This window comes from Pseudomonas delhiensis (assembly GCF_900187975.1).
Classification (GTDB): Bacteria; Pseudomonadota; Gammaproteobacteria; order Pseudomonadales; family Pseudomonadaceae; genus Pseudomonas; species Pseudomonas delhiensis.
Genome location: NZ_FZPC01000005.1, coordinates 1 through 56,769, shown reverse-complemented (window position 1 = coordinate 56,769; position 56,769 = coordinate 1). Strand labels below are relative to the sequence as shown.

The window sequence follows — 56,769 nt, the reverse complement described above, 5'->3', positions numbered from 1 at the left end:
GCAGCGCCTGGGCGTCGGCGGCCAGCTCGCCGCACACGCCCACCCACTTGCCGTGGGCATGGGCGGCGCGCACGGTCATGTCGATCAGTTGCAGCACCGCCGGGTGCAGGCCGTCGGCCTGGGCGGACAGCGTCGGGTGGCCGCGGTCGATGGCCAGGGCGTACTGCGTCAGGTCGTTGGTGCCGACGCTGAAGAAGTCCACCTCGCGCGCCAGCACCGGCGCCAGCAGCGCCGCCGAGGGCACCTCGACCATGATGCCCAGCTGCAGGTCGGCGCAGTCGTACTCCTCGCGCAGGGCCAGCGCCAGGTCGCGCGCCTGGCGCCACTCCTCGACCTGGCCGACCATCGGGAACATGATCCGCAGCGGCCGGCCGGCGGCGGCCTGCAGCAGGGCGCGCAGCTGCGTCTCGAAGATCTGCGGGCGCTGCAGCGTCAGGCGGATGCCGCGCACGCCCAGGTAGGGGTTGGCCTCGGCCGCGATCGGCCAGTACGGCAGCGGCTTGTCGCCGCCCACGTCGAGGGTGCGGACCACCAGCGGGCGGCCGCCGAGGGCGTCGAGCACGCGGCGGTACTCGGCCTCCTGGGCCGCCAGGTCCGGCGCGCGCGGGCTGTCGAGGAAGACGAATTCGCTGCGCAGCAGGCCCACGCCTTCGGCGCCCAGTTCCACCGCCTGGGCGGCGCCGGCGCTGTCGCCGAGGTTGGCGCAGACTTCCACCCCATGGCCGTCGCGGGTGCGCGCCGGCTCGTGGCGGCGCGCCTCGGCCAGGGCCTGGTGGCGCAGGCGCTCCTCGCGCTGGCGCAGGGCCTGTTCGAGCACTTCGTCCGCGGGCGCCACCACGAAGCGGCCGCGTTCGCCGTCGAGCAGCAACGGCGTGCCCGGCGGCAGCGCCAGCAGCCCTTCGCCGGCGCCGACCAGGGCGGGAATGCCCAGGGCGCGGGCGATGATGGCGCTGTGGGAAGTAGCACCGCCACGTACGGTGAGGATGCCGGCCACGCGTTCGGGGTCCAGCCGCGCCACGTCGGAGGGGCCGACCTCGTCCATGACCAGGATGTACGGCTGCGCCGGCTCCGCGGCCAGGCTCACCCCGCACAGGCGCGCCAGCACCCGGCGGCCGAGGTCGCGCAGGTCCGCGGCGCGCTCGGCGAGCAGGGCATCGCCCAGGGCCTCCTGCTGGCTGGCGGCCTGTTCGATCACCGCATGCCAGGCCGCTTCGGCGCTGGCGCCGTCGGCCAGTCGCACGGCCACCTCGGCGCCCAGTTCGGGGTCGTCGAGCAGGGCCTGGTGGGTGACGAAGATGTCGCGCACCGCCTTGCTCCGGCTGCTCTCCACCAGGGCCTCGATCTCCGTGGCGATGGCGGCCTTGGCCTCGGCCAGGCGCTGCGCCTCGATCTCGGGGGATTCGCCGCGGGCCGGGTAGTGGAAGGTCGGTTCCACCTGCAGGTGCGCCGGGCCGCTGGCGATGCCCGGCGCGGCGGCGACGGCGGCCAGCCATTCGCCCCGGGCCGGCTCGGGCTGCGGGGCTTCCGGCGCGGCGGGCGCCTCGGGCTCCACGGGCGCTTCCGCCAGCGGCAGGACCTCCTCGCCCAGGCCCTGCTCCACCGCCTCGCGCAGGGCCGGCAGGGCCGCCTCGGCGATCGCCGGTTCGGCGAAGAACTCCAGCGCCTGGCCGCGCCGCGCGCCCAGGCTGAGCAGCTTGCTCAAGCTGCGGATGGACACGGGCGCGGCGTCGCTGTCGGCGATGCGCACGCGGATTTCGCCGTCGAAGTCGCGGGCCATCTGCATCAGCACCTGCGAGGGCCGCGCGTGCAGGCCGTGGGGGTTGGCCAGGGGCACGCGCAGGCTCGGCCAGTCCACCGGCAGTTCGCCGCCCAGGGCCTCCAGCACCGCGCGCACCGAGGCGGCCCGCGCCAGCTCGCTGCCGCGGCCGTCCACCAGCAGGTCGCACAGGCGCTCCAGCGCAGCGCGTGCGGCGTCGCCGCGCTCGGCCAGGCAGAACAGCCCGCGCAGGGGCAGGCCGGCATGCTGCAGCTCGCGCTGCGGGGTGACGAAGGCCAGGCCGGGGCGGTTGACCTTTGCCCCGCCGCCCAGCCACCACAGGCCTTCGCCCAGCGGCAGCGCCTCGCCCTGCTGCAGCGCGGCGAGGAAGCCGCTTTCCACGCAGCCGGCGGCCTTGAGCCGGCGCGCGGCGAGCAGCAGCAGTTCGTCGAAGTCCTCGGCGCCCTGCCCCAGGGCCACCAGTTGCGCGTCCAGCGCCAGGGGCTGCGGCGCGCCGCGCAGCGCCTTCAGCAACTGCCCGGCGTCCTGCGCCTGGCGCAGCGCCGCGCCGGTGTCGCCCTCGCCCAGGGCGCGGGTCAGCAGTTGCAGCAGGTTCAGGTGCTCGTCCGAGCGCGCGGCGATGCCGATGGCCAGGTAGACGATCTGCCCGCCGCCCCAGTCCACGCCCTCGGGGAAGTGCAGCAGGCGCACGCCGGTGCGGCGCACCAAGTCGCGGGTCTGCGGGGTGCCATGGGGGATGGCGATGCCCTGGCCGAGGTAGGTGGAGCCCTGGGCCTCGCGATCCTCGAGCCCGGCGAGGTAGCCCGGTTCGACCAGGCCGTCGGCCTCCAGGGCCTGGCAGAGCAGTTCAAGGGCGGCCGGCTTGTCCGCGGCCCGCTGTTGCATGCGGACCTGCTGCGCGGTCAGTTCGAGCACATCGTTCTCCTCACCGGCCCGCCCGGGAGGAGGACCGGGTTGCCGGAACGGGGCGGTTATCCGCTTGTTGGGGTGAACAGCGAGGCTGTCCCTGGTGACCAGCATAGGTGGCCGCAGGCAGGGGGACAGTTTTTGCTGAATCGTTTCACCTATTGAGACTGGCACGTTACCCGATAATGCGTGATCCTTGGAAGCCTCCAGTTGTCAGTCAGCAGTGCCGGGGTATGCGTTGAAACTCAGTGATATCGCCCGTCTGGCCGGGGTCTCGGTGACCACGGCCAGCTACGTCATCAACGGCAAGGCCGTGCAGCGGCGCATCAGCGCGGCCACCGTGGAGCGCGTGCGCGCGGTGATCGAGGCCCACGGCTACCACCCCGACCAGCAGGCCGCCAGCCTGCGCCGCGGGCAGACGCGCACCCTCGGCTTCATCCTCCCGGACCTGGAGAACCCCAGCTACGCCCGCATCGCCAAGCTGCTCGAACAGGGCGCCCGCGCCCGAGGCTACCAGTTGCTGATCGCCTGCTCCGACGACGAGCCGGAAAGCGAACGCCAGGCCCTGAACCTGTTCCGCGCGCGGCGCTGCGACGCCCTGGTGGTAGCCAGCTGCCTGCCGGCCGACGACGACAGCCACCAACTGCTGCTGGACAAGGGCGTGCCGGTGATCGCCATCGACCGCCAGTTGGACCCGCAGCGCTTCTGCTCGGTGGTCAGCGACGACCGCGACGCCGCCCAGCGCCTCACCGCCACCCTGCTGGCGCCCGCCCCGCGGCACGTTGCCCTGATCGGGGCGCGGCCGGAGCTGATCATCAGCCAGGAGCGCAGCGCCGGTTTCGAACAGGCCCTGCGGGGCTTTCGCGGCGAGCGCTTCATCGAACAGGGCGCCAGCTTCAGCCGCGAGTGCGGCCGCCAGTTGATGGAGGGTCTGCTGCAGCGCCTGGGCTACCTGCCGGACGCGCTGATCACCACCTCCTACGTGCTGCTGGAGGGCGTCTTCGACGTGTTCCAGGCGCTGCCCGGCGGCTGGCCGCGCGACCTGCGCCTGGGCACCTTCGGCGACACCCAGCTGCTCGACTTCGTGCCGCTGAAGGTCAACGCCATCTCCCAGCAGCACGCGCTGATCGCCGCCCGCGCCCTGGAACTGGCCCTGGAGGCCGTGGAGCAGGAGCGCTACCGGCCCGGCGTGCACCCCATCCCGCGCACCCTCAAGCTGCGCGCCGGGTGACCGCCATGCGCCTGGTCGACACCCACAATCACATCGACTTCCCGGACTTCGACGCCGACCGCCCGGCGCTGCTGCAACGCTGCGCCGAACTGGGCGTGGAGCGCCAGGTGCTGCTGGGGGTGTTCCGCGAGAACTGGGAGCGGGTGCTGCAGTTGGCCGAGCGGAACGACGCGCTCTACGCCGCCCTGGGCCTGCACCCGATCTACCTGGCGCAGCACCGCCCCGAACACCTGCGCGACCTGCGCGAGCAGCTGCAGCGCCTGGTCGGCCACCCGAAGCTGTGCGCGGTGGGCGAGATCGGCCTGGACTACTACATCGAGGAACTGGACCGGGAGGCGCAGCAGGCACTGTTCGAGGAACAGCTGCGCATCGCCATCGACTTCGAACTGCCGGTGCTGCTCCACGTGCGCCGCGCCCACGCCGCGATGATCGCCACCCTCAAGCGCTTCCGCCCGCCGCGCCGCGGCATCGTCCACGCCTTCGCCGGCAGCCGCGAGGAAGCCCGCGAGTACATCAGGCTGGGTTTCCGCCTGGGCCTGGGCGGCGCGCCCACCTGGCCGCAGGCCAACCGCCTGCGCAAGACAGTGGCGGAGCTGCCGTTGGATTCGATCGTGCTGGAAACCGACGCCCCGGACATGGCCCCGGCGATGTTCCCCGGCCAGCGCAACAGCCCGGCGCACCTGCCGGCGATCTGCGAGGCGCTGGCGGAGTTGCGGGGGGTGAGCTCGGAGGAACTGGCGGAGGCTAGTACGCGGAATGCCAGGGAGGTGTTTGGCTGGACGTAGGGCGTACAACCGTTCGCGGTTGTACGCCGTTACACCGAGGCCCTAGCCAACGCCCAGGTCAACCCCTGAGCCGCCGGGAATCAAGGCCAGACGGCGGATAACGCCGTAGGCGTTATGCGCCCTACACCAGACCCACCCATAACGTAGGGCGCATAACCGTTCGCGGTTATCCGCCGATACACCGGAGCCACAGCCAGCGCCAAGGTCAACCCCGGAGCCGCCGAGGGGCGAGGCCAAACGGCGGATAACGCCGTAGGCGTTATGCGCCCTACGCTCCCGGCAACATCCTTTTCACCGACAACCCGGCACCCGCGAGATGGGGAAGCGTCCTTGCGCTCGCGCGGGGGCCGGGCTGCTGGCGAAAACCCCTTAGACCCTGAAGGCGCCGATCAGCCGCTTCAGCTCCACCACCTGCCCGGACAGCTCGCGGCTGGCGCGCTCGGTCTCGTTGGCGCCCAGGGCGGTGCGTTCGCCGGCCTGGTTGATCTGCACGATGTTCTGGTCGATGTCGTGGGCCACCGTGGTCTGCTGCTCGGCGGCGGCGGCGATCTGCTGGTTCTGGTCGACGATCATGCCGACCGCGCCGAGGATGTTGTCCAGCGCCTGCTGCACCTGCGCCGACTGGCTCACGGTGCCGTCGGCGGTCTGGTGGCTGCTGCCCATGGCCTTGACCGCCGCGCCCACGCCGTTCTGCAGGCGCGCGATCATCTGCTCGATCTCCTCGGTGGACTGCTGGGTGCGCTTGGCCAGGGTGCGCACCTCGTCGGCCACCACCGCGAAGCCCCTGCCCTGCTCGCCGGCCCGCGCCGCCTCGATGGCGGCGTTGAGCGCCAGCAGGTTGGTCTGCTCGGCGATGCCCTTGATCACGTCCAGCACACGGCTGATGGAGGCGCTGTCGGCGGCCAGCTGGTTGATCACTTCCACCGACTGGTCGATCTCCGCGGCCAGGCGCTGGATGCTGCCGACCTGGGATTCCACCAGGTCGCGGCCGCTGACCGTCTCCTGGTTCACGCTCTGCGCGCTGCCCACGGCGGCGGCGGCGCTGCGCGCCACTTCCTGGGCCGTGGCGGCCATCTGGTTCATCGCCGTGGCCACCTGCTCGATCTGGTCGCGCTGGCCGGCCACCGCCTGGTTGCTCTGCGCCGAGACCACTTCCACGCGGCCGGTCTGCCGCTCCACCTCGGCCACGGTGCGGCCGACCTGCTCGATCAGGTCGTGCACCCGGCGCACCGTCTCGTTGAAGGCCTGGCCCAGCTCGCCCAGTTCGTCGCGGCTCTGCGCCTGGTAGTTGACCGTCATGTCGCCGGCGGCGACGCGCTCCATCATCGCGCCCAAGCTCTTGAGCGTGGAGCGGGTGGAGACGTAGAAGCCGCCATAGAGGTAGACGATGGCGAGGAACACCACCAGCAGCGCCACCACCAGCAGGACCATCTGCGCCTGCTTGCCGGTCAGGCGCTGCTGCAGTTGGCCGTCGAGGTAGCCGAGCACCTTGTCGTCGAGCTGGTAGGTCTTGTCCATGGCCTGGCTGAACTGCTCGTAGAACTGCGCCCAGGGCATGTCGAGGGCGTCGGCCATCACCACCTTGTCCTCGACCAGCTTGCCCAGGCTCTTGAGCGTCTCGCGGCTGGCCGCGGCGTCGCCGGCCAGCGCCTGCTGCGCCGCGCCGCTGGCGCCGAGCACTTCCTGCAGCTTCAGGGCATATTCGGCGTGGAGCTTCTCCAGGTCCTGCAGCAGGTCGTCGAGCTTGCTGCTGGTGGAGGAATTGAGGAACCCCTGGCCCAGCGCCGCGGTGCCCAGCACGCGGCCGCGGCTGATGGTCTCGGTGACCGCCGGGGTGACGCTGCTGATCAGCTCGGCCATCTGCCGCACTTCGGCGCTGTCGTCCTGGCTCAGGCCGGACTGCGCGGCCAGCAGCTTGTTGAAGATCTGCACGTTGCTCAGCAGGTGCGTGGCCATGCCGGCCTTGCTCTGCATCGAGCCCTCGGCCTCCACGGCCTTGAGGGCGGCGACCAGCTCGTCGCGCTTGGCGGTGAAGGCCGCCACCTGCTCGCTGTCCCGCGCCACCGGCTGCAGGGCCGCGACCGCGGTGCGCAGGCGCTGCTGCAACTGGGCGATGCGGCTGTCCAGGTCGCCGGTGCCACGGCTCTGGCCGATGCCGATGTTGATCTGCAGGAGGTCGTTGTAGGCCTCGACGTCGCGGCGGACCTGCATGCCCGAGGCGATCAGCTGCAGGCTCTGCAGCTCGGCGCGAGTGCTGACGAACTGGCGGTAGGAATCACGCACCAGGTAGAAGTTGGTCACCAGCATCGGCAGGAAGAAAAGCACGCTGATGAGGCTGAACTTCATGCCGAAGCTCAGGCGGTTCATCAGTGCGATAGCTGGATAGAGCACGGTCTTCACGTAAGACGTCTCCTGTTCCCGTTGTTGTTCTTGTGTGGGACGGCCGGTGCGGGGCGCCGGGCCCGCGCATGGCGCAGGCCCCCTGTGTACCCCATATCGGCGGGACGTTCTGTAACTTAAGGTTAAAACGCCATCAGTGGCGACGTGCGGTACTCAAAGGAACAGGGCGCACAGGGCGAAAGCCGCGTACCAGAAGACCGCCGCCCGTACCAGCAACTGCCAGAGCGCATCCAGGCTGGCGACCCCGGCCGGGCCGGGCGTGGCATCGCACAGGTCCTCGCCGACGCAGGCGGCCTGGGCCAGCAGGCGGGCCGCCGGGACGTCCCAGGCCAGCAGGTGGTGCAGCAGCACCCGGGCCACGGCGGCGAAGTTGCCGACGAAGGCGAAACTCAGCGCCAGGGCCCGCGCCGGCAGCCAGTCGAAGGCATGGCGCAGCAGCGCGGCCCGCTCGCCGAGCCCCGAGGCCCGGCCCAGGTGCACCTCGGTCAGCGACAGCAGCCGGTAGGCCAGGGCCGCCGCCGGGCCCAGCAGGGCATACCAGAAGATCACCGCGAAGAAGCCCTGGAAGGCCTGCCACACCAGCATGCCCTGGACCTGGGCGAACAGCTCGGCATCGGAATCGGCCTGCACGCCCAGGTCGCGCTCGGCGACGTGGTAGGCGCCCTGCAGGTCCTCGCGGCGCCAGGCGTCGCGGAACGGCCCCATGGCCTGGTGCACGTCGCCGCGGCCCAGGCTCCAGACCAGCACCAGCAGGTGCACCGGCAACGCCAGCAGGCCGTAGGCCAGCGGCTGCAGCAGCGTCAGCACCAGCGCCAGCGCCAGCAGGGGCCCGAGCAGGGCCACCAGCAGCGCCAGCCAGGGCCGCGCCGCCACGGCCGGCAGCCCCTGCACCAGGCCCAGCCAGGCGAGCCAGGCGCCATCCTTCTGCAGGCGCGCGCGCCAGCCGGAGAACTTCTCTACCAGCAGGGCCAGCAGCAGTACCAGGAAACTCATGTCGACTCCTTGGAAAGAGCGGCGAGGAAACGTTGCCAGTCGAAAGCCGGGCCCGGGTCGGTCTTGCGCCCCGGGGCGATGTCGCTGTGGCCCTGTATGCGCTCAGGGGTAATGGCTGGATAGGCCCGCAGCAGTTGCCGGCCCAGCTTCGCCAGGGCGGCATATTGCGCATCGCTGTAGGGCTCATCGTCGGTGCCTTCCAGCTCGATGCCGATGGAGAAGTCGTTGCAGTTTTCCCGCCCGTCGAAGCGCGACACGCCGGCATGCCAGGCGCGGTCGTTGCAGGAGACGAACTGGAACACGCTGCCATCGCGCTCGATGAGGAAGTGCGCGGACACCGTCATTTGCGCGATGTCGGCGAAATAGGGGTGCTCGTCGGCATCCAGGCGGTTCTGGAAGAAGCACTGCACCTTGCCGGTACCGAACTGCCCCGGCGGCAGGCTGATGTTGTGGATCACCAGCAGGGAGACCACCTCCCCCTCCGGGCGGGCATTGAAATTGGGCGAAGGACAGTGGCTGACGCCCTGGCACCAGCCGCTGCGGGGATCGAACTGCATAGGGGCTCCTTGATTGGGCCCACTCTAAAGCAGCTTGCGGCGGAAGAGAACGATTGGGGTTGTTGTGCGGCTGTCAGCTCATTGCGGTTCTGCAGCCCACCGCGATGCATGGCCTTCCGTAGGGCGGATAACCGTTCGCGGTTATCCGCCGTTGACCGGAGCACTGGTGTCCGACACGGCGGATAACGCCGTAGGCGTTATGCGCCCTACGGCCTGCGGGCGAATCGCGGACGGAGTCCGCTCCTACAGGTCACTGTGAGGCAGGGCGTTTCCGCTGTGCAGGAGCGGACTTTGTCCGCGATAACCGGAGGTATCGGCGCGATTCGCGGATGAGATCCTACGGGTTGCATCAACACTGCGCCCATGTAGGAGCGCGCTGCGCGCGATTCGCGGGCAGGGCCCGCTCCTACAGTTTGCTGTGAGGCAGGGTGTTTCCGCTGTGCAGGAGCGGACTTTGTCCGCGATAACCGGAGGTATCGGCGCGATTCGCGGATGAGATCCGCTCCTACGGGTTGCCCCGACACCGCATCCATGTAGGAGCGCGCCCTGCGCGCGATTCGCGGGCAGGGCCCGCTCCTACAGTTTGCTGTGAGGCAGGGCGTTTCCGCTGTGCAGGAGCGGACTTTGTCCGCGATAACCAGAGGTATCGGCGCGATTCGCGGATGAGATCCGCTCCTACGGGTTGCATCAACACTGCGCCCATGTAGGAGCGCGCCCTGCGCGCGATTCGCGGGCAGGGCCCGCTCCTACAGTTTGTTGCGAGGCATGGTGTTTCTGCTGCGCAGGAGCCTTGTCCGCGATAGATGAGGGTACCGGGAGCGCGGAGCGTGCTCCCTGGGGAGGAAGGCTCAGGCGTTCTTCAACCGCCGCAGATTGCCGATCACCGACTCCAGCGCGCGGTCGAACAGCAGGGCGTCGTCCAGCAGGCGCACCGCGTTGCGGCGGAACTCCACGGCCAGGCCCATGCGGGTCTTCTCCAGCACCTTCATGCCGGTACGGTTGACGAAGATGTAGCGGCCGGTCGGCTTGATCACCGCGGCCAGCTTGCAGCGCAGCTTGTGCTCGGCATCCTCGTGGATTTCCACCCAGCTGCCCACGCGCAGCTCGTCGACCTTGCGCAGCGACTCGTCATCGTCCGCCAGCAACTCTTCCGGCTCTGGCGCACGTTCTTCGTCAGGCGTTGCCAGGACGATTTCTTCCACCACCGCGACCATCTCCGGCTGGCCGCCGGCCTGCGCCGCGGGCGCCTCGACGGGTTCGTCGAGCAGCGGGATGCCGTCCAGCAGGTCGTCGTCGGCCGCCGCTTCCTGCGCCTGCTTGAAGCGCTGGAAGGCTTGCACGTGCAGGCTCTCCAGGCGGCTGAAGAACTCGCCGGTGGAGAACGGATCGAAGGCCGCGCTGGTCAGGCCCTCGCGCAATGATTTGAGCAGTTGCGGGACCATTTCCAGCAGGCGCGTGCGGGACTCCGGGTCCTCGTGGGGCTCGACGCTCCAGATCAGGTCGTCCATGGTCGCCACGGCGTCGCGCCAGGGTTGCGAATCGCTGCCGTGCTTCAGGCAGGTCAGCAGCAGGACCTTGCTCCAGGCCTCGCGCAGCAGGCGCACCACCACCTCGGGCAGGGTACGGCCGAACAGCCGCTGGTTGAGCACCAGCGCCACCTCGCGCCGGGCCGCGTCGGCGCGGGCGCGGCCTTCCTCGGCGTCGCGGGTGCGCTGCTCGAGCAGTTCGCTGCGGCGACGCTCGTCGCCGGTGTAGGCGATGAAGTCCTCCAGCAGCACGCCGAAGATCGCCGTGTCGTCGACAAAGTCGTTCAGCAGGCGCATCACCACCTGCTCGATCTTCTGGTACAGGCTGTCGCGCTGCAGGTCGGTCTGTTCCGCCCAGCCGAGCGCCGCCGAGGCGATCTCGTTGAGCAGGCGCCGGGCGGGATGGTTGCCGCGGCTGAAGAAGGTCTTGTCCAGCACCGCGACCTTGAGCATCGGGATCTGCATGCGGCCGATCAGGGCCTTGAGCGAATCCGGCAGGTTGCGGTCGTCGAGGATGAACTCGAAGAGCATGGACACCAGGTTGATGACGTCCTCGTCGACCTGCCCCACCACCCGCGAGCGCCCGCTCTTGTGGCTGACGCGGTTGAGCAGGTGGTCCAGGTGGTGGCGCACGTCCACCTCGTCCATGCCCTGGGCCGGCAGGTGGTCCTGCAGGTGCGAGAGCAGGCGCATCAGGTCGTTGCTGGAAATCGGCACCGCGTCGGCGGGCACCTGGCGGCGCGCGGCCAGGCTGCCGCGGACCTGGGACATCAACTCCTGCAGCGCGCCGAAGGCTTCCTGGCTCTCGGCATCCAGGTAGGCGCCGGAAGCGGCGGCCTGGGCGGCGGCACCGGCGTAGCCGGCGCTGGCCGGGGCCTCGGCGGCGGGACGGGGCGCGCGGCGCGCGGGGGCGGACTTCAGCTCGGGCAGCACGCCATGGGCGACGAGGATCTCGTTGGCCTCGGCATAGAGTTGCTCGAGCTCGGAAAGGACGTACTTCTCGAACAGCTTGAGGACGATCAGCTTGACCTTGATCTCCACGCCCAGGCCGCGGCAGGCCTCGAGGAAGGCCTCGCACAGCGGGCGCGGGCCGAGCGGGTTGGTCTTGTCCTCGACCTTGTTGCTGACCAGGGTGTTCAGGCGCGTGGTCAGGTGGCCCAGGGCCAGGCCGTCGCGGCTGAGCACCTTGCCGACCATGGCGTCCATCGCCACGGTCTCTTCCAGCTCGTCGTTCTGTACCAGCGACAGGTTGTCGAAGGAGACGGCGTCCAGCTGGGGCGCCTTGCCGATCTGGTACTGGTTGAGGTTGGCGAAGCCCTCGAAGAACTTCTGCACGAAGCCGCGCTCGATGCCCTTGCGCTTCAGGCGCAGGTCGCGCATGGCCTCGAAGAAGGCGCTCTGCTCGGCGTTGCTGGTGGCACGGTCGGCCATCTCGAAGAGGGTGTCGTCGGCATTGTCGAACAGCACTTGCAGGGCCTGGCGCAGCTGGACCGAAGCCTTGTCACGGACGTTGACCAGCGCCGCGGGCAGGCGCCCGGGGATAGCAGTCGGCGACTGGCCCTGGGCCGCCTTGTTCAGCGGCACTACGTTCGCGTCGTTCTGCATCGCAAGTCTCCTGCCGACGGGCCTGCCAGGGCTTCGACGGCAATGTTCGGGGGAGCGTTGTCCGTAACGTCAATCAGATGGCGTCAAAAATAAGAATCATCTCATTCATTATAGAGAACCCCCGATTACAACCAAGAGCCTTCAAGGGCATTCTTGATGAAATTCACACAAGAACAGCCACCGTTCGTCCGACTCCCGGCGGCCACCGCGGATGCACACGGCCGCCGCCGCGCCCCGTATAATCCCGCCACCGCGAATCAGGAGCCCGCCATGCCGAACCTCACCCTTGCCGACCTCACCGGGGAAATCCAGGCCAACGTCCGCGCCGCCCTGGCCGAAGACATCGGCAGCGGCGACATCACCGCGCAGCTGATCCCCGCCGAACGCGAGGCCCAGGCCCGCGTCATCACCCGCGAGGACGCCACCGTGGCCGGCTGCGCCTGGGTCGACGAAGTCTTCCGGCAGATCGACCCGCGCGTGCAGGTGCAATGGCAGGTGCGCGACGGCGAGCGGGTCAGCGCCGACCAGACGCTGTTCAGCCTGCAGGGCCCGGCCCGCGCCCTGCTCAGCGGCGAGCGCAGCGCCTTGAACTTCTTCCAGCTGCTCTCCGGCACCGCCACCCGCGCCCGCCACTATGCGGACCTGGTGGAAGGCACCGGCGTCAAGCTGCTGGACACCCGCAAGACCCTGCCCGGCCTGCGCCTGGCGCAGAAGTACGCGATCACCTGCGGCGGCTGCCACAACCACCGCATCGGCCTGTACGACGCCTTCCTGATCAAGGAAAACCACATCGCCGCCTGCGGCGGCATCGCCCAGGCCATCGCCGAGGCCCGGCGCATCGCCCCGGGCAAGCCGGTGGAGATCGAGGTGGAGGACCTGGACGAACTGAACCAGGCCCTGGCCGCCGGCGCCGACATCATCATGCTCGACGAGCTGAGCCTGGAGGACATGCGCACCGCCGTGCGGGTGACCGCCGGCCGCGCCAGGCTGGAGGCCTCCGGCGGGATCGACGAGAGCACCCTGCGCGGCATCGCCGAGACCGGCGTGGACTACATCTCCATCGGCACCCTGACCAAGGACGTCAAGGCGCTGGACCTGTCCATGCGGCTGAGCCTGTAACGGCGCCGCGGGTCAGATCAGTTCCACCAGTCCGACGGCCACCAGGAAGGGGAACGGCATTGCGGGTTTGGCATGAGAACCCACAATGCCGTTCCCAGCAAAGCCACAAGCGGGCCCTGCCCGCGATTTCGCGCGCAGGGCGCGCTCCTACAAGGGAATGGCGTGGGTGGGGCAGCGTAGGAGCGGATCTCATCCGCGAATCGCGCCGATATGCCCGGTCATCGCGGACAAGGTCCTACGGGGGAGGAATACCGTGCTTCCCGGCTACCTGTAGGAGCGGGCCCTGCCCGCGATTCGCGCGCAGGGGCGCCCTCCTACAAGGGAATGGTGCGAGTGGGGCGGCGTAGGCGACCCAGGGCTTTGCCTTTCCAGCAGGTTCCGTATACGTTACATGACACATGCCTTGTCACGTATTCAGAACATGGACTATTCCCTCATTTCAACCCGCCTGGGTGAGCAGATTCGACAAAGGCGCCTGAATCGCGGGCTGACCCAGGCCAAGCTTGCTTCCATGGCCGGGCTCACCCGACAAAAGATCATCGCCGCCGAGAAAGGCAGCCTGTCGGTCGCCATGATGGCCTATGCCCGCATCCTCGGCGCCCTGGACTGCGAGTTCGCGCTCGTACCGGCAGCGAGACCTACGCTGGAGGAAATCCAGGGAGTGTTCGACTGATGCCGGTGACGCTGAAGGTTTCAACGCCAGAAGGTCCGAGCGGAAGGCTTTTCAGTAGCGCAGATGACTACCTGTTTCGCTATCAGGAAGGGACGGATGCGCGCGCCGCGGTCAGCCTGCTCATGCCTGTGCGCCAGGAAGAGTATCGCCATCGCGAGCTGCACCCGATTTTCCAGATGAACCTGCCCGAAGGCTATGTCCTGGAACAACTGCGCAACCGCCTGGCCAAGCGGCCATTGCCAAGGCCATCCGGCTGTTCTGTCCTCCCGAGCATGTGCCGGCCTCCCTGGAACAGTTTTTTGGCATAGTGTCCCTGAGCTGCATCGTCGGCAATGGCGACGCACACCTGAAGAATTTCGGCCTGCTCTATTCGGATCCGACACAAGGCGACGCGCGGCTGGCGCCGGCCTATGACATCGTCAATACCACTGCCTATATCCCGGAGGACGTGCTTGCCCTGGACCTTGCCGGCAACAAGTCGCTGTTCGCGTCGAGGCAAGGGCTTCTGGACCTTGCCAGGGTATGTGATGTGGCCCGGCCGGCCGAAGTCATATGCGCGCAACTGCAAGCGGTGGAAAAAGTGCTGGCGCGCCACCCCGGGCTCTGCGAGCAAGCGCCCCGGGTGGTGGCCGCCATCCGGCACAGCGCCGAACCCTTCGCCAGGACCTTCGGCTAGGCCCGGCGCATCTGCGGTTGGGCCTGTAACGGCGCGGCGGGTCAGATCAGCTCCACCAGGCCGATACGCTCGTCTTCCAGGCTCCTTTTCAATTGCTCTGCCGAATTTGGGCGATCGCTTGGTTCGAACTGCTGCCCTTCTTCAGAAAGGGCAACATGCGCCGGGAAAGATTCTCGTCCAGCAGCAGCTTCATACCGCCTCGATCCTGGCCGAATGTTTCATGTGAGCTGCCGCGAAGGCCAGGCAAGCGAGAATGTCTTCACGCTCGAGCTCCGGGTAGTCAGCGATGATTTCTTCCGGGCTCATTCCGGCGGCCAGCCAGCTCAGGACATCCTCCACGGTTATCCGCAGCCCGCGCACACAGGGTTTACCGCCACGCTTGCCGGGCTCCAGAGTAATCCTCGATTCATCCGCCATGGCTCTGTCTCGACTTACTGTTCGTTCGATGATTCGGGAGCCATCCGAATCCCCTTCGCTTGCGCCTCAGCCGTGGTGCTGCAGGTACTCGCTCAGCGCCTGCCGGGTGAGGTCGTTCAGGCTCATGTGCTGCCGGTTGGCTGCCAGGCTCGCTGCCAGATGCAAGTCATGGCCGACCCGCACGTTGAACGATCCCTTGCAAGGCACTTCCGGCTCCTGCCCCTGCGCCTGGCATGTGGCCAGGTAGTCCTCCACCGCCTCGCGGAAAGCGGCCTGCAGTTCGGCCACCGTCTCGCCTTCGTAGTTGACCAGCGCGCGGATGAAGAGCAGCTTGCCGAACAGGCAGTTGTCCTCGGTGCTGGCTTCGATGGAGCCGTAATAGCCCCGGTATTGCAACAGGTTGTTCACGGAATCAGTCCCCCCGCCTTGAGGTGCTCGATGATCTGGCGCCGGACATAGGCTTTCAGCTCGTTGCCCGGGTGCGGCTTGTGAAGGTTGATCAACGCCTGCGGGTCGCCGTTGTCGAACTTGACCCGGCTCCCGCTGCCCTCCAACTGCCTGTAGCCCAGCCAACGCAGCAGTGTCACAAGCTCCTGCCAGGTAAAGCTGGTGCTTTCGTTGAGTAGCTTGGCCAGCAGTTTCTCGTTCCTGGACATGGAGCCTCCTTCATGCAACTAAAAATAGTTGCATGTCATTTGATCGTCAACAGTCCTCTATCCCAGGGACATGCTTGCCCCGGACCTTGCCAAGATATGTGATGTGGCCCGGCCGGCCGAAGTCATACGCGCTCAACTGCATGCGGTGGAAAAGAGTGCTGGCGAGCCCCAAGTGGTGGCCGCCATCCGGCACAGCGCCGAACCCTTCGCCAGGACCTTCGGCTAGGCCCGGCGCGCGGCGGCATCCAGCTCGGAAGCCAGGACGATGCGGTCGCGCCCCAGCCCCTTCGCCTCGTACAGCGCCTGATCCGCCCGGCGCAGCCACTCGGTGGCGTCGGGCATGGCCGGATCGAAGCCGGCGATGCCGATGCTCAGGCTGACGCGCAATTCCGGCACCCGCTCCCAGGCCTCCCCGGCCAACTCGCGGGACAGCCGCGCCAGCACCTCCCGCGCCGCCTCCGGCTGCAGCCCCGGCAACAGCACGCAGAACTCATCGCCGCCGTAGCGCCCGGCCAGGTCCTCGGCCCGCAGATGGCTGCGCATGAACTCGCTGAGGCGACGCAGCACCAGGTCGCCGATCACGTGTCCGTGGCTATCGTTGGTGGCCTTGAAGTGATCGACGTCGATCAATGCCAGCGAAGCCTGCTGCTGCGCCTGCCGGCAGTGCTCGAACTCCTGCTGCAGGCGCTCCTTCCAGTAGCCGCGGTTGAACAGCTGGGTCAGGCTGTCGGTACGGCTCAGGTCGCGCAGCGCCTTCTTGTGCCGCGACAGCTGGATGGCCAGGCGGTAGAGCACCAGGCCGATGGTCATGGGGTGGATGACCAGCATGGGAATGCAGGCGTACAGCTCGACCTGGGAGGTGTCGGGCGAGAAACCGAAGCCCAGCACCAGGCCGGACAGCACCATGCCCAGCGACTGCAACACGAAGCCCTGGACCACGAACCGCGCCCCGCCCGCCGCCGTGTTGTTCATCGCCAGCATGGAAAGCATCATCACCGAGGGCAGCACGTTGAACTGGATGGTGGCGATCCAGAACCCGCCCATCAGCGAATCGAACAGCACGAAACGCCGCTCCAGTTCCTTGGGCCGCGACGAGCGCGAGGTGACCTGGTAGGCCATCAGGGGCCACAGGTAGCAGAACCACAGCAGCAGCCCCCACAGCCACGCCGAATACCCCTTCCCCCAGAGCACACCGGCGACACAGAAGAACCCCACGGCCAAACCCACCGCGCGCGGCAAGAGCACGCGCTGGGCATAGGAACGGCTGAACCTGGCGGACTCACTCGACTGCTTCACAGACCGCTCCCTTCCTCACCGAAAGCTTCCCTGGGCAGCGGCAGTATAGTCCGGCGCCTGATGGCCGTTCGATAGCATCCATGGGGCAGACACGACGGTTTCGGAGCCGAAAAAGCAAAAGGCCCCGCCGAAGCGGAGCCTTTGCCAGAGATGGTGCCGGTAAGAGGAATCGAACCCCCGACCTTCTCATTACGAATGAGCTGCTCTACCGACTGAGCTACACCGGCGGGCGGGGCGTAAGCTAGCATTCTAATGAATGTAAAGCAATTGCTGGCAGGGCTTTTGCTTCTGCAACCACACAACCGCACAGCGTCCCTATCACGAGAGCGACATCACATATTATCGTATCCGCCAAGCCAACAATTCCCAGCACGAGAAAAACTCGCCAGAATAGCCCTACATACTAGTTGGAAGTATTCATGAGCATGCTTGAGCAACTTCAAACCAAAATATCTAACGGCACAGCAATCGTTGGCATATACGGCCTTGGATATGTCGGACTCCCACTTGCATTGCGCTTTTCAGAAGTCGGCATAAGGGTTATCGGATTTGATATTGATGAAAAAAAGGTTAATGCTCTAAACGCAGGGAAAAGCTATATTGAGCGCCTAGACTCAGGCTCAATAAAAAAAGCTCTAGCAAACGGATTCATGGCAACTTGTGACTTCGCACAAACACAAAAAGCCGATGCACTAATCATCTGCGTCCCAACACCGCTCACCTCTCATCACGAACCGGATCTTAGTTTTGTCATAAACACAGTGGAGTCTATTCTCCCACATTTTCACGAAGGGCAACTTATAAGCCTAGAGAGCACCACTTGGCCAGGTACTACGGAAGAGGAGCTGGCCCCTAGACTTGTACGACGCGGTTTCATCCCAGGAGAAAACTGTGCATTAGTCTTTTCACCTGAACGAGAGGACCCTGGAAATCCAAAATTCGATACCAAGAGTATTCCCAAGATAATTGGCGGCATGACGCCACAATGCCTTTCTTTAGGTAAAGCACTCTATAGCAAAGCCATAGAGGTAATGGTACCGGTCAGTAGTCCACGTGCAGCTGAAATGACCAAACTTCTGGAAAACATCCACCGAGCAGTCAATATCGGACTCGTAAATGAAATGAAAATAGTTGCAGACCGAATGGGCATCAACATCCATGAGGTCATAAAGGCGGCCGCAACAAAACCTTTTGGCTTCGTACGTTACAATCCAGGACCTGGGCTTGGCGGGCACTGTATTCCAATCGACCCTTTCTACTTAACATGGAAAGCCAAAGAGTATGGCATAAATACCCGCTTCATTGAACTTGCCGGAGAGATCAATCACTTTATGCCAAAATGGGTAGTACAGAAGGTAACAGATGCACTCAACGATAGATGCAAATCTATTAAAGGCAGTCGCATTCTAATCTTGGGAATTGCCTACAAAAAGAACATTGACGACTCTCGAGAATCACCGGCAATCGAAATAATGAAACTTCTTCGCGACAAAGGCGCCGAAGTAGAGTACTCAGATCCACATATTCCGAACTTCCCTGAAAAACGCGACTACTCATTCGAACTCAACTCCATTGAATTGGGCCCAGGAATTATCGAGAAATTTGACTGTGTCGTATTAACCACAGATCACGACATATTCAACTACTCAGACATCACAAAACGCGCCAGACTAATTGTTGACACACGAGGGGTTTTTCCATACGACAAGGCCGTACAAGCTTGAGGGTCCCATAATGCAAAACCCTCAAAGTTTGGATTGGGAAAAACTCTATCTAGACAATGTCAGTACCTATAAAAAAGGCCGCCCCAAAAGAGCAGAATTCATAATAAGTCATCTAAAACAAATAAACTTATTAGATGAAATTGAAAGCTTCTTAGAAGAAGGAGCTTTCAGCGCCAAGGACTTGAGCTACCTAGCAAAGAATCTCTCCAAAAAAATCTTCGTAGCAACAGATCTTAACGAACTATCAATGGTCAATAGAAAAACCGAAAATATACTTAACTGCGCGGCAGATGCTTTTAATCTTCCTTTCCGTGACAGGCACTTCGGCGTCACTTTTCACTCCGGCCTGATAATATACTTCAACAACTCCGACGCCATAAAAATAATTCAAGAGCAGACACGAGTAACAAAATCAATCGCCTATATATTTGCACATAACAAGCACAACTACCTAGACACGCTAATAAGCAATGGGAAACGCATCATGGGAAATAGGTTATTCTCTTTTCGCAGATACTCAAAGGGAGAGCTTATTGAGATAGGGACGGCGATTGGCTGCCCATTCGAAATAGTGCCGCATGACAATATGCTCGAGAATTTTTCACAAAGAAACTGCCGCTGGCTTTTGCCAGTCATTCAAAAACTCGGCCTTCACAAAAGCCTTTTCTTTGCGAACGAATTGACTCTAATAATAAAACCATGAGCCACATCATTCTCGGCGGAAGTGCAAATGCACTAGCCATTGCCAGGCTACTAAAAGCCCCCAACTCTATCATTCTAGACTTCAATGACTGCTCACCAGCAATGTCTACAAAATATGCGAAGGGACTGAGGCTTCTCTCAAAAAACGAGCAGGAAGTTCTAGAAACATTACTTTCATTAAAAGCCCCCCCCCCCAAGACTCTATACCCCACAAGCGATTACTGGGTTGAGTTTATTGCAAAAAACTCTTCCACACTTCAAGAACATGGTTTTTTATTCTTTAAAACTCCCTATAACTGCTCAGAAACAATTTTAGACAAGCTCAAATTCTTCCAAATAATGTCGCCATGCTTTCCGACTCCCCTAACGCGGCTTGCCGATAAAGCCCCTACTAGATCGGAAGAAATAATAAAACCAAGAAAATCCTTTATCGACTCCAGCCTTGTAGATAAAGGTTTTTTATACACAACAAAATATGTTAGAAATGCATCAACCTACGTAAAGCAACAGAGACTAAACTCTAATATATACAATCATCTTTCCATTGCTGGACTTTTCTTAGCGGGAAAACTGCACACAGTAATATACACGCGAAAACTGCTGGAATACCCTCACCCAGGAGGAACAGCAGTAATGGTATCAACGATTGATTCAGAAGAAATAAGAGCGCGCCTTAGAAAATTAGCGGAGAGCGCTCTCCGGCACATTAGCTATGAAGGAATTTTTGAATTAGAGGCTATTCTGGAAGATGAAACACTGTGGCTAATTGAGATTAACGGCAGGTTCTGGCTACAGCATGCAATTGGTGAGCAGCTTGGCATAAACTTCCCAAAGCTTTATCATCAAGCATTAACTGGATGCATTACACCAACAGAGGCTAAGAGCAGAGTCACCGCGCTATGGATTCATGAAGGCTTGCCTCTTGCCTTTCTTAAGGCCCCCTCATACATGAAAAAAATAGTGTTGAAAGAGCTATTGAAAAAAAGAAACTGGGCTTTTGCTCATATAGACCTCAAAGACCTCACCCCTTTCATCAAATTTATTCGATGCAAATTAAAAAAATAGTAAAAAAACTAGCCCCCGTCGTTATATCAATTATATTTGCGGGCTACTGCTATCTGCATAGAGGTGACCTCTACGCTCTATTAAGCTTTCCTAGGGAAAACCTTTTCATAATCTTGATTCTCTATATAGCGTTTCACCTAATCAATGCCCTAATAATAAAGTCATTAACCGACAAAATCACTCCAACAAAATCTATAGCATTCTTCATTGGCGTCAATCAAATATCTAGCGCCCTCAACTACATAGCTCCATTCCGTCTTGCACAGTTCACCAGCCGCGCAGCTATCTTAAAAAAATATCTCTCCATTTCGATAACTACGAGCGCAGCACAATTCTTAATTTCATCTGTTTTTAATATTCTATGCAGCATATTGATCACAATGGCGATCATAGGCTACGCGCCAAAACTTATACCTAATAGTTTAGCCCTATCGGCCATTAGCCTAGGCCTACTTGGAGCGATCGCACTAACTCTATACGTTATACGAAAAAGCAAACCAAGGCCTTGGTTAACAAGTCTGACCGAGCCCTTTAAAAGTCTAACCATTAGAGACACATTACACTTATCCATACTTAATATACTACAAATAGCCATCGCAAGCGCAATTACTTACCAGCTATTGGATGGTACAGGGATGTCGTTTAAACTTACGGACTGCATTCTTTTATCCACAGCCAGCGTCCTACTCTCCATTGCTTCATTAACACCGGGAAACCTTGGATATAAAGAGCTCTCACTGACGGCGCTTGGTGTTTGGCTAGGGTTAGATCAAGGGACACTTCTAGCTGTACTTATATTAGATAGATCTATTCAGCTAGTCTTAACCTTTGTCTTAGCATCTTTCTTTACGCTTGCTTTCAAGCATATAACCCCACATAAAATCTTATAAGACCAGTTCGCTCATGGTAACTATTTCTGCCTGTTCTCTTAGAGCACAGACAAATTGGGAAAATACCTGTTTTCCCTTCCCTGCAATAAAGCAGGGATGCGAATAATAAACCCCAAACCCATCCTCACCAATGCTTTGCTCAATTGCATTTTCCAACGGGCTACTTGCACCCGAGGCGACATACCACTCTAGAAAATCGACAGTATTCGCTGCACTAAGCGTAACGGGAACGTCGGGCAATCCACATGGGGAACATCTTACTCTCCCTGTACAATCAATGAAGTCAGACAGATAAGCACACCCAGCCCCCGCCAGAATCTCATATGCAGGCTGGCTACTCTTGAATCCAGGGCTAGAGAAACCAAAGGAGTTGTAACCTAAGATATTTTGATAGTGCTCGATAGCCGGGGTCAGAAATCTATGCATTTGATCAGCGTCCATAGAGCTAGCTGCAAAGTGCCATAAACTGTGATTTAACCCACCATGCAACCCAATTTCATGGCCACTGTCGCGTGCCTTGAGCAATGCATCAGCAGAGAGCCTGTGCAACTCAGGGTTTATCAGAATACTCTCCAGAATACCTTTCCATCCAATCTTATCGCGTATTGACAGCTTCATCATCGGCTCTGTCGGATTACCCCGAACTGATCGTTGAGATAATCGCCGTAAAAATGCAGCTGACAAACTTACAGAGCGCCCCATATTGGCAAAGATGGTGAATTTAACTCCCAGCCTATTTCCAAGCTCAACAACATCGATCAGCTTGCGCGCACAAACCGTCGTATCAATATCGAGGCGAACTGCATACTTTCTCGTCATTCCACACAGTACTCTTCACAAACATCAACGATCCGAGCAGATGGTGAACCCAGTAATTCATTAGGCATAGTGGGTTGACGCTCCCGTAACGACTCCATGAATTCCTTAACCTTCACTGGTGCATACTCCGAAAGCACACAGTTCTTCCCCAATCCTTCCTGACGTTCGGTTGCAGCACGTAACAGTAAAAGAGGCTTATCTAGATAAAAGCACTCCTCTTGGTTACTTCCACCATCACTAATAACAAATTTTGCAGCCATCACCAAGCGCATAAACCTCAAATAGTCGTAGCGATGCCGAAACTCCACCCCCGGCAAAGCGGACAGCCTATCAAATAGTCCAAACTGCCGAAGCTTACGTTCGGTAGGCTTATGAAGAATGAACAACAGCGAAAACTGACCAGCAATAAGCTCAATTAACTCTACAATTCTTAGTAGAGAACGCTTGTCCTTAATATTTTCAAAACGATGAATACTGACGACCCCAAACTCCTCGTCGGGGATCGGTAGATCAAGACTCGAATGTCTGCTCAAAATTATCCTAAGCGAGTCCTGCAAAGTGTTGGCTCCAATATCAACGTTTCGTCCCAGACGGTACCCTGAAACATTTTGAACTGCCCACTGACCAGGGCAAAACCTGATATCGGCAAGGCGGCCAACTGCTATTCGTATCAACTCCTCGGGAAAAGGATGAAAGTAGTTGTAGGAGCGTAGTCCGGCCTCCACATGGCCAACCTTCTGCCCCGCCAGCTTGGCAATCAATGCTCCCAATAGGGTCGAGGCGGTATCACCATGCACAAGTACCAAACCGTCATTTTTAGGAAATAATGCTTGGCGAGAACGGAACGCACGAGCAACTACCTTAATCCCCCAAGCCAGCATCTGTCGGATCGAAACAATATCACGCCCCTGATGCAGCACCATTTCCGGACCTGGGATCTGAAAATTGGCCAAGATATCATCTGTCGTTTCCTTATGTTGTCCTGTTGAGATAAATTTATACTCAAGTCCTCGGTTACGTAGCTCCATGATGACAGGAGCCATCTTAATTAACTGCGCCTTAGTTCCAAGCAAAACATAAATCATTTCATTCCCCAGCACGACTGTAAAGCAGATTAGTAATCTGCTCAGAAACAAGCCCCATGAGAAAAACCATGATAGATGTAGTAAAGAGCAGAGCGCTCATGTTCGTAAACCGAGAATACTCAATAAATGTATAAAGATAGTAGCCCAACCCTAATAAGAACAAGCTTCCACTGATTGGAAGAAAAATCTTCAGAGGCGAATATAAGGTTCCAATCTTGAAAATAATCATTAAGAAGCGAATACCGTCTCGAATCAGGCGGATGTGGCTTTGGGTACCAGCCAGACGTTGCTGGACATCTACGGGCACGTAAGCTACCGAATACCCTGCACGGAAGAAACACATAGTAGTTGTTGTCGGATAGGAAAAACCATTAGGTAGCAAAGAGATGAACTCCTCCACCAACAAGCGACGCATCGCACGAAACCCTGATGTCAGATCGTCAACCTGCTGCCCCACCATCCAACTGGCCAGGCGATTGTAGAAGGCATTAGCCAAACCACGATGACCACTAGCCTGCCCCGATCGTCGACGAGCGCCCACAACCATGTCATACCCCTGCGCCATCTTATCTAGGAGAATATGAATATCCTCCGGGCGATGCTGCCCATCGGCATCCATGCAAACTACGGTATCCCCTGTAGCTCGTCTGAGACCTGCTTTTATTGCCGCACCATTACCTTTGCTATAATGATGGAAAATTCGAGAGACTTGTAGGGATTCACAAACCTCTTCAGTCCGGTCATTCGAGCCATCGTCTACAACAATAATCTCAGCATCAGGATAAAGTATCTTCAGGCGAGGCAGAATTAGTGACAACCCCTCAGCTTCGTTCTTGGCAGGCAAAATAATGCTAAGTTTTCCCAATCCATCTTCAATGTTCTGCATTGTTTCCCCTCCTATCAAGCATCTCTTTGACTTTTGCTCGTTCTGAACGGATCCATTGAGCATTGACCGCGAACTTGTCCAAAGCTTCAGCTTGATCCAACTGTTCTTGGGCCTCAGTGCTACGCCCCTGTAAACGTAGCACCTGAGCCAGCATCAAACGAGCCCCTGCATGATCGCTATTAGCAATAGCGTCCCTGATGAACTCCTCCCCTTTGAGGGTATCGCCAATAGACTCAATGAAATAACGCCCCAGCAGTAGATATACTTGACTTTTCCCCCATGCCGACGCCCTAGGGTTATCCACTGCCGAGGCCAATAGTCCGACTAAATCCGGCCCTGACATTTGGCAATGCCCATCTAACTGACACTCAACCAGAGCCCTCAAGAAACCAACATTACTATTGTAAAAAGGTAAAGATCGCAGACGCTCGGCGAGGGTGCTCACCAACTCTTTTTCTGGTTGCTCTTTTAGGTAATATGCTAGGTGGATTTGAGCGAAATAAGCTCCATTGCCTGGCTCATAGGACTCGGAAGCTTTCTTGAAATACTCGCGGGCTTTATCTCCGTACTCTTTGTTCTTAGTGGAGTCCAGAAGCTTCAAATAAATTCGCCCCATCTGATAATTAGCACGATCTGATTTTGGGTGCATAACGGCTTCGAACGCAGCGTGATCTACTAGGTTAGACCAAACTACTGACCTATTATAAGTAACAAAGGAGTACAATAGAAAAACCCCTCCACCTAGGACAATCATAAACAACTTAGCTCTACCATGCAGCTTAATCACCCCACCAACGAATAAGCAAAATAAACCTATGCTGGCAAAATAATTTCGATGTTCATGAACTAGCTCAAGTGAAAATACAGTTGACTCTAATATATGTGATATAAAAAACCATCCCAAAGCAAACACTAGCATCCGACAACGATTCCACAACAAAATCATCGTTAACAGAATCACCAGAAGGGCTGCAGAGGAAATTAGAGTTTGAATGGGATCGAAGAGCGATCTAGATATCAAAAAATCGTCATGATAAAGACTTAAACCGGAGAGTGTCGGATAAAAAATCATCCCCAGATACATAAAGATTACTCGACTCTCGGTCAGTAACCGCTCCACCAACGTGAAATCCCGCTGAACAAAAGCAGCTGGGGAGATCATCGGCGGAATTATCCATATAGCTGCTATTAGACTCAGAATAGCAACCACTGCCACTACTATTGACTGGACCGACCACTTACCAATCCGCAGGGTATTTCCATTAACCCTAAATTCGAAAACACAAAGTTCCGTCCATAGAATAAGAAGAACAAAAAGAATTCCAGACTCTTTGCAAAGCAGCGATAGCACCAAGCTTAACAATACTCCGAATACCACTAGACTCACTCGTCCAATTCCTACGCCCCCCTGTGTATCTTGTCGCAGCCATGCGTACAGCCCTAAAGCTACAAACCCGAACAAAGCGGAAAGGCTGGTCATCCTTTGAACTATGTAGAGAACACTAGTGAGATTGAGTGGATGCGCCCCCCACATCGCAGCAACCGCCAAGCCAGCAAACAGGGATATACTAGGATTTAGTTTGTAGACTCTTCGCAAGAGAAGTGAAGAAAACACAGCCACTAAAGCAACGTTGGCTAAATGAATTAGCAAGTTCACCAACTTGAAGTAGAAAGGCTGTATCCCAAAAAAGAAGATATTCAGTGCAAAAGTCAGAAGCGTAACAGGTCGACCAGTCGGTCCGGCATCTCCCGAAAAGGCAGCCGAACGCAATTGTTCTATGCTCAAAGAAGATACATATAGAGCCTGATTCTCGACAATATTCCCCAAATCATCAAATTCAAAATCCCCCCAAAGACCTGGAGAGTACAGAAAAGCAATAAACAAGAGGAGAAAAGCAAGCAACAAAAAGAATAAAATTCGACCTCGCAAAATAAAACTCCTCACATATAAAAAAGGCCCCTACGCGGGGCCTTTTTTATCAAAAAAATTATCGGCAGTTGGACGGACGATACTTGCTATCCAAGTTACCACCAGTGCAATCCCAAGTCACGGCGCCACCATCAGAAGCAGAACCTTTCAGAATCAAGGTTGCAGCCGGCGAAACCTTGGTATTGTAGGTGATAGTAATTTGAGAACCGTTTACTGCTACGCTGCTCACCGCATTACCGGTAATAGAGCTGGCACTAGCAATTCCGGCCGTACCGTTACCTGCCGGCCATTCACCTTTAGTCGAGTAGTACTCAGTGACAGCAGTCTTAGCTCCCGATGCCAACGACAGACCTTCAGTAACATGCGAGCGTTTGGTGTAGTCCTGATAGGCCGGCAGAGCGATAGCAGCCAGAATGCCGATGATCGCCACAACGATCATCAACTCGATCAGGGTAAAGCCTTTTTGAGCCTTCATGAAACTCTCCTTGAAATGGGAAGAGGTCTATCGACCTGTCAGAAAAAAAGCACAGATCGTGCCAGACCTATCCACGGCCGTAGGCAGAGGCGTACAGCCATTAGCCTACAACCTGAGCATCACCTGAGGGCATGTTCTGACAAAAAATGGCACTCCCCATGATGGACATTTGGCACCATCGCCCCCGTGCGTTATAAGACCCATCCAACTCAACTCGCATATCGCCCCCAATGAACGATCAAGTCGTGCTTTCCGGTCTCGCCCGCCAACTGGTGATCGCTGAACTGCTGGACGAAAAAAGCGCTCAACAGGCCCAGCAGCAGGCTCAACGAAACAAGCTTTCGTTGGTGACCTACCTGGTGCAGAACAAACTGGTGAGAAGCCGGCCACTGACCGAGTTAGCGGCGGATCAGTTCGGTATAGCCTTCTGCGATCTTGGCGCTATCGACAAGGAAGGCCTCCCGAGGGAACTGATCAGTGAAAAGCTGGTTCGCCAGCACCGCGTCATCCCATTGTGGCGCCGAGGCAACAAGCTATTTGTCGGCATCTCCGACCCGACCAATCACCAAGCCATCACTGATGTCCAGTTCAGTACAGGCCTGACCACCGAAGCCATCCTGGTTGAGGATGACAAGCTCGGTGACGCGATCGAGAAGCTCTTCGAGAGCGCTACCGGGGGGCTGGACGACCTGGGCGACGTCGATCTGGAAGGCCTGGACATCGAAAGCGGCGACGCTGAGCGCAAGGAAGAGACCATCGGCGGCGACGCAGATGACGCGCCGGTGGTGCGCTTCGTCAACAAGATGCTGCTGGATGCCATCAAGGGAGGCTCGTCCGACCTGCACTTCGAGCCTTACGAGAAAATCTACCGGGTGCGCTTCCGTACCGACGGCATGCTGCATGAAGTGGCTAAACCACCGATTCAGTTGGCCAGCCGGATTTCCGCGCGCCTCAAGGTAATGGCGGGCCTGGATATTTCCGAGCGGCGCAAGCCCCAGGACGGCCGCATCAAGATGCGCGTGTCCAAGAGCAAGTCCATCGACTTCCGCGTCAACACCCTGCCTACGCTGTGGGGCGAGAAAATCGTGATGCGGATTCTCGACTCGGCCAGCGCACAGATGGGCATCGATGCGCTGGGTTATGAGGAGGAGCAGAAAGAGCTTTACCTGGAAGCCCTCAAACAACCCCAGGGCATGATCCTGGTAACCGGCCCTACCGGCTCGGGCAAAACGGTATCCCTCTATACCGGCTTGAACATCCTCAACACCCCGGACATCAATATCTCTACCGCAGAAGACCCGGTGGAAATCAATCTGGAGGGCATCAACCAGGTCAACGTAAACCCCCGCCAGGGCATGGACTTCGCCCAGGCCTTGCGCGCCTTCCTGCGCCAGGACCCTGACGTGATCATGGTCGGTGAGATCCGCGACCTCGAAACCGCCGAGATCGCCATCAAGGCCGCGCAGACCGGCCATATGGTGATGTCCACCCTGCACACCAACAGCGCCGCGGAAACCCTCACGCGCCTGCTGAACATGGGCGTGGCCTCCTTCAACCTGGCTACCTCGACCAACCTGATCATCGCCCAGCGCCTGGCGCGCAAGCTCTGCGCCCACTGCAAGAAGGAACACGATATCCCGCGCGAAACCCTGCTTCACGAGGGCTTCCCCGAGGAGCGGATCGGCAGCTTCAAGCTGTACTCCCCCGTGGGGTGCGAAAATTGCAAGAACGGCTACAAGGGCCGCGTGGGTATTTATGAAGTGGTTAAAATCACGCCGTCGCTGCAGCGGATTATCATGGAAGAAGGCAACTCCATTCAGATCGCGGAGCAAGCCCGCAAAGAAGGCTTCAATGACCTGCGCACCTCGGGCCTGCTCAAGGCCATGCAAGGCATTACCAGCCTCGAGGAAGTCAACCGCGTGACCAAGGATTAATCCATGGCGGAAAAAGCGTTGAAAACCAGTGTCTTCCTTTTCGAAGGCACGGATAGGAAAGGTGGAAAAGTCAAAGGGGAGCTTTCCGGCGCCAACACAGCATTGGTCAAGGCGCAACTGCGCAAGCAGGGCATCAATCCGACCAAGGTGCGCAAGAAGGGAATTTCACTGCTGGGCAAGGGCAAGAAGATCAAGCCCATGGACATCGCCCTCTTCACCCGGCAAATGGCGACCATGATGGGTTCGGGCGTGCCCCTGCTGCAGTCCTTCGACATCATTGCCGAAGGCTTCGACAACCCCAACATGAAGAAGTTGGTGGAGGACATCAAGCAGGAAGTAGCTGCGGGTAACAGCCTGGCCAACTCATTACGTAAAAAGCCCCTCTATTTCGATGACCTTTACTGCAATCTAGTCGATGCGGGCGAGCAGTCCGGTGCATTGGAAACACTGCTGGATCGTGTAGCGACCTACAAGGAAAAGACCGAATCGCTGAAGGCAAAGATCAAGAAGGCGATGACCTATCCCATAGCGGTCATCGTCGTGGCAGTAGTCGTTTCAGCAATTCTGCTGATCAAGGTTGTGCCTCAATTCCAGACAGTATTTTCGAGTTTTGGAGCTGAACTACCAGCCTTCACCCAGATGGTTATCGGCCTGTCAGAAATTCTGCAAAAATGGTGGTTCATTATCCTGCTCGCTCTGTTTGCGCTGGCCTTCGGACTCCGCGAAGCACACCGTCGGTCCGAGAAATTCCGCGACTCGGCTGATCGACTGATTCTGAAGATTCCTATTATTGGCGGAATTATTTACAAGTCCGCTGTAGCCCGTTATGCCCGCACACTTTCTACTACATTTGCGGCCGGTGTCCCCTTAGTAGAGGCGCTGGACTCCGTATCCGGTGCCACAGGTAACGTGGTATTCCGCAGTGCGGTGAGCAAGATCAAGCAGGACGTTTCCTCGGGAACCCAACTCAACTTCTCCATGCGCACCACCGGTGTTTTCCCCTCCATGGCAGTGCAAATGGCCGCCATCGGCGAGGAGTCCGGCTCCCTGGACTCGATGCTGGACAAGGTTGCCAGTTACTACGAAGAAGAAGTCGACAACGCCGTCGACAACCTCACCACACTGATGGAGCCCATGATCATGGCTGTCCTCGGCGTACTGGTCGGCGGCCTGATCATCGCCATGTACCTCCCCATCTTCCAACTGGGTTCCGTCGTCTAAGCATGCCTGTACTCGACTTCCTGGCCAGCCACGCGCTGGCCTTTGTTTTATGCGCCGCCCTGCTCGGCCTGCTGATCGGCAGCTTCCTCAACGTGGTCATCCACCGCCTGCCGAAGATGATGGAGCTGGAATGGCAACAGCAGGCGCGGGATGCGCTTTCCCTGCCCCAGCCCGAGCAGAAGGCCACCTACAACCTGGTCCTGCCCAACTCCCAGTGCCCGCATTGCGGCCATGAGATCCATGCCTGGGAGAACATCCCCGTGGTCAGCTACCTCGCCCTGCGCGGCAAGTGCTCGGCCTGCAAGGCGCCGATCAGTGCGCGTTATCCGCTGGTCGAGCTGGCCACTGCCCTGCTCTCCGGCTTCGCTGCCTGGCACTTCGGTTTTACCTGGCAGGCCGGGGCCATGCTGTTGCTGACCTGGGGGCTGCTGGCCATGAGCCTGATCGACGTCGACCACCAGTTGCTGCCGGATGCGCTGGTCCTGCCGCTGCTCTGGCTGGGGTTGATCGTCAATTACTTCGGGCTTTTCGCCAGCCTGGGCGATGCGCTCTGGGGGGCGGTGCTCGGTTACCTGAGCCTGTGGTCGGTGTACTGGCTGTTCAAGCTGCTGACCGGCAAGGAAGGCATGGGCCATGGCGACTTCAAGCTGCTGGCCATGCTCGGCGCCTGGGGCGGCTGGCAGGTGTTGCCGCTGACCATCCTGTTCTCGTCCCTGGTCGGGGCCGTGCTGGGGGTCATTCTGCTGCGCCTGCGCAATGCCGAGACCGGCACGCCGATCCCCTTCGGGCCCTATCTGGCCATCGCCGGCTGGATTGCGCTGCTCTGGGGTGATCAAATAACCACTACCTATCTGCAGTTCGCCGGCTTCCGGTAATCCTGCCCGAGCGCTGCCCCTCCGGCCCGGCGTTCGCGGGACGACGGGGAGCCAGGCGCGAGGAGTACGATGAAACCCTGGATCCTTGGCCTCACCGGCGGCATCGGCAGCGGCAAGAGCGCCGCCGCCGCCCACTTCGCCAACCTCGGCGTGCACATGGTGGATGCCGACCATGCCGCGCGCTGGGTCGTCGAGCCCGGCCGGCCGGCGCTGGCGAGCATCGTGGAGCGCTTCGGCGAAGCCATGCTGCTGCCCGATGGCAGCCTCAACCGCGCGGCCCTGCGCGAGCGCATCTTCCAGTCCGCGGAGGAGCGCCGCTGGCTGGAGCAGCTGCTGCACCCGCTGATCGGCCAGGAGATCGCCAGCAACCTGGCGCAGGCCGAGTCGCCCTATGCCATCCTGGTCTCGCCGCTGCTGGTGGAGTCCGGGCAGCACCGCATGGCCCAGAGGGTGCTGGTGGTGGATACCCCCGAGCACCTGCAACTGGAGCGCACCGTGCGTCGGGACAACGTCCCCGAGGAACAGGTGCGCGCCATCCTGCAGGCGCAGGCGCAACGCGACGACCGCCTCAAGCATGCCGATGACATACTGCTGAACGACCGCGATCTCGGCCACCTGCAGCGCGAAGTGGAGCGCCTGCACGATTTCTATCTCAGCCTGCGCGGAGGACGCCCATGAGCCAACCCCTGACCGTTGAATGCCCGACCTGCGGCGCCCCGGTGGAATGGAGCGCCAAGAGCCTCTACCGCCCCTTCTGCTCCGAGCGCTGCAAGCTCATCGACCTGGGCGCCTGGGCCGCCGAGGAGCATGCGATTCCCGGCAACGACCTGGAGGACGACGTGTTCTCCGCGGAGCTGGATGCACCGCCGCTGCGGGGGCATTGAGGGTTCGCGAGCTGGATGGGCCGGCCTGTTGGCCGGCATCGCGGATGAATCCTACGCGGGCCGAGCCATGCCATTCCCCTGTAGGAGCGCGCCCTGCGCGCGAATCGCGGGCAGAGCCCGCTCCTACGTCCGTGCTTCCCTGGAACCGTACAAGCGGACTCCGTCCGCGATCATGGCGGATAACGCCGTAGGCGTTATGCGCCCTACGAACTATCGCGAACACGGAAACCCAGGGTTCGCGAGCAAGCTCGCTCCTACGAAGAGCAAAAGCGGCTCTTGATTTTGGATTTCCAGAGAAATATCCGAGCGCACCGGAACGCCCCTTCAGAAGGCCGAGCGAAACCGGCGCTCAGGAGGTCATGCGACATGGATGTCGCGAGAGCCCCGATCAATACAGGGACGTGCTGTCGGGGCGGGCCTCCGTGGCGGGGGAATTCGTGAGGGTAGCCCGGCTCCATCGGGCCCGTATGTCGGGGCAAGCCTTCTTGGTTACTTCTTTGGCGTTTGAAAGAAGTGACTCGCCCGAGGGGGCGAAACGAGAGACATCCACGCACTCGGAGCGGCGCGCTACACCCAAACCCAATAGACAGTTGCTCCTACAATGGGGCGACATGGGAGACGCGAATTTTGATCCAGTCACCCCCGCGAGCGAGGGAGCCTAGAAGACAGTTGCTCCTACGGGTGTAGAAGAAACTCCATCGCCATGGCCGCAGGGTTTCTCCAAGGCTCAACCCATCCTGCGAAGAGCGCTCGGCTCAGGTGGCTCACCGTTGCGCCTATGCGGTCGCCGCACAACATATTCCTGGTAGGAGCGAGCTCGCGAATGGCTTCTGCCTCGGGGCTTGATTGCGCTGTTGTGCTCGCTACGGATTTCGGCACATGAACACACAGGCACATAAACACCTATTGCAGGAAATCATCATGGAAACCGTTCGCTGGAACGTCGCCGTCTCGGCCGATACCGACCAGGCGCTACGCATGTTCCTGGCCAGCCAGGGCGGAGGGCGAAAGGGCGACCTGTCGCGTTTCATCGAGGAGGCGGTGCGCGCCCATATCCTGGAACTGAGCGCCGAACAGGCCAAGGCCGCCAACGCCCAGCGGAGCGCAGCCGAACTGGCCGGTGCGGTCGACGAAGCGCTGGCCTGGGCACGCAAGCGCTGATGCGGGTCGTGCTGGATAGCAACATCCTGTCCAGTGCCCTCATCTCGCCCCATGGCGCGCCCGACGCCATCTATCGCGCGTGGCGGGCAACATTGCGGGCCGTGGCAAGCTCATCGACCTCGGAGCCCGGGCCGCCGAGGAGTCGAATGCGTCGCCGCTGCGGGGGCATTGCGGATGAATCCGCCCGGCGGGGACAGGCTTAGCCTGTTCGCGAATGAGCCTCACTGCGGAATCTGCTCGCGAGCAAGCTCGCTCCTACGAAGAGCATCTCGGTGCAGGTTGTTTCGACAGTGCCCGCACGACCCCACCATCAACAGCAAGGACGGCATTCCCCGCCATCCGGTGCCGGCGATGGGTATCGCTTCGCTCCACCCATCCTACGAACGGACTCGGGGCAACGTCACGGCCGCATGAACGCGTAATCGCGCTCCTCGTCGAGGTTCTCGGCCAGGAAGTGCAGTTCGTGCGCCAGGTCTTCTTCCGTGCGCACCTGGGCGTTGGCCCGCACCACCGAGCTGAGCAGGGCGCGCAGCACCAGTTGCGTGTCCATGCCGGCCGCCTCGGCTTCCACCAGCAGTTCGTGAAGGCGCTGTTCGGCCCAACTGTGAATGCTCATGCCGTTCTCCATCGCTGTGGGGCAGCAGAGTGTCCCGGCGTGGCGATTGCGGCGAACTGACCTGGATCAATCCGAGGAAAGGGATGACATCTGCGAATCGGCTGTCATCAATGCCGATCATCCTCGTCGTCCCTGCCCTCGTCCTTCTTCTCTTCCTTCCAGGGCGCCTGCAGGTAGCGGGTGCGGTTGAAGGTTTCCAGCCAGTCCGGGTAGAAGACCACCAGGCCGGTGACCACGGTGCCGTTGATGAAGGCCTCGGGGAACATGATCAGCCACAGGTAGCCGATGAAGTCGTCCAGCCAGGGCGGCATCGGGAAGATGCCGTCCACCCACAGCAGGCCCAGGCCCAGCAGCATGCTGCACAGGGCCGCCAGCGCCGCGGGGAAGAAGCCCGAGCAGAAGATGTAGACGAACAGGTTGCGCGGCTGGCGGCGCTCGACGAACAGCGCCGCCATTTCGGTGATGAACACCGGCACCAGCACCAGCAGCACGCCGTTGACGCCGATCGCCGCCCAGTCCTGGCGCCCCAGCAGGCACAGGCCGAGCTGCGCCACCAGGCCGACGAGCAGCGCCAGCGGCCAGTCCAGCAGCAGGGTCACCGCGGTCATGCCGATGAAGTGGAAGGACAGCCCCGAGGCGAAGTCCCTGCGCACCAGCCACAGCAGGAACAGCGCCAGCATGGTGCCGAACACCAGGTGCTGGCGGCGGAAGTCGCTGACCAGTTCCACCCAGGGCGTGCGCCACGCGGCAAGCGCCAGCGCGGGCAGGTAGAGCGCCCAGCCCAGGGCCAGGCTCTCTTCCGAGAGCAGTTGCGCGGCTATCACGGGCGGACCTGCTCCAGGGCCTCACGCAGCGCGGGCGCGGAATCGTAGGCCTGGGTGGCGGCCACCCTGCCCTGCTGCAGGCTTATCCACAGCAGGCTGTCCGCCGGTACCTGGAAGTGACTGGCCACCCGCGGCTCGCGGTCGAGCAGCACGCGGTAGTTGTAGTCGCGCATGGCCGGCACGGCGAACATCTTCGAGACCAGCGAGGGCATGCGGCTGATGTCGGCGACGAAGACCGCGTGCCGCCGTTCCAGGTAGCCCTGCGGGCGGCCTTCGAGCGCCGCCTTGAGCAGTTTGCCGCCGGCCATGTCGCGGGCGACCAGCAGAACCTTCAGGTCGTCGTTCTGGGTGTAGGGCTTTTCGTACTGGTCGAGCAGCGTCCACCCCGCCGGGGCGCCCTCCTCGCCAGCGGCCAGGCCCAGCAGCGGGACCAGGGACAATAATAGTGCGGCACACAGGCTTCTCATGCTCAGGCTCCAGCGGAATAGACCAGGATGTCGTCGCGCCGCCCCCAGCCGGCCTGGCCCTCCCAGAAGGCCAGGGCTTCGGGCGCGTCGCGCAATACGAAGACATGGGACTTGCCGATGCCCAGCCGAGCCAGGCGTGCCAGCGCCTCGTCGAGCAGGCGCCGGGCCAGCCCGCGGCCCCGGTAGGGCGCATCCACCACCAGGTGCTGCAGGTAGCCGCGGCGGCCGTCGTGGCCGACCAGCAGGCTGCCGATCAGTTGCCCCTCGGCCTCCAGCACCAGGCTGAGGCCGGGGTTGCGCGCCAGGTAGGCGGCGAAGGGTTCGAAGTCGTCGTCGCGGCGCAGCTGGATGCCCGGCGTGCGCGCCCAGAGGGCGATGAGCCGCGGGTGATCGGCGGTCGATGCGCTGCGCAGGAACATGCTGAAGGGCTCCGGGGAAGGATCGCCACAGTGTACACAGGGCGCCGCCAACTCCGGCACTTTTGCCCGGCCATGGGGTGAGGCGCCATGTCGCAGCGGGACCGAAGCGCCAGCAGCGGCTAAGCTGTTGATATGAATGAAACCGATTACCTGCACCTGCTCCGGCGCCAGGCGGAACTGGCCAATGAGTTCCTCTCCAACGCGCGCAAGTGGGACCGGGAGTGCTGGGCCTGCGAGCGCCTGCTGCAGACGCTCAAGGTACCCTTTCGCCAGGAGGAGTTCATCGCGCCGGAACAGCAGCCGCCGGACGTGCTGTTCCGCGACGCCTGCTTCGAGGTGTTCTTCGTCCTCGACGAGGGCCGCCGGCTCAACGAGGAATGGCGCGAGGAGCTGCAACGCCGGCGCCTGGCCCAGAGCCTGCGCCAGTTGATCCGCCGCGAGCAGAAGCCGCGGCGGATCAACTGCAGCGAGCTGCAGCGGCGCCTGGCGCCGACCCTGCGCAAGAAGGCGCACAACTACAGCGAGCGCGGCATCGACCCGGGCGAGCTGGACCTGCTCGCCTTCGTCAGCCTCAAGCGCGAGACGCCGGACTTCAACACCCCTTTTCCGCCGCCCACGGAGTTCCTGCGCCAGGGCTGGCGTTCGCTGTCGCTGGTGGGGCCGAACTTCGCCCGGGTGATCTTCGCCCACGAGGACGCCCCGGATTTCCTGCGCAGCCAGCTCGGCCGCGTGGTGCTGCTCGACAATGGCGTCGGGCTCTGACCGATGGGTCGGATTGAGCGCGAGCCAACACCCGACTAGAATGCTCGGCATTAGAAACGGAGGCCGCCCATGCCCAGTCGCTTGAGCCCCGAAGACCAGCAGAAGGTCGAGCAGTACCTCAGCTCGCCCGTTCACCAAGTCGAGCGTGCACCTTTCAAGCCCTGGCTGATGATGGCCGGGCTCACCCTCGTGGTCATCGTCCTGGGACTGCTCAGCCGCCTCCTGGCCTACCTCGCGCACTGAGCGCCGCCGGCCCGCACAGGATTCCCTAGCTATGAGTACGTCCCATGTCCCATCGTATCGTGATCGTCGGCGGCGGCGCCGGCGGGCTGGAGCTCGCGACCCGTCTCGGCCGCACCCTGGGTAAAAAGGGCCGCGCCCAGGTCACCCTGGTCGACGCCAACCTCACCCACATCTGGAAACCCCTGCTGCACGAAGTGGCCGCCGGCTCGCTCAACTCCGCGGAGGATGAGCTGAACTACGTCGCCCAGGCGAAATGGAACCACTTCCAGTTCCAGCTCGGCCGGATGAGCGGGCTGGACCGCGCGACCCGGCGCATCCAGCTGGCCGCCACCCTCGACGAGGACGGCAGCGAGCTGCTGCCGGCGCGCACCCTGGGCTACGACACCCTGGTCCTGGCCATCGGCAGCACCACCAACGACTTCGGCACCGCCGGGGCCGCGCAGCACTGCATCTTCCTGGACACCCGCGAGCAGGCCGAGCGCTTCCACAAGCAGTTGCTCACCCACTACCTGCGCGCCCACGCCCGCCAGGGCGAGGACGACCAGATCAGCGTGGCCATCGTCGGCGCCGGCGCCACCGGCGTCGAGCTGTCGGCCGAACTGCACCATGCCGCGCAGGAGCTGGCGGCCTACGGGCTGAACGGCATCCAGCCGGAGAACATGCGCATCACCCTGATCGAGGCCGGCCCGCGGGTGCTGCCGGCGCTGCCCGAGCGCATCAGCCAGCCGGTGCACCGCACCCTGGAGAAGCTCGGCGTGCGCGTGCTGGTCGGCTCGCCGGTGAGCGAGGTGACCGCCGAGGGGCTGAAGACCGCCAGCGGCGAGTTCATCCCCGCCAGCCTCAAGGTCTGGGCCGCCGGCATCCGCGCCTCCAGCCTGCTCAAGGACCTCGACGGCCTGGAGAGCAACCGCATCAACCAACTGGCGGTGCGCCCGACCCTGCAGACCACCCGCGACGACGACATCTTCGCCTTCGGCGACTGCGCCGCCTGCCCGCTCGGCGACGGCAGCGAACGCACCGTGCCGCCGCGCGCCCAGGCCGCGCACCAGCAGGCCTCGCTGCTGGCCAAGTCGCTGGTGGCGCGCCTGGAGGGCAAGCCGCTGGGGGAATACCGCTACACCGACTACGGCTCGCTGATCTCGCTGTCGCGCTTCAGCGCGGTGGGCAACCTGATGGGTAACCTGATGGGCAGCGTGAAGCTGGAAGGCTGGCTGGCGCGGATGTTCTACATCTCGCTGTACCGCATGCACCAGATGGCGCTGTATGGCTTCACCCGCACGGCGCTGATGATGATCGGCGACCGCATCGGGCGCAGTACCGAGCCGAGGTTGAAGCTGCACTGACGCGCCGGGAAACGGCGGATAACCGCGAACGGTTATGCGCCCTACGCCAGGGGGCCCGTACACCTGTAGAAGCGGATTCATCCGCGATCCGCTCCGTGCTCCCTGTAGGAGCGGGCCCTGCCCGCGATTCGCGCGCAGGGCGCGCTCCTACAGGAAGGGTCGGCGGTGGGCCTATTGTTCGCGAGCAAGCTCGCTCCTACGAAAAGCCGTGCGTGATCGCAGCGTAACGTTCGCGATGTTTTCCCAGGCATGAAAAAGCCGCCCCGAGGGGCGGCTTTTTCGTACCACTGGCTTGCCTTACAGCGCGGCTACCAGCGCCGGGGCCGGCAGGCCCTGGAAGTCGATCGACATCATCAGGCTCAGCACGCTGATGGCGATGATGGAGAACGCGAACAGCTTGCGTGCCCACAGGCGATCGTCTTCGGCGCGGAAGCCCGAGACGGCGATGAACAGCCACCAGGCGCTGACCGCCAGGGCCACCACCAGGTAACCGTAGCCGGCGAAGCCGGTCACGGTCAGCAGCAGGGTGGCGGCGCCGAAGGCCAGCACGTAGTAGAGGATCTGCCGCTTGGTCGCCTCGATGCCGCGCGCCACCGGCCACACCGGGATGCCCGCCGCCTTGTAGTCGTTCAGGCGGAAGATGGCGATGGCGTAGGAGTGCGGCATCTGCCACAGGCAGAAGATCAGCAGCAGCACCGCCGCGCCCATGTCGAAATGACCGGCGGCGGCGCAGTAGCCCACCACCGGCGGCATGGCCCCGGAGAGGCTGCCCACCAGGGTGCCGTAGATCGACGTGCGCTTGAGCCAGAGGCTGTAGAAGCCGACGTAGACGACGAAGCCGAACGCCGCCATCAGGGTCGCCTGCACGTTGGTCTTCCACCCCAGCAGGCCGAAGCCGGCCAGGCCGAGCACCACGCCGTGGGCCAGGGCGGCCTTCAGCGAGATCTGCCCAGTCACGGTCACGCGGCCGCGGGTACGCTCCATGTGGCGGTCGATGTCACGGTCGATGCAGTTGTTCAGCACGCAACCACTGGCCACCACCAGCGACAGCCCGATCACCGTCGCCAGCAGCAGCATCGGGTCGACACTGCCGCGCGCGGCGAGGAAGAAGCCCCCCGCCACGGCGATCAGGTTGCCGAAGATGATGCCCGGCTTGGTCACCAGGAGATAACGCTTCAGCTTCACGTCGTCAGCCTCAGTTCACCATCGGCATCATCAGGCCATCGGCGCTGAAGATGATCCACAGCGACAGGCCCACCACCAGCAGGATGACGATCACCGTGAAGATGAACGCCATCACGTTCCAGCGGCCTTCCGAGGACATGTTCATGTGCAGGAAGCACACCAGGTGCACCACCACCTGCACCAGGCCGAGGATGACCATGGTGAGGATGGTCGCGTGGCGGGTGAAGCCGCCGTCCATGACCATGTAGAACGGAATCGCGGTGAGGATGATCGACAGCACGAAACCGATTGCGTAGGAACCCAGGCTGCCGTGGCCGGCGCCGTGGTTGTCGTGTGCAGCGGCGCTCATTACACGGCCCCCATCAGGTAGACGACTGTGAATACGCAGATCCAGACGATGTCCAGGAAGTGCCAGAACAGGCTCAGGCACATCATGCGGGTGTTGTTCTGCGCGGTCAGGCCGCGGGTGCCGATCTGCGCCATCAGCACCAGCATCCACAGCAGGCCTGCGGTCACGTGCAGGCCGTGCATGCCGACCAGGGTGAAGAAGGACGACAGGAAGGCGCTGCGGCTCGGGCCGAAGCCTTCGACGATCAGGTGATGGAACTCGTTGACTTCCATCGCGATGAACGCGGCGCCGCAGAGGAAGGTCACGCCCAGCCAGGCGATGGCCTTGGCCTTGGCGCCCTTGTGCGCGGCCAGCATGGCCAGGCCGTAGGTGCAGCTGGAGATCAGCAGGATCGCGGTTTCGACGGCCACGTAGGGCAGTTCGAAGATGTCCTTGCCGCTGGGGCCGCCGGCCGTATGGCCGACGAGCACAGCGTAGGTGGCGAAGACACTGGCGAACAGGATGCAGTCGGTCATCAGGTACAGCCAGAAGCCGAAGACCGTCATCTCACCCGAGTCGTGGTGTTCGTGATCGTGGTCATGCCCCGCTTCGTGGGCGACCGAGTGTTTGCTCAATACTGCCGTAGACATGGATCAGACCTGTTTGGCGAGTTGCTGGAAGTGGCGGTTCTCGATGCGCTCGATCTCGTCCGGCTGGACGTAGTAGTCCAGGTCGGTGACGTAGCTGCGCACGATGACGGAGGCGATCATGCCGACGAAGCCGATGCCCGCGAGCCACCAGATGTGCCAGATCGCAGCGAAGCCGGAGATGAAGGCGAACAGCGCGATGGAGAAGCCAGCGGCGGTGTTCTTCGGCATGTGGATCGGCTTGTAGGACGCCGGAGCCTGGTAGGCGCGGCCGTTCTGTTTCATTTCGTGGAAGGCGTCGACGTCGCGCACCACCGGCAGCTCGGCGAAGTTGTAGTACGGCGGCGGCGAGGAAGTGGACCATTCCAGGGTGCGGCCGCCCCACGGGTCGCCGGTCACGTCGGCCAGTTGCTTGCGGTTCTTGATCGAGACGAACAGCTGGATCAGTTGGCTGAGGATGCCGAACAGGATCAGCACGGCGCCGAAGAAGGCCACCACCAGGTACGGCTTCCACAGCGGGTTGTCGTAGTGGTTCAGGCGACGGGTCATGCCCATGAAGCCAAGGATGTACAGCGGCATGAAGGCCATGTAGAAGCCGACCAGCCAGCACCAGAACGAACGCTTGCCCCACTTCTCGTCCAGCTTGAAGCCGAAGGCTTTCGGGAACCAGAAGACGAAGCCGGCCAGGTAGCCGAACACCGCGCCACCGATGATGGTGTTGTGGAAGTGGGCGATCAGGAACAGGCTGTTGTGCAGCAGGAAGTCAGCACCCGGGATGGCCAGCAGGACGCCGGTCATGCCACCGATGGTGAAGGTGATCATGAAGCCCAGGGTCCACAGGATCGGGGTGTCGAAGCGCAGGCGGCCACGGTAGATGGTGAACAGCCAGTTGAACAGCTTCACCCCGGTGGGGATGGAGATCAGCATGGTCGCCACGCCGAAGAAGCCGTTGACGTCGCCGCCCGAACCCATGGTGAAGAAGTGGTGCAGCCACACGGTGAAGCCGAGGAAGGTGATCGCGGCGCTCGCCCACACCATCGAGGTGTAGCCGAACATGCGCTTGCCGGCGAAGGTGGCGGTGACTTCGGAGAAGATACCGAAGGCCGGCAGGATCAGGATGTACACCTCGGGATGGCCCCAGGCCCAGAAGAGGTTGATGTACATCATGGCGTTGCCGCCGAGCTCGTTGGTGAAGAAGTGCATGTCCAGGTAGCGGTCCAGCGACAGCAGGCCCAGGGCCGCGGTCAGGATCGGGAAGGACGCGACGATCAGGATGTTGGCGAAGGTGCAGGTCCAGGTGAAGATCGGCATCTGCATCAGCTTCATGCCCGGGGTGCGCATCTTGAACACGGTGACCAGGAAGTTGATGCCGGTCAGCAGCGTGCCCATGCCGGATATCTGCAAGGCCCAGATGTAGTAGTCCACACCCACGCCCGGGCTGTAGGCCAGCTCGGACAGCGGCGGGTAGGCCACCCAGCCGGTACGGGCGAACTCGCCCAGGCCCAGGGACACGTTGACCAGCATCGCACTGACCACCAGCAGCCAGAAGCTGAGGGAGTTCAGGAACGGGAAGGCCACGTCGCGGGCGCCGATCTGCAGCGGCACCGCCAGGTTCATCAGGCCGGTCATGAAGGGCATGGCCATGAAGATGATCATGATCATGCCGTGGGCGGTGAAGATCTGGTCGTAGTGCTCAGGCGGCAGGAAGCCGTGGTTGGCGCCTTCGGCCAGGGCCAGCTGGCCGCGCATCATGATGGCGTCGGCGAAGCCGCGCAGCAGCATGATCAGGGCGACGATGATGTACATCACGCCGATTTTCTTGTGGTCGATGGAGGTCAGCCATTCGGTCCACAGGTAGGTCCACTTGCGGTAGTAGGTGACCGCGCCGACGACGCCGATGCCCAGCAGGGCAACGACCGCCAGCGTGACCATGATGATCGGCTCGTGATAAGGCACGGCCGACAGAGTCAGTTTCCCGAACATCTGCGCGGTTACTCCTGGATACTCGGATTGGATTGCGATTCTGCTTCGCCTTCGGCGTGCTCGGCCTTGCCCTTGCCCATGGCCAGACCGGCACGCTCGTGCTTGGTCAGGATGTGCTGGAACAGGTCCGGGGTGACCGAGGAGAAGTAGGTAGCCGGCACGTTCTCGCTCGGCTTGGCCAGCGCGGGGAAGCCTTCCTCGGTGAGGCCGGCCTGGGCGGACTTGACCTTGGCGACCCAGTCCTGGAAGCCCTGCTCGGAAGTGGCGATGGCCTTGAACTTCATGCCGGAGAAGCCGGCGCCGCTGTAGTTCGCGGAGATGCCGTCGAACACGCCTTCTTCGTTGGCGATCAGGTGCAGCTTGGTCAGCATCCCGGTCATCGAGTAGATCTGGCTACCCAGCTGCGGGATGAAGAAGGAGTTCATCACGGTGTCCGAGGTGATCTGGAAGTTCACCGGGGTGTCTTTCGGGAAAGCGATCTCGTTGACGGTCGCGATGCCCTGCTCCGGGTAGATGAACAGCCATTTCCAGTCCAGCGATACGGCCTGGATGGTGATCGGCTTGACGTCGGAATCCAGCGGGCGGTAGGGGTCCAGCTTGTGGGTGGATTCCCAGGTCAGCCAGCCGAGGATGGCGATGATGATGCAGGGCACCAGCCACACCACCACCTCGATGCGGGTGGAGTGCGCCCAGTCGGGCATGTAGGTGGCCTTGGTGTTGGAAGCGCGGTACTTCCAGGCGAATGCCAGGGTCATGACGATGACCGGCACCACCACGAGCAGCATCAGCAGGGTGCAGGTGATGATCAGCGACTTCTCGTCGACGCCGATCTGCCCCTTGGGGTCGAACAGGACCATGTTGCAACCGCCCAGCGAGAGCAGGGGGAGCAGCACGGACAATCTCTTCAGGTATCCAGAGTACTGGTCTATTTTCATCTTGCGGCCTTAATGGATGAACATAGCTACACCGCCCATGAGATTTACCCACGCAGGGTTCATGCTCGACGAACTGCCCGCCGCGCCTTCCGAGGCGAGACGTGTTGGTGGATCCATGGGGTAGCGAATCGGCGCTGCAAGAAAACAAGGCAAAAGGAACCCAGCCCGGCTTTCGCGTAGCGAAACCGATCCGTGTGCTGATTCGTTCCGTGTTATTCAGCGTGTTGGCGCCTGCCCTGCCGCTCCCTTGGGAAGCCTGCCTGGCCGACACCTGTTCACGAGCGGATTGCCCTACTCGTTGTTGAGCGGAAACCCACCACAGTCAGCCCCTCGTTGTTATTCCAGCACCGCCTGCGGCGGGTGCCTGCCAAGGTTCTGCGACGCTGGAACCGAGGCGCTATGGGGTCAGGAATGGGCGGCCGATATTACAAGACATTTCAGAAACCACTGGCAAGGCCCCGCCCCTTCATTTTTAACAAGACATTTTCTCGCCAGGGTTAAGAATGGCCGCCGCGGCTGCTCGAAAAACGATCAATTCCCGCAGGAAATGCAAGGTTGGAAAAGCGCTTTCCGGCCCCCTCCTGCAGCCATCGCCAAGTCGCCTGAACGCCCCGCCTGGCGCGGTATGCAGCCGCATTGGAGACTGCCTGCGAAAGACGCCTTAAACCAGCTTCGCAAGACTGAAAATGACGCCGATCAAGCCGATTGAAAATGTGCTCGCAAATGCCCCGCGCAGAGTGCGACACATCGCCGCAGCAAGTGATTCGAGGGGGAAAAGCGTTTCAGATTCTGACGGGATGGCCGTTTTTGACTGGGCAAAAACCGGCCGGATATGACTGATTTCACGATGAGTACAAACGGCGAAAAACATTAGCCCGGCGAAATGTCAGCCTCATTACGGATGGCTCGGCTTTTCGTAGGAGCGAGCTTGCTCGCGAATGGGGGATTCCGAGAGGGTTCTCAAGAGCCCCTCTCCCCAGCCCTCTCCCTGAAGGGAGAGGGAGCTTGTCCGTGCCGAGATAGGGAATGGTTTCAGCCGGAAATTGCCTGATAACCGGCTAACGCCACAGCACCAACCCCTGCCCAACGGTCCCCTCTCCCTTCAGGGCGGGGCGCGCAGCCGAGGGTTAGGGAGAGGGAGCGGAGTTGACCCCGAGCGCAGACGTCACCCGCCGGTTCGCGAGCAAGCTCGCCCCTACGAAATCGAGCAAGCCCCGCCTACCGCCTCGAATGCCACAGCCATGAAACGAAAAAACCCGCGATCTCGACGAGACCGCGGGCTTTTCGTTGCCGTTCGCCTGGGCGACCGGCTGGAAGATGGTGGGTCGTGTAGGATTCGAACCTACGACCAATTGGTTAAAAGCCAACTGCTCTACCGACTGAGCTAACGACCCTCGATATGGTCGGGGTAGAGAGATTCGAACTCCCGACATCCTGCTCCCAAAGCAGGCGCGCTACCGGACTGCGCTATACCCCGCTTGGAAGTTGGCTCCGCGACCTGGACTCGAACCAGGGACCCAGTGATTAACAGTCACTTGCTCTACCGACTGAGCTATCGCGGAACGACGAGCCTTCCAATCCCTTCTACGTTTCGGCGTTGCCGTTTCCCGTATCAGAGGCGCGCCATTTTACGGGTCTCGAACGGACTGTCAACCCTCTGATCCAAAAAGTTTTTCTTCTTTTTCTTTGCAGGCCGGCAGGCAGATTGCTATATCTGCATAAAACCCAAGTTGCCTCGCCCGCAGGCGATGAGATCACGGACAGGATCGCCCATGAGTTCGAAGGACACCCCGCCGTCTTCCAACGTCGCCAGCCGGGCCATCCAGCCACGCTTCGGCGAGCTGGTACAGGGCTGCCGGCAATTGGCGATGAACCACCTGGCGGAACTCCTGGGCGCGGTCTTCGCGCAGGTCGACGACACCCTCTTCGAATGCGCCGAGAAGGCCGAGAACAACCAGGTGCAGGCGCTGTTCTTCGACAGCATGCGCGAGATCCGCCGCCAGCGCCCCACCCTCGAGCGCCTCTACCACCAGCGTTTCGCCAAGGGCCTGAGCGACTTCATGCAGGGCACCCTGCCCTCCCGGGCGCACCTGGAGGAGCTGGACGTCGAGCAACTGTCCCTGGTCGGCAACGAGGAATACGAGGAAACCCTGCTCGTCACCAACATGGTGAACCAGGTCAAGGCGCAGTGCGCGCAGTCCCTGTTCGCCCTGGACCAGCGCCTGGCCCTGCTCAACAACGGCAGCAAGCTGGCCGAGGACAGCAACCCCTTCGGGCCCCAGGCCATCGCCCAGTGCTTCCGCGAGATGCTCGCGGAAAGCCGCTTCGCCCTGCGCATCAAGACCGTGCTCTATGTATTGTTCGACCAGCAGGTGATGCGCAACCTGCCGCCTCTGTATGAACAGCTGAACCGGCGCCTGACCGAGGCCGGCATCCTGCCCAACCTGCGCTACCGCCCCCAGCAGAGTTCGCACCCGGCGCCACGCCCGGCGTCACAGGCCCCCGGGCAGGCCGCGCCAACGCCGCCGACCGGCGCCGCCGGCGGCCATGCCACGCAGCCCCAGGGCGCCTCCAGCACGGCCGAGGCGCCGCCGCTGGACTTCAGCGAGCTGCCGCCCTACCCGCCCAGCGACCAGCAGGCCCTCTATGGCGGCCTCAATACCCTGCTCGCCGAGCACCGGCGGCGCGGCCTGGACAACTTCGGCAACAGCGACAGCATCGTCCGCCTGACCCCACGCGGCGCCACCCGCACCTACAGCGCCGGGGAACTGCTCGACGCGCTCAACCGCCTGCAGCGCATCTCCGCCCAGGACCTCGCCCGGCGCATCCGCCAGCCCCAGGCGGTGCAGCAGTTCAAGGAAGAGCTGCACCAACAGCTGGAGGCCAGCAGCGACCACCCCGGGCAGAACAGGCTGACCGACCAGGAAGCCGACGTCATCGACCTGGTGGGCATGGTCTTCGACTTCATCCTCGATGACGAGAGCCTGCCGGACAGTTGCAAGACCACCCTCTCGCACCTGCACACCCCCTTCCTCAAGGTGGCCCTGCTGGACAAGGCGCTGTTCACCCAGCACCACCACCCGGCCCGCCGCCTGCTCAACGCCATGGCCCAGGCCGGCTCGCTGTACGGCGGCGACGGCGAGGAGCGCGGGCTGCTGGCGAAGATGCACTGGGTGGTGGAACGGGTGATCCAGGACTTCGCCGGCGAGCTGCGCCTGTTCGACGAGCTGCTCGGCGACTTCAACGAATACATCGCCAACATCCGCCAGAAGGCCGAGCTGCGCGAACGCCGCGCCACCGAGGCGGCCCGCGGCCGCGACCGCCTGCTGGGCGCGCGCGAGCAGGCAATCGAGGTCATCCGCCGGGCCACCGCCGAGCGCGAGCTGCCGCAACTGGTGCGCAACTTCCTCGACCTCAGCTGGGCGGACGCCCTGACCTTCATCCTCCTGCGCAACGGCGACGACAGCGACGAATGGCGCCGCGCCTGCGAGATCGCCGAGCAGCTGGCCTGGAGCGTCACGCCCCAGGACGGCGCCGGCCGCGAGCGCCTGCAGGCCCTGCGCCCGGCGCTGCTGGAGGACCTGCGCAAGGGCCTGGAAGTGCTCGGCGGCTACCATGAGGACGGCATCCGCCGCCTGCTGCAGGACCTGGTCGCCTGCCAGCACGCGATCCAGGCCCAGCAGCCGGAAATCGCCGCCAGGCTGCACCCCGAGCTGCCGGAAAGCCCGCTGGGGGCGATGCTCGACGGCGAAAGCGTGGCCGAGCGGCAGACCGAGGAAAGCCTGTCCATCCGCGCCCGGGCGATCATGGAGGAACTGCGCCGCATCGAGTTCGGCACCTGGTTCGAGTTCACCGACGGCACGCCGCCACGGCGCCTGAAGCTGTCCTGGTTCAGCCCCACCACGCGCAACTACATGTTCGTCGACCACCTGGGGCAGCGCGTCGCGGTCAAACCCATCGGCCAGTTGGCACTGGAGATGGAACAGGGCAAGGTACGCCTGGCCGGGGCTGGACAGCAGCCCCTGGTCGACCGCGCACTGGGTGCCATCTACCGCATGTTGCAGCGCTTTGCCGGGCGCCCCAACAGCCCATCCGAGGAGTAAGCGATGGACGAACGCCGCCAGCACGACCGGCACCGCACGGACCTGAAGGTCGAGGTCTTCGACCGCCACACCGGGCGCAGCCTCGGCCGCCTGGCCGACCTGTCCATCGAAGGCTTCATGCTCTGTGGCGTCGACGTGCCGGCGGCGGACTCGGTGCTGGAATGCCGCCTGGTGCCCCTGCCGCCGCTGCACGAGGTGGGCGAGATAACGCTGGGCGCCGACTGCCTGTGGAGCCGCAAGGGCACCGACGGCCAACTGGACTGGGCGGGTTTCCACATCATCGACCTGGCGGACGACCAGGCGAAGGCGCTGGAGGAGTTGATCGCGCATCTTTGAGGGCGCTTCCGCCCCGTAGGGCGCATAACGCCTACGGCGTTATCCGCCATCATCCCTGAGCAACGATGTTCCGGCCGACGGCGGATAACCGCGAACGGTTATTCGCCCTACGCGGGTCGCGGACGGAGTCCTCCTACGCTGCCTGAGCCATGCCATTCCCCTGTAGGAGCGCGCCCTGCGCGCGATTCGCGGGCAGGGCCCGCTCCTACAAGGGGGCGAGATGGGAGACGCGAATTTCGATCCAGTCACTCCCGCGAACGACGGAGCCCAAAAGACAGTTGCTCCTACGTCGCCTCACCCACACGACGCCCTGTAGGAGCTGGCCCTGCCTGCGACATGAAAAAGCCCCGCAACGCGGGGCTTTTCTATAGGCACCAAGATCAGGCAAACACGATCTCGTCGTCCTCTACCTTGGCGTGGATCTTCGCGCCGGGGAGGAACTTGCCGGCCAGGATCAGCTGCGCCAGCGGGTTCTCGATCCAGCGCTGGATCGCGCGCTTGAGCGGGCGGGCGCCGTACACCGGGTCGAAGCCGACGGCGATCAGCTTGTCCATCGCCTCCGTGCTCAGCTCCAGGCTCAGCTCGCGCTCGGCCAGGCGCTTGCGCAGGCGGCCCATCTGGATCTCGGCGATGCCGGCGATCTGCTCGCGGGCCAGCGGCTCGAACACCACCACCTCGTCGATCCGGTTGATGAACTCCGGACGGAAGTGCGCGTTCACCGCGTCCATCACCGCCGCGTGCTGCGCGTCGCGGTCGCCGACCAGTTCCTGGATCTGCGCCGAGCCGAGGTTGGAGGTCATCACCACCACGGTGTTGCGGAAATCCACGGTGCGGCCATGGCTGTCGGTCAGGCGGCCGTCTTCGAGCACCTGCAGGAGGATGTTGAAGACGTCCGGGTGGGCTTTCTCCACCTCGTCCAGCAGCACCACCGAGTACGGCTTGCGGCGCACGGCCTCGGTCAGGTAGCCGCCTTCCTCGTAGCCGACGTAGCCCGGCGGGGCGCCGATCAGGCGGGCCACCGAGTGTTTCTCCATGAACTCCGACATGTCGATGCGCACCAGCGCTTCCTCGGTGTCGAAGAGGAACTCGGCCAGGGCCTTGCACAGCTCGGTCTTGCCCACCCCGGTCGGGCCGAGGAACAGGAAGGAGCCGCTGGGCCGGTTGGGGTCGGCCAGGCCGGCGCGGGAACGGCGCACGGCGTTGGATACCGCGACCACCGCCTCGTGCTGGCCGATGACGCGCCTGTGCAGCTCGTCTTCCATGCGCAGCAGCTTCTCGCGCTCGCCTTCGAGCATCTTCGACACCGGGATGCCGGTCCACTTGGACACCACCTCGGCGATTTCCTCGTCGGTCACCTTGTTGCGCAGCAGCTGGTTCTCCGCCTTGCCGTGCTGGTCGACCATCTGCAGGCTGCGCTCGAGGTCGGGGATCACCCCGTACTGCAGCTCGGCCATGCGGTTGAGGTCGCCCTTGCGGCGGGCCAGCTCCAGCTCGGTCCTGGCCTGCTCGATCTTCTGCTGGATCTGCGCCGAGCCTTGCACCTCGGCCTTCTCCGACTTCCAGATCTCTTCCAGGTCGGCGTATTCGCGCTCGAGCTTGGCGATGTCCTCTTCCAGCTTGGCCAGGCGTTTCCTGGTGGCCTCGTCGTCTTCCTTCTTCAGCGCCTCGCGCTCGATCTTCAGCTGGATCAGGCGGCGCTCCAGGCGGTCCAGTTCCTCCGGCTTGGAGTCGATCTCCATGCGGATGCGGCTGGCCGCCTCGTCGATCAGGTCGATGGCCTTGTCCGGCAGCTGGCGGTCGGTGATGTAGCGGTGCGACAGCTTGGCCGCGGCGATGATGGCGCCGTCGGTGATGGTCACCCCGTGGTGCACCTCGTAGCGCTCCTTCAGGCCACGCAGGATGGCGATGGTGTCTTCCTCGCTGGGCTCGTCCACCAGCACCTTCTGGAAGCGCCGCTCCAGCGCCGCGTCCTTCTCGATGTACTGGCGGTACTCGTCCAGGGTGGTGGCGCCGACGCAGTGCAGCTCGCCGCGGGCCAGGGCCGGCTTGAGCATGTTGCCGGCATCCATGGCGCCCTCGGCCTTGCCGGCGCCGACCATGGTGTGCAATTCGTCGATGAACAGGATGATCCGGCCTTCCTGCTTGGACAGCTCGTTGAGCACCGCCTTCAGGCGCTCCTCGAACTCGCCGCGGAACTTGGCGCCGGCGATCAGCGCGCCCATGTCCAGGGCCAGCAGGCGCTTGTCCTTGAGGCCGTCGGGCACCTCGCCGTTGACGATGCGCTGGGCCAGGCCCTCGACGATGGCGGTCTTGCCCACGCCGGGCTCGCCGATCAGCACCGGGTTGTTCTTGGTGCGCCGCTGCAGGACCTGGATGGTCCGGCGGATCTCGTCGTCACGGCCGATCACCGGGTCGAGCTTGCCGTCCTCGGCGCGCTTGGTCATGTCCACGGTGTACTTGTCCAGGGCCTGGCGCGATTCCTCGGCGTTGGGGTCGTTGACCGCCTCGCCGCCGCGCAGGTTGTTCACCGCGTTCTCCAGGGCCTTCTTCGACACGCCCTGGCCGAGCAGCAGCTTGCCGAGCTTGGCGTTGTCGTCCAGGGCGGCGAGCAGCACCAGCTCGCTGGAGATGAACTGGTCGCCCTTCTGCTGGGCCAGGCGGTCGGCCTGGTTGAGCAGGCGCGCCAGGTCCTGCGAGAGGTTCACGTCGCCGGTGGGGTTCTGGATCTTCGGCAGCGCGTCCAGCTCCTTGTTCAGGGCCGCGCGCAGGGCCGGGATATCGAAGCCGACCTGCATCAGCAGGGGCTTGATGGAGCCGCCCTGCTGTTCGAGCAGGGCGGAGAGCAGGTGCACCGGCTCGATGGCCGGGTGATCGTGGCCAACGGCCAGGGACTGGGCATCGGACAGCGCCAGTTGCAGCTTGCTGGTCAAACGGTCGATTCGCATGGAGTTCGTCCTTCCTTCTAGATAGCGGGTCGGAGCGATACCTGCCCCTGGTGAAGAAACAACCCGCCGGGATGCCAGTTAGATAAGGTCGATTTTGGCTGCTTCAAGCCATTTGGCCATGACGCCGGTCAGTTCGTGCCGGCGTAGGGCCACCACGGCAGCGGTATTCACCTGTAGGAGCAGGCCCTGCCTGCGATTCGCGCGCAGGGCCATGCGCGGGAGACTGTAGGAGCGAGCTTGCTCGCGAACAGGTTCCGCAGCGGGGTTCATTCGCGAGCAAGCTCGCTCCTACGAAAAGCCAGGCCTACGGCGGCGTCAGGCCAGCCACACCAGGCTGGCCTGGCGGCCGGTGCGCGGATTGCGGCGGTAGGAATAGAAGCGTCCGGTGTCGCTGAAGGTGCACAGGCCACCGCCGTAGACGGCGCTGACGCCACGCGCGGCCAGGCGGATGCGCGCCAGTTGGTAGATGTCGGCCATGTAGCGGCCGGCATTGGCGCTGGGCACGAAGGCCGCCGCGGCCCCGGCGTGGTCGGCGAGGAAGGCTTCGCGCACCTCGGGGCCGACCTCGAAGGCCTGCGGGCCGATGGCCGGGCCGAGCCAGACCAGCACGTCCTCCGGCGGCACCGCCAGCTTGTCCAGGGTGGCCTCCAGCACGCCGCCGGCCAGCCCGCGCCAGCCGGCATGGGCCGCCGCCACGCGGGTACCGGCGCGGTCGCAGAACAGCGCCGGCAGGCAATCGGCGGTGAGCACCGCGCAGGCGATGCCCGGCGTGGCGCTCCAGTTGCCGTCGGCGGTCGCGACGCGGGACGGGGCGGCTTCCACCACCTCGATGCCGTGCACCTGGCTCAACCAGGCCGGCCGGCAACCCTGCGCCTGCTCCAGGCGGCGGCGGTTCTCGGCCACCGCGGCGGGATCGTCGCCGACGTGGTCGCCGAGGTTGAAGCTGTCGAACGGCGCCTGGCTCACCCCGCCGGCGCGGGTGCTGACGCAGGCGCGCACGTTGGCCGGGGCCGGCCAGTCGGGGATGAGCCAGGGCGTGGTCATACGAAGGACTCGTTGTCCTGGCGCAGCAGGCTGAGCAGCCAGGTGAAGTCGTCGGGCAGCGGCGACTCCCACTTCATGCGCTCGCCGCTGGCCGGGTGGTCCAGTTCCAGGAAGCGCGCGTGCAGGGCCTGGCGCGGGAAGTCGCGCAGCGACTCGACCAGGGTCGGGCTGGCTCCCGGCGGAATGCGGAAACGCCCGCCGTAGACCGGGTCGCCCACCAGCGGGAAGCCGATGTGCGACATATGCACGCGGATCTGGTGGGTGCGGCCGGTCTCCAGCTTCACCCGGGCGTGGGTGTGCGAGCGGAAGCGCTCCAGCACCCGGTAATGGCTGATCGCCTGCTTGCCGGTGGGCACCACCGCCATCTTCTGGCGCATCACGCCGTGGCGGCTGATGGGCGCGTCGATCTTGCCGCCGGCGACTATCACCCCCACCACTATGGCCTCGTACACGCGGCTGACGCTGCGCGCCTGCAGCTGGGCGACCAGGTTGGTGTGGGCTTCCAGGGTCTTGGCCACCACCATCAGGCCGGTGGTGTCCTTGTCCAGGCGGTGCACAATGCCGGCGCGCGGCACGTTGGCCAGGTGCGGCACGTGGTGCAGCAGGGCATTGAGCAGGGTGCCGTCCTGGTGCCCGGCGGCCGGGTGGACCACCAGCCCCGCGGGCTTGTCGAGCACCAGGATGTGCTCGTCCTCGAAGACGATGTCCAGCTCGATGTCCTGGGCCTTCCACTCGCCCTGGGCCTCCAGCTGCACCTCCAGCGCCAGGCGCGAGCCGGCGTGGATGATGTCCTTCGGGCGCAGCACGGCGCCGTCGACGGTCAGGTGGCCGTCCTTGATCCAGCCGGCCAGGCGCGAGCGGGAGTGTTCTGGGAAGAGTTGCGCGGCGACCTGGTCGAGGCGTTGGCCGCCCAGGTCGAACGGCACTTCTGCCGCCAGTTGGATGAGATCGGACATGATGGGACACAGTAGGCGCGCCACCTTTTGGTGGGCGGCACGCTGTGGTTAAATACGGGGCCTTTGTCCCAGGGGTTCGCCTGGGGCGCCAATCATAACAGACGGATGCGGCCGCGACAGCCGACCGTCCAGGGACGCAAGCCGCCATGCAAGTGAAACACCTGCTGCTGATCGCCACCCTCGTCTTGGTCTCCGCCTGCTCGTCCAAGGGCGACAAGGTCGACGAGAACCTGAGCGAGAGCCAGCTGTACCAGCAGGCGCAGGAAGACCTCGGCAACAACAGCTACACCAACGCCATCAACAAGCTGAAGGCGCTGGAGTCCCGCTACCCGTTCGGCCGCTACGCCGAGCAGGCGCAGCTGGAGCTGATCTACGCCAACTACAAGAACGCCGAGCCGGAAGCCGCGCGTTCGGCGGCGGAACGCTTCATCCGCCTGCACCCACAGCACCCGAACGTCGACTACGCCTACTACATGAAGGGCCTGGCCTCCTTCGACCAGGACCGCGGCCTGATGGCGCGCTTCCTGCCGCTGGACCTGACCAAGCGCGACCCGGGCGCGGCGCGCGACTCCTTCAACGAGTTCGCCCAGCTCACCAGCCGCTTCCCCAACAGCCGCTACGCCCCGGACGCCAAGGCGCGCATGGTCTACCTGCGCAACCTGCTGGCGGCCTACGAGGTGCACGTCGGCCACTACTACCTCAAGCGCAAGGCCTACGTGGCCGCCGCCAACCGTGGCCGCTACGTGGTGGAGAACTTCCAGGAGACCCCGGCCGTCGGCGATGGCCTGGCGATCATGACCGAGGCCTACCAGCGCCTGGGCCTGAACGACCTGGCCGACAGCAGCCTGCAGACCCTCAAGCTCAACTACCCGGACAACCCCAGCCTGAAGGACGGCCAGTTCGTACCCCGCGAGGACGACGACAGCAGCCGCTCCTGGCTGGCCAAGGCCACCCTCGGCCTGATCGACTCCAACACCGCGCCGCCGCAGATGGAAACCCAGGCGAGCAAGGACGTGATGCGCCAGTACGAGGACGCCCGCCAGCAGATCCCGCGGGAACTGCAGCCGGAGCACCAGGACGAGGAAGTCGAGAAGCCCGACACCAGCGGCAAGAAGAGCCACTCCTGGTGGCACTACCTGACCTTCGGCCTGGTCGACTGATCGACCCGCCATGCAGAGGGAGGCTCCGGCCTCCCTTTTTCATGCCCGCACGGATCCTCCGCACAGTAGCGGGCAGCGCGACTTGTACGCCGTGGTGGCTCGGATAAACTGCGGCTCTTCGAGACAAAAGGGAACGCCATGGTCCGCCTGCTGTTCTGGATCCTCCTCATCGCCCTGATCTGGTGGCTGTGGCGCAAGGCCACCCGCCCGCAACGCCCGCCCCAGGCGCCGCCGGACGACCAGGCCGAGCCCATGGTGCGCTGCGCCCAGTGCGGCGTGCACGTGCCGCGCGCCAAGGCGTTGCAGCACGAGCAGCGCTGGTATTGCAGCCAGGCCCACCTGCAGCAGGACAGCCAGCGGCATGGCTAGGGCCATCCCCATCAGCGGCCAGCAGGGGCAGCGCATCCTCCGCCTGTACCACCTGTACCGCCTGAGCATCGGCCTGCTGCTGGTGCTGCTGATCTCCAGCGACCTCGACGACCGGGTGCTCAACGTCGGCCAGTCCGCGCTGTTCCATGCCAGTTGCTGGAGCTACCTGATCGTCAACATCCTGATCGCCGTGCTGATGCCGACGCCGCGCCAGCTGCTGCCGATCTTCCTGCTGGCGCTGTTCGACATCCTCGCGCTGTGCGGCCTGTTCTACGCCGCCGGCGGCGTGCCCAGCGGCATCGGCAACCTGCTGGTGGTGGCGGTGGGCATCGCCAACATCCTGCTGCGCGGGCGCATCGGCCTGCTGATCGCCGCCGTCGCCGCGATCGGCATGATCTACCTGACCTTCTACCTCAGCCTCAGCCAGCCCACGGCGATCAACCACTACGTCCAGGCCGGCAGCCTGGGCGCCCTGAGCTTCGCCGCCGCCCTGCTGCTGCAGGGGCTGGCGCGACGCCAGCAACTCACCGAGCACCTGGCCGAGGAACGCGCCACCACCGTGGCCAACCTCGAGGAACTCAACGCCCTCATCCTGCAGCGCATGCGCACCGGCATCCTGGTGCTGGACAGCCGGCACCGCGTGCTGCTGGCCAACCAGAGCGCCCTGGGCCTGCTGGCCCAGCCGGACCTGGTGGGCCAGCTCGCCACCGCGCAATGCCCGGAACTGCTGGAAAGCCTGCAGCAGTGGGTACAGAACCCCTCGCTGCGCCCGCCGAGCCTGCAGGCGCCCGAAGGCGGCCCCATGCTGCAGCCGAGCTTCATCTCGCTGCGCCGCGGCGAGGAGCAGCACACCCTGGTGTTCCTCGAAGACATCTCGCAGATCGCCCAGCAGGCCCAGCAACTCAAGCTGGCGGCCCTGGGCCGGCTGACCGCCGGCATCGCCCACGAGATCCGCAACCCCCTGGGCGCCATCAGCCACGCCGCGCAACTGCTGCAGGAATCGGACGCGCTGGACGCCCCCGACCGGCGCCTGACGCAGATCATCCAGGACCAGTCGCGGCGCATGAACCTGGTGATCGAGAACGTCCTGCAGCTGTCGCGGCGGCGCCAGGCCGAACCGCAGCAGCTGGACCTCAAGCAGTGGCTGCAGCGCTTCACCGACGAGCAGCGCGAAGGCCTGCGCGGCGACCAGCAGATCCACCTGCAGCTGGGCGGCGGCGAGATCCAGACGCGCATGGACCCCAGCCAGCTCGCCCAGGTGCTGGGTAACCTGGTGCAGAATGGGTTACGGTACAGTGCGAGGCAGAACGGCAGCGGCCAGGTGTGGCTGAACCTGTTCCGCGACAAGGACAGCGACCTGCCGGTGCTGGAGGTGCTCGACGACGGCCCCGGCATCGCCCCGGAGCAGCTGGGCAAGCTGTTCGAGCCCTTCTTCACCACCGAGAGCAAGGGCACCGGGCTGGGCCTGTACATTTCCCGCGAGCTGTGCGAAAGCAACCAGGCCCGCATCGACTTCAAGAACCGCGACGAAGGCGGTGGCGGCTTCCGCATCACCTTCGCCCACCCGCGCAAGCAGAGCTGACAGAAAAGAGCATGAGCCGGCAAAAAGCCCTGATCGTCGACGACGAACCGGATATCCGCGAGCTGCTGGAAATCACCCTCGGCCGCATGAAGCTGGACACCCGCAGCGCCCGCAACGTCAAGGAAGCCAAGGAATACCTGGCCCGCGAACCCTTCGACCTGTGCCTGACCGACATGCGCCTGCCCGACGGCACCGGCATGGACCTGGTGCAGCACATCCAGCAGCGCCACCCCCAGGTGCCGGTGGCCATGATCACCGCCTTCGGCAGCCTGGACACCGCGGTCAACGCGCTCAAGGCCGGCGCCTTCGACTTCCTCACCAAGCCGGTGGACCTCGGCCGCCTGCGCGAACTGGTGGCCACGGCCCTGCGCCTGCGCTCGCCGGGCGCGGAGGATGCGCCGGTGGACAACCGCCTGCTCGGCGATTCGCCGCCGATGCGGCAGATGCGCAACCAGATCGCCAAGCTGGCGCGCAGCCAGGCGCCGGTCTACATCAGCGGCGAATCCGGCAGCGGCAAGGAACTGGTGGCCCGGCTGATCCACGAGCAGGGCCCGCGCAGCGAAGTGGCCTTCGTTCCGGTGAACTGCGGCGCCATCCCCTCCGAGCTGATGGAAAGCGAATTCTTCGGGCACAAGAAAGGCAGCTTCACCGGCGCGGTCGAGGACAAGCAGGGCCTGTTCCAGGCCGCCAACGGCGGCACCCTGTTCCTCGACGAGGTGGCCGACCTGCCGTTGCCGATGCAGGTGAAACTGCTGCGCGCCATCCAGGAAAAGGCCGTGCGCGCGGTGGGCGGCCAGCAGGAAGTGGCGGTGGACGTGCGCATCCTCTGCGCCACCCACAAGGACCTGGCCGCGGAAGTCGCCGCCGGCCGCTTCCGCCAGGACCTCTACTACCGCCTGAACGTCATCGAGCTGCGCGTGCCGCCGCTGCGCGAGCGCCGCGAGGACATCCCGCTGCTCACCGAGCGCGTGCTCAAGCGCCTGGCCAGCGACAGCGGCCTGGCGGCGGCCCAGGTCAGCGCCGACGCCCTGGAGAAGCTGAAGAGCTACCGCTTCCCGGGGAACGTGCGCGAACTGGAGAACATGCTCGAGCGCGCCTACACCCTGTGCGAGGACGACGTCATCCAGCCCCAGGACCTGCGCTTCGCCGAGGCCACCGGCAACAGCGAAGCCGGCGAGGCCAGCCTGGCGCAGATCGACAACCTCGAGGACTACCTCGAAGAGATCGAGCGCAAGCTGATCATGCAGGCCCTGGAAGAAACCCGCTGGAACCGCACCGCCGCCGCCCAGCGCCTGGGGCTGACCTTCCGCTCGATGCGCTACCGGCTGAAGAAGCTCGGTATCGATTGATCAAGTGCCCTACGCAAATCCCACCCACGGCGTAGGGCGGATAACGTTCCACGTTATCCGCCGCCTAGCCTCGCTCCCCGGCCGTTTCGGGATTCGACCCTGGCGTGGGCGCTGACCCCAGGCGGCTCCAAGCTTGACCTTGGCGTCGACTATCGCATGGGATAAACGGCGGATAACCGCGAACGGTTATTCGCCCTACGCAAATCCCACCCATGACGTAGGGCAATGAAATGGACTCCTCCCTCCTACGGCATCTAGGTGCCAGACTGATGGTGTTGGCAACAGTCCCGGAGGGGGAGTCACGATGAACATTAAACGCATTGGCTTGGATCTGGCAAAACAAGTCTTCCAGGTGCACGCGGTCGACAGCCACGAACAGGTGGTGTGCCGGCGCCAGCTCAAGCGCGACAAGGTCCAGGATTTCTTCCGCCAGTTGGCGCCATGCCTGGTGGCGATGGAGGCCTGTGGCAGTGCGCACTACTGGGCGCGCGAACTGCGCCAGCTGGGACACGAGGTCCGCCTGATCGCCCCGCAGTTCGTCAAACCCTACGTCAAGGGCGACAAGCACGATGCCCACGACGCCGAAGCGATCTGTGAGGCGGCCAGCCGCCCGAGCATGCGTTTCGTGCCGGTGAAGAACCCGGAGCAGCAAGCCATTCAGGCGGTGCACCGCATCCGTAGCCGTCTGGTCCGTGCGCGCACGGCCCTGGTCAACGAGATCCATGGCTTGCTTGCCGAGTTCGGCCTGGTGACCAGCCGCCGTGGGCGGGCAGCGGCGGCTGAGCTACTGGAAGCCGTCATCAAGGGAGAGCACGGCCGACTGCCAGCGCCGATGGGCAGGCTGCTGGTGGGGTTGAAAAAAGAGTGGCAGGGGCTGGATACGCGCATCGATCAACTGAATGACG

General features: G+C 62.8%; 49 protein-coding genes, 4 tRNA genes and 4 pseudogenes (1 of these 57 only partly in view). 26 read left to right on the top strand and 31 right to left on the bottom strand.

Annotation, left to right across the window (positions count from 1 at the left end):
- On the bottom strand, positions 1–2,692 hold the 5' portion of the coding sequence (gene ptsP / locus CHC02_RS05730) for a phosphoenolpyruvate--protein phosphotransferase (protein ID WP_089390538.1). Its footprint begins 185 nt before the window's first position; 2,692 of the gene's 2,877 nt are visible here — the first part of the coding sequence; the start codon lies at positions 2,690–2,692; its stop codon lies beyond the left edge, outside the window.
- Positions 2,693–2,921: 229 nt separating this feature from the next.
- Here ptsP and cra point away from each other — a divergent pair, with 229 nt between their 5' ends.
- Both cra and CHC02_RS05720 read left to right on the top strand, forming a co-directional pair.
- Positions 2,922–3,914, top strand: a complete 993-nt coding sequence (cra, locus tag CHC02_RS05725) for a catabolite repressor/activator (protein ID WP_089390537.1) — start codon at positions 2,922–2,924, stop codon at positions 3,912–3,914.
- A 5-nt stretch (positions 3,915–3,919) separates the two neighbouring features.
- Positions 3,920–4,699, top strand: a complete 780-nt coding sequence (locus tag CHC02_RS05720; RefSeq protein WP_089390536.1) for a TatD family hydrolase — start codon at positions 3,920–3,922, stop codon at positions 4,697–4,699.
- Positions 4,700–5,068: 369 nt separating this feature from the next.
- Here CHC02_RS05720 and CHC02_RS30920 read toward each other — a convergent pair.
- The 5 genes and pseudogenes from CHC02_RS30920 to CHC02_RS05700 form a co-directional block, all read right to left on the bottom strand.
- Positions 5,069–5,641, bottom strand: a pseudogene (locus CHC02_RS30920) (methyl-accepting chemotaxis protein); the annotation flags it as partial.
- A gap of 285 nt (positions 5,642–5,926) precedes the next feature.
- Positions 5,927–6,130 (bottom strand): annotated as a pseudogene (locus tag CHC02_RS30915) (HAMP domain-containing protein); the annotation flags it as partial.
- A 1,122-nt stretch (positions 6,131–7,252) separates the two neighbouring features.
- Positions 7,253–8,092 (bottom strand): regulatory signaling modulator protein AmpE, encoded by an 840-nt coding sequence (ampE, locus tag CHC02_RS05710; protein WP_089390534.1) that lies wholly within the window; start codon positions 8,090–8,092, stop codon positions 7,253–7,255.
- Positions 8,089–8,649 carry a 1,6-anhydro-N-acetylmuramyl-L-alanine amidase AmpD gene (gene ampD / locus CHC02_RS05705; RefSeq protein WP_089390533.1) on the bottom strand — a complete coding sequence of 187 codons (561 nt, stop codon included), beginning with the start codon at positions 8,647–8,649 and terminating at the stop codon, positions 8,089–8,091. Before ampD ends, ampE begins: the two co-directional genes overlap by 4 nt.
- 848 nt (positions 8,650–9,497) lie before the next feature.
- Positions 9,498–11,780 carry a DUF1631 domain-containing protein gene (locus CHC02_RS05700; RefSeq protein WP_089390532.1) on the bottom strand — a complete coding sequence of 761 codons (2,283 nt, stop codon included), beginning with the start codon at positions 11,778–11,780 and terminating at the stop codon, positions 9,498–9,500.
- Between the two features lie 270 nt (positions 11,781–12,050).
- Between CHC02_RS05700 and nadC the strand changes: the two genes are divergently transcribed.
- From nadC to CHC02_RS05685, 3 genes and pseudogenes are all read left to right on the top strand, one after another.
- Complete coding sequence (gene nadC, locus CHC02_RS05695; RefSeq protein WP_089390531.1) at positions 12,051–12,899, top strand: carboxylating nicotinate-nucleotide diphosphorylase; 849 nt, start codon at positions 12,051–12,053, stop codon at positions 12,897–12,899.
- A 421-nt stretch (positions 12,900–13,320) separates the two neighbouring features.
- On the top strand, positions 13,321–13,572 hold the full coding sequence (locus CHC02_RS05690; protein ID WP_089390530.1) for a helix-turn-helix transcriptional regulator: 252 nt from the start codon (positions 13,321–13,323) through the stop codon (positions 13,570–13,572).
- A pseudogene (locus tag CHC02_RS05685) lies at positions 13,572–14,248 on the top strand (HipA domain-containing protein). The gene CHC02_RS05690 and the pseudogene CHC02_RS05685 overlap by 1 nt, the downstream one beginning before the upstream one ends.
- Positions 14,249–14,437: 189 nt before the next feature.
- On the opposite strand, the gene CHC02_RS05680 reads toward CHC02_RS05685, so the two are convergent.
- From CHC02_RS05680 to CHC02_RS05655, 5 genes are all read right to left on the bottom strand, one after another.
- Positions 14,438–14,665, bottom strand: a complete 228-nt coding sequence (locus CHC02_RS05680; protein ID WP_089390529.1) for a DUF433 domain-containing protein — start codon at positions 14,663–14,665, stop codon at positions 14,438–14,440.
- A gap of 66 nt (positions 14,666–14,731) precedes the next feature.
- Positions 14,732–15,073, bottom strand: a complete 342-nt coding sequence (locus CHC02_RS05675; protein WP_089390528.1) for a type II toxin-antitoxin system HicB family antitoxin — start codon at positions 15,071–15,073, stop codon at positions 14,732–14,734.
- A complete protein-coding gene (locus tag CHC02_RS05670; protein WP_089390527.1) occupies positions 15,070–15,321 on the bottom strand; it encodes a type II toxin-antitoxin system HicA family toxin in 252 nt (83 codons plus the stop codon). The genes CHC02_RS05675 and CHC02_RS05670 overlap by 4 nt, the downstream gene beginning before the upstream one ends.
- Before the next feature lie 222 nt (positions 15,322–15,543).
- Positions 15,544–16,617: a diguanylate cyclase gene (locus CHC02_RS05660; RefSeq protein ID WP_089390526.1), complete on the bottom strand. Its 1,074-nt coding sequence runs from the start codon at positions 16,615–16,617 to the stop codon at positions 15,544–15,546.
- A gap of 151 nt (positions 16,618–16,768) precedes the next feature.
- Positions 16,769–16,844 (bottom strand) — tRNA-Thr (locus CHC02_RS05655).
- A gap of 192 nt (positions 16,845–17,036) precedes the next feature.
- On the opposite strand from CHC02_RS05655, the gene CHC02_RS05650 reads away from it, so the two are divergent.
- Genes CHC02_RS05650 through CHC02_RS30910 form a run of 4 tightly spaced genes read left to right on the top strand, consistent with a single transcriptional unit; the run spans position 17,037 to position 20,998 of the window.
- The gene (locus CHC02_RS05650; protein WP_089390525.1) at positions 17,037–18,341 is read left to right on the top strand and encodes a nucleotide sugar dehydrogenase; all 1,305 of its coding nucleotides are present in this window, start codon (positions 17,037–17,039) and stop codon (positions 18,339–18,341) included.
- A 10-nt stretch (positions 18,342–18,351) separates the two neighbouring features.
- Positions 18,352–19,044, top strand: a complete 693-nt coding sequence (locus tag CHC02_RS29870) for a class I SAM-dependent methyltransferase (protein ID WP_139210249.1) — start codon at positions 18,352–18,354, stop codon at positions 19,042–19,044.
- Entirely contained in the window at positions 19,041–20,108 is a 1,068-nt protein-coding gene (locus CHC02_RS29865; protein WP_139210248.1) for a hypothetical protein, read from the top strand. The genes CHC02_RS29870 and CHC02_RS29865 overlap by 4 nt, the downstream gene beginning before the upstream one ends.
- Complete coding sequence (locus tag CHC02_RS30910; RefSeq protein WP_089390524.1) at positions 20,090–20,998, top strand: lysylphosphatidylglycerol synthase transmembrane domain-containing protein; 909 nt, start codon at positions 20,090–20,092, stop codon at positions 20,996–20,998. Before CHC02_RS29865 ends, CHC02_RS30910 begins: the two co-directional genes overlap by 19 nt.
- Here the strand turns inward: CHC02_RS30910 and CHC02_RS29860 are convergent.
- Genes CHC02_RS29860 through CHC02_RS05630 form a run of 5 tightly spaced genes read right to left on the bottom strand, consistent with a single transcriptional unit; the run spans position 20,993 to position 26,193 of the window.
- The gene (locus CHC02_RS29860) at positions 20,993–21,817 is read right to left on the bottom strand and encodes a polysaccharide deacetylase family protein (protein WP_139210247.1); all 825 of its coding nucleotides are present in this window, start codon (positions 21,815–21,817) and stop codon (positions 20,993–20,995) included. The genes CHC02_RS30910 and CHC02_RS29860 overlap by 6 nt on opposite strands.
- On the bottom strand, positions 21,814–22,902 hold the full coding sequence (locus CHC02_RS05640) for a UDP-N-acetylglucosamine 2-epimerase (RefSeq protein ID WP_089390523.1): 1,089 nt from the start codon (positions 22,900–22,902) through the stop codon (positions 21,814–21,816). The genes CHC02_RS29860 and CHC02_RS05640 overlap by 4 nt, the downstream gene beginning before the upstream one ends.
- A gap of 1 nt (position 22,903) precedes the next feature.
- Positions 22,904–23,788 carry a glycosyltransferase family 2 protein gene (locus CHC02_RS05635; protein ID WP_089390522.1) on the bottom strand — a complete coding sequence of 295 codons (885 nt, stop codon included), beginning with the start codon at positions 23,786–23,788 and terminating at the stop codon, positions 22,904–22,906.
- Positions 23,775–25,718, bottom strand: a complete 1,944-nt coding sequence (locus CHC02_RS29855; protein WP_139210246.1) for a tetratricopeptide repeat protein — start codon at positions 25,716–25,718, stop codon at positions 23,775–23,777. The genes CHC02_RS05635 and CHC02_RS29855 overlap by 14 nt, the downstream gene beginning before the upstream one ends.
- Before the next feature lie 58 nt (positions 25,719–25,776).
- Positions 25,777–26,193, bottom strand: a complete 417-nt coding sequence (locus tag CHC02_RS05630; protein WP_089390521.1) for a pilin — start codon at positions 26,191–26,193, stop codon at positions 25,777–25,779.
- Positions 26,194–26,423: 230 nt separating this feature from the next.
- Between CHC02_RS05630 and pilB the strand changes: the two genes are divergently transcribed.
- The 7 genes and pseudogenes from pilB to CHC02_RS05595 form a co-directional block, all read left to right on the top strand.
- Positions 26,424–28,127 carry a type IV-A pilus assembly ATPase PilB gene (pilB, locus tag CHC02_RS05625; protein WP_089390520.1) on the top strand — a complete coding sequence of 568 codons (1,704 nt, stop codon included), beginning with the start codon at positions 26,424–26,426 and terminating at the stop codon, positions 28,125–28,127.
- 3 nt (positions 28,128–28,130) lie between these two features.
- A complete protein-coding gene (locus CHC02_RS05620) occupies positions 28,131–29,348 on the top strand; it encodes a type II secretion system F family protein (RefSeq protein ID WP_089390519.1) in 1,218 nt (405 codons plus the stop codon).
- Between the two features lie 2 nt (positions 29,349–29,350).
- Positions 29,351–30,223, top strand: a complete 873-nt coding sequence (locus CHC02_RS05615; protein WP_089390518.1) for a prepilin peptidase — start codon at positions 29,351–29,353, stop codon at positions 30,221–30,223.
- A 69-nt stretch (positions 30,224–30,292) separates the two neighbouring features.
- A complete protein-coding gene (coaE, locus tag CHC02_RS05610; protein ID WP_089390517.1) occupies positions 30,293–30,901 on the top strand; it encodes a dephospho-CoA kinase in 609 nt (202 codons plus the stop codon).
- Positions 30,898–31,107 (top strand): DNA gyrase inhibitor YacG, encoded by a 210-nt coding sequence (gene yacG / locus CHC02_RS05605; RefSeq protein ID WP_089390516.1) that lies wholly within the window; start codon positions 30,898–30,900, stop codon positions 31,105–31,107. The genes coaE and yacG overlap by 4 nt, the downstream gene beginning before the upstream one ends.
- A 921-nt stretch (positions 31,108–32,028) precedes the next feature.
- The gene (locus tag CHC02_RS05600) at positions 32,029–32,268 is read left to right on the top strand and encodes a ribbon-helix-helix domain-containing protein (RefSeq protein WP_089390515.1); all 240 of its coding nucleotides are present in this window, start codon (positions 32,029–32,031) and stop codon (positions 32,266–32,268) included.
- Positions 32,268–32,381, top strand: a pseudogene (locus CHC02_RS05595) (putative toxin-antitoxin system toxin component, PIN family); the annotation flags it as partial. The gene CHC02_RS05600 and the pseudogene CHC02_RS05595, both read left to right, overlap by 1 nt.
- 287 nt (positions 32,382–32,668) lie before the next feature.
- Here CHC02_RS05595 and CHC02_RS05590 read toward each other — a convergent pair.
- The 4 genes from CHC02_RS05590 to CHC02_RS05575 form a co-directional block, all read right to left on the bottom strand.
- Positions 32,669–32,884, bottom strand: a complete 216-nt coding sequence (locus tag CHC02_RS05590; protein ID WP_089390514.1) for a hypothetical protein — start codon at positions 32,882–32,884, stop codon at positions 32,669–32,671.
- Between the two features lie 107 nt (positions 32,885–32,991).
- A complete protein-coding gene (locus CHC02_RS05585) occupies positions 32,992–33,708 on the bottom strand; it encodes an energy-coupling factor ABC transporter permease (protein WP_089390513.1) in 717 nt (238 codons plus the stop codon).
- A complete protein-coding gene (locus CHC02_RS05580) occupies positions 33,705–34,175 on the bottom strand; it encodes an FAD/FMN-containing dehydrogenase (protein WP_167364877.1) in 471 nt (156 codons plus the stop codon). The genes CHC02_RS05585 and CHC02_RS05580 overlap by 4 nt, the downstream gene beginning before the upstream one ends.
- Before the next feature lie 2 nt (positions 34,176–34,177).
- The gene (locus CHC02_RS05575) at positions 34,178–34,594 is read right to left on the bottom strand and encodes a GNAT family N-acetyltransferase (RefSeq protein WP_089390511.1); all 417 of its coding nucleotides are present in this window, start codon (positions 34,592–34,594) and stop codon (positions 34,178–34,180) included.
- A gap of 132 nt (positions 34,595–34,726) precedes the next feature.
- Between CHC02_RS05575 and CHC02_RS05570 the strand changes: the two genes are divergently transcribed.
- From CHC02_RS05570 to CHC02_RS05560, 3 genes are all read left to right on the top strand, one after another.
- A complete protein-coding gene (locus CHC02_RS05570; RefSeq protein ID WP_089390510.1) occupies positions 34,727–35,356 on the top strand; it encodes a DUF1780 domain-containing protein in 630 nt (209 codons plus the stop codon).
- A gap of 69 nt (positions 35,357–35,425) precedes the next feature.
- The gene (locus CHC02_RS05565) at positions 35,426–35,599 is read left to right on the top strand and encodes a DUF3094 family protein (RefSeq protein WP_009617611.1); all 174 of its coding nucleotides are present in this window, start codon (positions 35,426–35,428) and stop codon (positions 35,597–35,599) included.
- A gap of 44 nt (positions 35,600–35,643) precedes the next feature.
- The gene (locus CHC02_RS05560) at positions 35,644–36,942 is read left to right on the top strand and encodes an NAD(P)/FAD-dependent oxidoreductase (protein WP_089390509.1); all 1,299 of its coding nucleotides are present in this window, start codon (positions 35,644–35,646) and stop codon (positions 36,940–36,942) included.
- 297 nt (positions 36,943–37,239) lie between these two features.
- Here CHC02_RS05560 and cyoE read toward each other — a convergent pair whose 3' ends face one another.
- The 8 genes from cyoE to CHC02_RS05520 form a co-directional block, all read right to left on the bottom strand.
- On the bottom strand, positions 37,240–38,127 hold the full coding sequence (cyoE, locus tag CHC02_RS05555) for a heme o synthase (RefSeq protein WP_089390508.1): 888 nt from the start codon (positions 38,125–38,127) through the stop codon (positions 37,240–37,242).
- 10 nt (positions 38,128–38,137) lie between these two features.
- Positions 38,138–38,476, bottom strand: coding sequence for a cytochrome o ubiquinol oxidase subunit IV (cyoD, locus tag CHC02_RS05550; RefSeq protein ID WP_009617607.1), 339 nt, complete (start codon positions 38,474–38,476; stop codon positions 38,138–38,140).
- Positions 38,476–39,105: a cytochrome o ubiquinol oxidase subunit III gene (gene cyoC / locus CHC02_RS05545; RefSeq protein WP_089390507.1), complete on the bottom strand. Its 630-nt coding sequence runs from the start codon at positions 39,103–39,105 to the stop codon at positions 38,476–38,478. The genes cyoD and cyoC overlap by 1 nt, the downstream gene beginning before the upstream one ends.
- A 3-nt stretch (positions 39,106–39,108) precedes the next feature.
- On the bottom strand, positions 39,109–41,085 hold the full coding sequence (gene cyoB / locus CHC02_RS05540; protein WP_089390506.1) for a cytochrome o ubiquinol oxidase subunit I: 1,977 nt from the start codon (positions 41,083–41,085) through the stop codon (positions 39,109–39,111).
- 8 nt (positions 41,086–41,093) lie between these two features.
- Entirely contained in the window at positions 41,094–42,020 is a 927-nt protein-coding gene (cyoA, locus tag CHC02_RS05535; protein WP_089390505.1) for a ubiquinol oxidase subunit II, read from the bottom strand.
- Positions 42,021–43,338: 1,318 nt separating this feature from the next.
- A tRNA-Lys gene (locus CHC02_RS05530) sits at positions 43,339–43,414 on the bottom strand.
- 6 nt (positions 43,415–43,420) lie between these two features.
- A tRNA-Pro gene (locus CHC02_RS05525) sits at positions 43,421–43,497 on the bottom strand.
- 9 nt (positions 43,498–43,506) lie between these two features.
- Positions 43,507–43,582, bottom strand: a tRNA-Asn gene (locus CHC02_RS05520).
- A 210-nt stretch (positions 43,583–43,792) separates the two neighbouring features.
- Between CHC02_RS05520 and CHC02_RS05515 the strand changes: the two genes are divergently transcribed.
- Positions 43,793–46,123 carry a DUF1631 domain-containing protein gene (locus tag CHC02_RS05515; RefSeq protein WP_089390504.1) on the top strand — a complete coding sequence of 777 codons (2,331 nt, stop codon included), beginning with the start codon at positions 43,793–43,795 and terminating at the stop codon, positions 46,121–46,123.
- A gap of 3 nt (positions 46,124–46,126) precedes the next feature.
- Entirely contained in the window at positions 46,127–46,459 is a 333-nt protein-coding gene (locus CHC02_RS05510) for a PilZ domain-containing protein (protein WP_089390503.1), read from the top strand.
- Positions 46,460–46,839: 380 nt separating this feature from the next.
- On the opposite strand, the gene clpB is transcribed toward CHC02_RS05510, so the two are convergent.
- The 3 genes from clpB to rluD form a co-directional block, all read right to left on the bottom strand.
- On the bottom strand, positions 46,840–49,404 hold the full coding sequence (clpB, locus tag CHC02_RS05505) for an ATP-dependent chaperone ClpB (protein ID WP_089390502.1): 2,565 nt from the start codon (positions 49,402–49,404) through the stop codon (positions 46,840–46,842).
- A gap of 315 nt (positions 49,405–49,719) precedes the next feature.
- The gene (gene pgeF / locus CHC02_RS05495) at positions 49,720–50,448 is read right to left on the bottom strand and encodes a peptidoglycan editing factor PgeF (RefSeq protein WP_089390500.1); all 729 of its coding nucleotides are present in this window, start codon (positions 50,446–50,448) and stop codon (positions 49,720–49,722) included.
- Positions 50,445–51,404 (bottom strand): 23S rRNA pseudouridine(1911/1915/1917) synthase RluD, encoded by a 960-nt coding sequence (rluD, locus tag CHC02_RS05490; protein ID WP_089390499.1) that lies wholly within the window; start codon positions 51,402–51,404, stop codon positions 50,445–50,447. The genes pgeF and rluD overlap by 4 nt, the downstream gene beginning before the upstream one ends.
- 146 nt (positions 51,405–51,550) lie before the next feature.
- On the opposite strand from rluD, the gene CHC02_RS05485 reads away from it, so the two are divergent.
- The 5 genes from CHC02_RS05485 to CHC02_RS05465 form a co-directional block, all read left to right on the top strand.
- The gene (locus CHC02_RS05485; protein ID WP_089390498.1) at positions 51,551–52,564 is read left to right on the top strand and encodes an outer membrane protein assembly factor BamD; all 1,014 of its coding nucleotides are present in this window, start codon (positions 51,551–51,553) and stop codon (positions 52,562–52,564) included.
- A 138-nt stretch (positions 52,565–52,702) separates the two neighbouring features.
- Positions 52,703–52,933, top strand: coding sequence for a PP0621 family protein (locus tag CHC02_RS05480; protein WP_089390497.1), 231 nt, complete (start codon positions 52,703–52,705; stop codon positions 52,931–52,933).
- Positions 52,926–54,515 (top strand): sensor histidine kinase, encoded by a 1,590-nt coding sequence (locus tag CHC02_RS05475; protein ID WP_089390496.1) that lies wholly within the window; start codon positions 52,926–52,928, stop codon positions 54,513–54,515. Before CHC02_RS05480 ends, CHC02_RS05475 begins: the two co-directional genes overlap by 8 nt.
- Positions 54,516–54,526: 11 nt before the next feature.
- On the top strand, positions 54,527–55,864 hold the full coding sequence (locus CHC02_RS05470; protein ID WP_089390495.1) for a sigma-54-dependent transcriptional regulator: 1,338 nt from the start codon (positions 54,527–54,529) through the stop codon (positions 55,862–55,864).
- A gap of 304 nt (positions 55,865–56,168) precedes the next feature.
- Positions 56,169–56,769: IS110 family RNA-guided transposase (locus CHC02_RS05465; RefSeq protein ID WP_141137688.1), on the top strand; the 601-nt coding region annotated here is incomplete at its 3' end.

What these genes read in the sequence shown, in the direction of transcription:
- CHC02_RS05720 (WP_089390536.1), top strand. Translation starts at nt 3,920, where the DNA reads ATGCGCCTGGTCGACACCCACAATCACATCGACTTCCCGGACTTCGAC.
- ampE (WP_089390534.1), bottom strand. Translation starts at nt 8,092, where the DNA reads ATGAGTTTCCTGGTACTGCTGCTGGCCCTGCTGGTAGAGAAGTTCTCC.
- ampD (WP_089390533.1), bottom strand. Translation starts at nt 8,649, where the DNA reads ATGCAGTTCGATCCCCGCAGCGGCTGGTGCCAGGGCGTCAGCCACTGT.
- CHC02_RS05700 (WP_089390532.1), bottom strand. Translation starts at nt 11,780, where the DNA reads ATGCAGAACGACGCGAACGTAGTGCCGCTGAACAAGGCGGCCCAGGGC.
- nadC (WP_089390531.1), top strand. Translation starts at nt 12,051, where the DNA reads ATGCCGAACCTCACCCTTGCCGACCTCACCGGGGAAATCCAGGCCAAC.
- CHC02_RS05690 (WP_089390530.1), top strand. Translation starts at nt 13,321, where the DNA reads ATGGACTATTCCCTCATTTCAACCCGCCTGGGTGAGCAGATTCGACAA.
- CHC02_RS05680 (WP_089390529.1), bottom strand. Translation starts at nt 14,665, where the DNA reads ATGGCGGATGAATCGAGGATTACTCTGGAGCCCGGCAAGCGTGGCGGT.
- CHC02_RS05670 (WP_089390527.1), bottom strand. Translation starts at nt 15,321, where the DNA reads ATGTCCAGGAACGAGAAACTGCTGGCCAAGCTACTCAACGAAAGCACC.
- CHC02_RS05650 (WP_089390525.1), top strand. Translation starts at nt 17,037, where the DNA reads ATGAGCATGCTTGAGCAACTTCAAACCAAAATATCTAACGGCACAGCA.
- CHC02_RS29870 (WP_139210249.1), top strand. Translation starts at nt 18,352, where the DNA reads ATGCAAAACCCTCAAAGTTTGGATTGGGAAAAACTCTATCTAGACAAT.
- CHC02_RS29865 (WP_139210248.1), top strand. Translation starts at nt 19,041, where the DNA reads ATGAGCCACATCATTCTCGGCGGAAGTGCAAATGCACTAGCCATTGCC.
- CHC02_RS30910 (WP_089390524.1), top strand. Translation starts at nt 20,090, where the DNA reads ATGCAAATTAAAAAAATAGTAAAAAAACTAGCCCCCGTCGTTATATCA.
- CHC02_RS29860 (WP_139210247.1), bottom strand. Translation starts at nt 21,817, where the DNA reads ATGACGAGAAAGTATGCAGTTCGCCTCGATATTGATACGACGGTTTGT.
- CHC02_RS05640 (WP_089390523.1), bottom strand. Translation starts at nt 22,902, where the DNA reads ATGATTTATGTTTTGCTTGGAACTAAGGCGCAGTTAATTAAGATGGCT.
- CHC02_RS05635 (WP_089390522.1), bottom strand. Translation starts at nt 23,788, where the DNA reads ATGCAGAACATTGAAGATGGATTGGGAAAACTTAGCATTATTTTGCCT.
- CHC02_RS05630 (WP_089390521.1), bottom strand. Translation starts at nt 26,193, where the DNA reads ATGAAGGCTCAAAAAGGCTTTACCCTGATCGAGTTGATGATCGTTGTG.
- pilB (WP_089390520.1), top strand. Translation starts at nt 26,424, where the DNA reads ATGAACGATCAAGTCGTGCTTTCCGGTCTCGCCCGCCAACTGGTGATC.
- CHC02_RS05620 (WP_089390519.1), top strand. Translation starts at nt 28,131, where the DNA reads ATGGCGGAAAAAGCGTTGAAAACCAGTGTCTTCCTTTTCGAAGGCACG.
- CHC02_RS05615 (WP_089390518.1), top strand. Translation starts at nt 29,351, where the DNA reads ATGCCTGTACTCGACTTCCTGGCCAGCCACGCGCTGGCCTTTGTTTTA.
- coaE (WP_089390517.1), top strand. Translation starts at nt 30,293, where the DNA reads ATGAAACCCTGGATCCTTGGCCTCACCGGCGGCATCGGCAGCGGCAAG.
- yacG (WP_089390516.1), top strand. Translation starts at nt 30,898, where the DNA reads ATGAGCCAACCCCTGACCGTTGAATGCCCGACCTGCGGCGCCCCGGTG.
- CHC02_RS05600 (WP_089390515.1), top strand. Translation starts at nt 32,029, where the DNA reads ATGGAAACCGTTCGCTGGAACGTCGCCGTCTCGGCCGATACCGACCAG.
- CHC02_RS05590 (WP_089390514.1), bottom strand. Translation starts at nt 32,884, where the DNA reads ATGAGCATTCACAGTTGGGCCGAACAGCGCCTTCACGAACTGCTGGTG.
- CHC02_RS05580 (WP_167364877.1), bottom strand. Translation starts at nt 34,175, where the DNA reads ATGAGAAGCCTGTGTGCCGCACTATTATTGTCCCTGGTCCCGCTGCTG.
- CHC02_RS05575 (WP_089390511.1), bottom strand. Translation starts at nt 34,594, where the DNA reads ATGTTCCTGCGCAGCGCATCGACCGCCGATCACCCGCGGCTCATCGCC.
- CHC02_RS05570 (WP_089390510.1), top strand. Translation starts at nt 34,727, where the DNA reads ATGAATGAAACCGATTACCTGCACCTGCTCCGGCGCCAGGCGGAACTG.
- CHC02_RS05565 (WP_009617611.1), top strand. Translation starts at nt 35,426, where the DNA reads ATGCCCAGTCGCTTGAGCCCCGAAGACCAGCAGAAGGTCGAGCAGTAC.
- CHC02_RS05560 (WP_089390509.1), top strand. Translation starts at nt 35,644, where the DNA reads ATGTCCCATCGTATCGTGATCGTCGGCGGCGGCGCCGGCGGGCTGGAG.
- cyoD (WP_009617607.1), bottom strand. Translation starts at nt 38,476, where the DNA reads ATGAGCGCCGCTGCACACGACAACCACGGCGCCGGCCACGGCAGCCTG.
- cyoC (WP_089390507.1), bottom strand. Translation starts at nt 39,105, where the DNA reads ATGTCTACGGCAGTATTGAGCAAACACTCGGTCGCCCACGAAGCGGGG.
- cyoB (WP_089390506.1), bottom strand. Translation starts at nt 41,085, where the DNA reads ATGTTCGGGAAACTGACTCTGTCGGCCGTGCCTTATCACGAGCCGATC.
- cyoA (WP_089390505.1), bottom strand. Translation starts at nt 42,020, where the DNA reads ATGAAAATAGACCAGTACTCTGGATACCTGAAGAGATTGTCCGTGCTG.
- CHC02_RS05515 (WP_089390504.1), top strand. Translation starts at nt 43,793, where the DNA reads ATGAGTTCGAAGGACACCCCGCCGTCTTCCAACGTCGCCAGCCGGGCC.
- CHC02_RS05510 (WP_089390503.1), top strand. Translation starts at nt 46,127, where the DNA reads ATGGACGAACGCCGCCAGCACGACCGGCACCGCACGGACCTGAAGGTC.
- clpB (WP_089390502.1), bottom strand. Translation starts at nt 49,404, where the DNA reads ATGCGAATCGACCGTTTGACCAGCAAGCTGCAACTGGCGCTGTCCGAT.
- pgeF (WP_089390500.1), bottom strand. Translation starts at nt 50,448, where the DNA reads ATGACCACGCCCTGGCTCATCCCCGACTGGCCGGCCCCGGCCAACGTG.
- rluD (WP_089390499.1), bottom strand. Translation starts at nt 51,404, where the DNA reads ATGTCCGATCTCATCCAACTGGCGGCAGAAGTGCCGTTCGACCTGGGC.
- CHC02_RS05485 (WP_089390498.1), top strand. Translation starts at nt 51,551, where the DNA reads ATGCAAGTGAAACACCTGCTGCTGATCGCCACCCTCGTCTTGGTCTCC.
- CHC02_RS05480 (WP_089390497.1), top strand. Translation starts at nt 52,703, where the DNA reads ATGGTCCGCCTGCTGTTCTGGATCCTCCTCATCGCCCTGATCTGGTGG.
- CHC02_RS05475 (WP_089390496.1), top strand. Translation starts at nt 52,926, where the DNA reads ATGGCTAGGGCCATCCCCATCAGCGGCCAGCAGGGGCAGCGCATCCTC.
- CHC02_RS05470 (WP_089390495.1), top strand. Translation starts at nt 54,527, where the DNA reads ATGAGCCGGCAAAAAGCCCTGATCGTCGACGACGAACCGGATATCCGC.